The sequence below is a fragment of the Bacillus sp. OV166 genome, assembly GCF_900177675.1.
Classification (GTDB): domain Bacteria; phylum Bacillota; class Bacilli; order Bacillales; family Cytobacillaceae; genus Neobacillus.
This window is the reverse complement of sequence record NZ_FXWM01000001.1, coordinates 3904051-3960952: the sequence shown is the minus strand read 5'-3', so window position 1 is coordinate 3960952 and position 56902 is coordinate 3904051. Positions and strand designations below refer to the sequence as shown.

General features: G+C 32.3%; 78 protein-coding genes and 1 pseudogene (2 of these 79 running past the window's edge). 75 read left to right on the top strand and 4 right to left on the bottom strand.

Annotated features, from left to right (window positions below; translation table 11 throughout):
* The 39 genes from CCK98_RS19385 to CCK98_RS19190 all read left to right on the top strand — a co-directional run.
* On the top strand, window positions 1-420 hold the 3' portion of the coding sequence (locus CCK98_RS19385) for a sigma-70 family RNA polymerase sigma factor (RefSeq protein WP_256942409.1). 105 nt of this gene lie to the left of the window's left edge; 420 of the gene's 525 nt are visible here — the last part of the coding sequence; its start codon lies beyond the left edge, outside the window; it ends in the stop codon at window positions 418-420.
* The gene (locus tag CCK98_RS19380) at window positions 413-1717 is read left to right on the top strand and encodes a DUF4179 domain-containing protein (protein ID WP_088088076.1); all 1305 of its coding nucleotides are present in this window, start codon (window positions 413-415) and stop codon (window positions 1715-1717) included. The genes CCK98_RS19385 and CCK98_RS19380 overlap by 8 nt, the downstream gene beginning before the upstream one ends.
* A gap of 361 nt (window positions 1718-2078) precedes the next feature.
* Entirely contained in the window at window positions 2079-2600 is a 522-nt protein-coding gene (locus CCK98_RS19375) for a GNAT family N-acetyltransferase (RefSeq protein ID WP_088088075.1), read from the top strand.
* A gap of 163 nt (window positions 2601-2763) precedes the next feature.
* Complete coding sequence (locus tag CCK98_RS19370; RefSeq protein ID WP_088088074.1) at window positions 2764-3318, top strand: DUF2750 domain-containing protein; 555 nt, start codon at window positions 2764-2766, stop codon at window positions 3316-3318.
* A 148-nt stretch (window positions 3319-3466) separates the two neighbouring features.
* Window positions 3467-3739 carry a hypothetical protein gene (locus CCK98_RS19365; protein ID WP_088088073.1) on the top strand — a complete coding sequence of 91 codons (273 nt, stop codon included), beginning with the start codon at window positions 3467-3469 and terminating at the stop codon, window positions 3737-3739.
* A 213-nt stretch (window positions 3740-3952) separates the two neighbouring features.
* Window positions 3953-4597, top strand: a complete 645-nt coding sequence (locus CCK98_RS19360) for a hypothetical protein (RefSeq protein WP_088088072.1) — start codon at window positions 3953-3955, stop codon at window positions 4595-4597.
* A gap of 156 nt (window positions 4598-4753) precedes the next feature.
* Window positions 4754-5158 (top strand): DUF4304 domain-containing protein, encoded by a 405-nt coding sequence (locus CCK98_RS19355; protein WP_088088071.1) that lies wholly within the window; start codon window positions 4754-4756, stop codon window positions 5156-5158.
* A gap of 164 nt (window positions 5159-5322) precedes the next feature.
* A complete protein-coding gene (locus CCK98_RS19350) occupies window positions 5323-5565 on the top strand; it encodes a hypothetical protein (protein WP_256942408.1) in 243 nt (80 codons plus the stop codon).
* Window positions 5566-5728: 163 nt separating this feature from the next.
* Window positions 5729-6784, top strand: a complete 1056-nt coding sequence (gene spoIID, locus CCK98_RS19345) for a stage II sporulation protein D (RefSeq protein WP_088088069.1) — start codon at window positions 5729-5731, stop codon at window positions 6782-6784.
* Window positions 6785-6966: 182 nt separating this feature from the next.
* A complete protein-coding gene (locus tag CCK98_RS19340; RefSeq protein ID WP_088088068.1) occupies window positions 6967-7323 on the top strand; it encodes a hypothetical protein in 357 nt (118 codons plus the stop codon).
* A gap of 216 nt (window positions 7324-7539) precedes the next feature.
* Window positions 7540-7905, top strand: a complete 366-nt coding sequence (locus tag CCK98_RS19335; RefSeq protein ID WP_088088067.1) for a DUF2750 domain-containing protein — start codon at window positions 7540-7542, stop codon at window positions 7903-7905.
* 223 nt (window positions 7906-8128) lie between these two features.
* Entirely contained in the window at window positions 8129-8701 is a 573-nt protein-coding gene (locus CCK98_RS19330) for an RNA polymerase sigma factor (protein WP_088088066.1), read from the top strand.
* On the top strand, window positions 8686-9645 hold the full coding sequence (locus tag CCK98_RS19325) for a hypothetical protein (RefSeq protein ID WP_088088065.1): 960 nt from the start codon (window positions 8686-8688) through the stop codon (window positions 9643-9645). Before CCK98_RS19330 ends, CCK98_RS19325 begins: the two co-directional genes overlap by 16 nt.
* A 624-nt stretch (window positions 9646-10269) precedes the next feature.
* Complete coding sequence (locus CCK98_RS19315) at window positions 10270-10836, top strand: hypothetical protein (protein ID WP_088088063.1); 567 nt, start codon at window positions 10270-10272, stop codon at window positions 10834-10836.
* A 160-nt stretch (window positions 10837-10996) separates the two neighbouring features.
* Complete coding sequence (locus CCK98_RS19310) at window positions 10997-11548, top strand: hypothetical protein (protein ID WP_088088062.1); 552 nt, start codon at window positions 10997-10999, stop codon at window positions 11546-11548.
* Between the two features lie 171 nt (window positions 11549-11719).
* Window positions 11720-12076, top strand: coding sequence for a hypothetical protein (locus CCK98_RS19305; protein ID WP_088088061.1), 357 nt, complete (start codon window positions 11720-11722; stop codon window positions 12074-12076).
* 131 nt (window positions 12077-12207) lie between these two features.
* Complete coding sequence (locus CCK98_RS19300) at window positions 12208-12555, top strand: hypothetical protein (protein WP_088088060.1); 348 nt, start codon at window positions 12208-12210, stop codon at window positions 12553-12555.
* A gap of 235 nt (window positions 12556-12790) precedes the next feature.
* On the top strand, window positions 12791-13000 hold the full coding sequence (locus CCK98_RS19295) for a hypothetical protein (protein ID WP_088088059.1): 210 nt from the start codon (window positions 12791-12793) through the stop codon (window positions 12998-13000).
* Window positions 13001-13932: 932 nt separating this feature from the next.
* Window positions 13933-14325 carry a hypothetical protein gene (locus tag CCK98_RS19290; protein WP_256942407.1) on the top strand — a complete coding sequence of 131 codons (393 nt, stop codon included), beginning with the start codon at window positions 13933-13935 and terminating at the stop codon, window positions 14323-14325.
* Between the two features lie 286 nt (window positions 14326-14611).
* Window positions 14612-15226, top strand: a complete 615-nt coding sequence (gene spoIIIAF, locus CCK98_RS19285) for a stage III sporulation protein AF (protein ID WP_088088058.1) — start codon at window positions 14612-14614, stop codon at window positions 15224-15226.
* A 169-nt stretch (window positions 15227-15395) separates the two neighbouring features.
* Window positions 15396-15713 carry a hypothetical protein gene (locus CCK98_RS19280; protein ID WP_088088057.1) on the top strand — a complete coding sequence of 106 codons (318 nt, stop codon included), beginning with the start codon at window positions 15396-15398 and terminating at the stop codon, window positions 15711-15713.
* 60 nt (window positions 15714-15773) lie between these two features.
* On the top strand, window positions 15774-16124 hold the full coding sequence (locus CCK98_RS19275) for a hypothetical protein (protein WP_088088056.1): 351 nt from the start codon (window positions 15774-15776) through the stop codon (window positions 16122-16124).
* Window positions 16125-16211: 87 nt separating this feature from the next.
* Window positions 16212-16739: a GNAT family N-acetyltransferase gene (locus CCK98_RS19270; protein ID WP_256942406.1), complete on the top strand. Its 528-nt coding sequence runs from the start codon at window positions 16212-16214 to the stop codon at window positions 16737-16739.
* Window positions 16740-16840: 101 nt separating this feature from the next.
* Window positions 16841-17338: a GrpB family protein gene (locus tag CCK98_RS19265; RefSeq protein WP_088088055.1), complete on the top strand. Its 498-nt coding sequence runs from the start codon at window positions 16841-16843 to the stop codon at window positions 17336-17338.
* Between the two features lie 83 nt (window positions 17339-17421).
* Window positions 17422-17889 carry a UPF0158 family protein gene (locus CCK98_RS19260; RefSeq protein WP_088088054.1) on the top strand — a complete coding sequence of 156 codons (468 nt, stop codon included), beginning with the start codon at window positions 17422-17424 and terminating at the stop codon, window positions 17887-17889.
* A gap of 341 nt (window positions 17890-18230) precedes the next feature.
* Window positions 18231-18692 (top strand): hypothetical protein, encoded by a 462-nt coding sequence (locus CCK98_RS19255; protein WP_088088053.1) that lies wholly within the window; start codon window positions 18231-18233, stop codon window positions 18690-18692.
* Between the two features lie 112 nt (window positions 18693-18804).
* Window positions 18805-19755, top strand: a complete 951-nt coding sequence (locus tag CCK98_RS19250; protein ID WP_088088052.1) for a hypothetical protein — start codon at window positions 18805-18807, stop codon at window positions 19753-19755.
* Window positions 19756-20442: 687 nt separating this feature from the next.
* On the top strand, window positions 20443-20769 hold the full coding sequence (locus CCK98_RS19245) for a hypothetical protein (RefSeq protein WP_088088051.1): 327 nt from the start codon (window positions 20443-20445) through the stop codon (window positions 20767-20769).
* Window positions 20770-20856: 87 nt separating this feature from the next.
* Entirely contained in the window at window positions 20857-21297 is a 441-nt protein-coding gene (locus tag CCK98_RS19240) for a hypothetical protein (RefSeq protein ID WP_088088050.1), read from the top strand.
* Window positions 21298-21443: 146 nt separating this feature from the next.
* The gene (locus tag CCK98_RS19235; protein WP_088088049.1) at window positions 21444-21800 is read left to right on the top strand and encodes a hypothetical protein; all 357 of its coding nucleotides are present in this window, start codon (window positions 21444-21446) and stop codon (window positions 21798-21800) included.
* Between the two features lie 222 nt (window positions 21801-22022).
* Window positions 22023-22400: a DUF3888 domain-containing protein gene (locus CCK98_RS19230; protein ID WP_088088048.1), complete on the top strand. Its 378-nt coding sequence runs from the start codon at window positions 22023-22025 to the stop codon at window positions 22398-22400.
* Between the two features lie 102 nt (window positions 22401-22502).
* Window positions 22503-23024: a YcxB family protein gene (locus CCK98_RS19225; protein ID WP_088088047.1), complete on the top strand. Its 522-nt coding sequence runs from the start codon at window positions 22503-22505 to the stop codon at window positions 23022-23024.
* Window positions 23025-23165: 141 nt separating this feature from the next.
* Window positions 23166-23588 (top strand): FosM family fosfomycin resistance protein, encoded by a 423-nt coding sequence (gene fosM / locus CCK98_RS19220; protein ID WP_088088046.1) that lies wholly within the window; start codon window positions 23166-23168, stop codon window positions 23586-23588.
* Window positions 23589-23780: 192 nt separating this feature from the next.
* Window positions 23781-24332 carry a hypothetical protein gene (locus CCK98_RS19215; protein ID WP_088088045.1) on the top strand — a complete coding sequence of 184 codons (552 nt, stop codon included), beginning with the start codon at window positions 23781-23783 and terminating at the stop codon, window positions 24330-24332.
* Window positions 24333-24539: 207 nt separating this feature from the next.
* A complete protein-coding gene (locus CCK98_RS19210) occupies window positions 24540-24809 on the top strand; it encodes a hypothetical protein (protein WP_088088044.1) in 270 nt (89 codons plus the stop codon).
* Window positions 24810-24943: 134 nt separating this feature from the next.
* Window positions 24944-25225, top strand: coding sequence for a hypothetical protein (locus CCK98_RS19205; protein ID WP_088088043.1), 282 nt, complete (start codon window positions 24944-24946; stop codon window positions 25223-25225).
* Between the two features lie 119 nt (window positions 25226-25344).
* Entirely contained in the window at window positions 25345-25965 is a 621-nt protein-coding gene (locus CCK98_RS19200) for a DUF3885 domain-containing protein (protein ID WP_088090468.1), read from the top strand.
* Between the two features lie 127 nt (window positions 25966-26092).
* A complete protein-coding gene (locus CCK98_RS19195; RefSeq protein ID WP_088088042.1) occupies window positions 26093-26431 on the top strand; it encodes a YolD-like family protein in 339 nt (112 codons plus the stop codon).
* Window positions 26432-27005: 574 nt separating this feature from the next.
* Window positions 27006-27197 (top strand): amino acid transporter, encoded by a 192-nt coding sequence (locus CCK98_RS19190; protein WP_088088041.1) that lies wholly within the window; start codon window positions 27006-27008, stop codon window positions 27195-27197.
* 505 nt (window positions 27198-27702) lie between these two features.
* Here the strand turns inward: CCK98_RS19190 and CCK98_RS36435 are convergent.
* Window positions 27703-27825: a hypothetical protein gene (locus CCK98_RS36435; protein WP_256942405.1), complete on the bottom strand. Its 123-nt coding sequence runs from the start codon at window positions 27823-27825 to the stop codon at window positions 27703-27705.
* A 149-nt stretch (window positions 27826-27974) separates the two neighbouring features.
* On the opposite strand from CCK98_RS36435, the gene CCK98_RS19185 reads away from it, so the two are divergent.
* The 5 genes from CCK98_RS19185 to CCK98_RS19160 all read left to right on the top strand — a co-directional run bounded on the left by CCK98_RS19185 (window position 27975) and on the right by CCK98_RS19160 (window position 32407).
* Window positions 27975-29141 carry a hypothetical protein gene (locus tag CCK98_RS19185; RefSeq protein WP_088088040.1) on the top strand — a complete coding sequence of 389 codons (1167 nt, stop codon included), beginning with the start codon at window positions 27975-27977 and terminating at the stop codon, window positions 29139-29141.
* A gap of 194 nt (window positions 29142-29335) precedes the next feature.
* Window positions 29336-29851, top strand: coding sequence for a DinB family protein (locus CCK98_RS19180; RefSeq protein WP_088088039.1), 516 nt, complete (start codon window positions 29336-29338; stop codon window positions 29849-29851).
* A gap of 221 nt (window positions 29852-30072) precedes the next feature.
* A complete protein-coding gene (locus tag CCK98_RS19175) occupies window positions 30073-30405 on the top strand; it encodes a DUF6678 family protein (protein WP_088088038.1) in 333 nt (110 codons plus the stop codon).
* Window positions 30406-30587: 182 nt separating this feature from the next.
* The gene (locus CCK98_RS19165; protein WP_088088036.1) at window positions 30588-30812 is read left to right on the top strand and encodes a hypothetical protein; all 225 of its coding nucleotides are present in this window, start codon (window positions 30588-30590) and stop codon (window positions 30810-30812) included.
* A gap of 575 nt (window positions 30813-31387) precedes the next feature.
* Window positions 31388-32407: a Gfo/Idh/MocA family protein gene (locus CCK98_RS19160; RefSeq protein WP_088088035.1), complete on the top strand. Its 1020-nt coding sequence runs from the start codon at window positions 31388-31390 to the stop codon at window positions 32405-32407.
* 477 nt (window positions 32408-32884) lie between these two features.
* Here the strand turns inward: CCK98_RS19160 and CCK98_RS19150 are convergent, their stop codons facing one another.
* Together CCK98_RS19150 and CCK98_RS19145 are read right to left on the bottom strand one after the other, a co-directional pair.
* The gene (locus CCK98_RS19150; protein ID WP_088088033.1) at window positions 32885-33295 is read right to left on the bottom strand and encodes a hypothetical protein; all 411 of its coding nucleotides are present in this window, start codon (window positions 33293-33295) and stop codon (window positions 32885-32887) included.
* A gap of 254 nt (window positions 33296-33549) precedes the next feature.
* Window positions 33550-34338: a hypothetical protein gene (locus tag CCK98_RS19145; RefSeq protein WP_088088032.1), complete on the bottom strand. Its 789-nt coding sequence runs from the start codon at window positions 34336-34338 to the stop codon at window positions 33550-33552.
* A 256-nt stretch (window positions 34339-34594) separates the two neighbouring features.
* Between CCK98_RS19145 and CCK98_RS19140 the strand changes: the two genes are divergently transcribed.
* The 25 genes and pseudogenes from CCK98_RS19140 to CCK98_RS19010 all read left to right on the top strand — a co-directional run bounded on the left by CCK98_RS19140 (window position 34595) and on the right by CCK98_RS19010 (window position 51968).
* On the top strand, window positions 34595-34957 hold the full coding sequence (locus tag CCK98_RS19140) for a hypothetical protein (RefSeq protein WP_088088031.1): 363 nt from the start codon (window positions 34595-34597) through the stop codon (window positions 34955-34957).
* A 123-nt stretch (window positions 34958-35080) separates the two neighbouring features.
* Window positions 35081-35440, top strand: a complete 360-nt coding sequence (locus CCK98_RS19135) for an ankyrin repeat domain-containing protein (protein ID WP_088088030.1) — start codon at window positions 35081-35083, stop codon at window positions 35438-35440.
* Window positions 35441-35604: 164 nt separating this feature from the next.
* Window positions 35605-36288 carry an HAD family hydrolase gene (locus tag CCK98_RS19130; protein WP_088090467.1) on the top strand — a complete coding sequence of 228 codons (684 nt, stop codon included), beginning with the start codon at window positions 35605-35607 and terminating at the stop codon, window positions 36286-36288.
* 132 nt (window positions 36289-36420) lie between these two features.
* A complete protein-coding gene (locus CCK98_RS19125; RefSeq protein WP_088088029.1) occupies window positions 36421-36885 on the top strand; it encodes a DUF4275 family protein in 465 nt (154 codons plus the stop codon).
* Window positions 36886-37477: 592 nt separating this feature from the next.
* On the top strand, window positions 37478-37969 hold the full coding sequence (locus CCK98_RS19120) for a hypothetical protein (RefSeq protein ID WP_088088028.1): 492 nt from the start codon (window positions 37478-37480) through the stop codon (window positions 37967-37969).
* 171 nt (window positions 37970-38140) lie between these two features.
* The gene (locus CCK98_RS19115; RefSeq protein WP_256942404.1) at window positions 38141-38647 is read left to right on the top strand and encodes a hypothetical protein; all 507 of its coding nucleotides are present in this window, start codon (window positions 38141-38143) and stop codon (window positions 38645-38647) included.
* Window positions 38648-38816: 169 nt separating this feature from the next.
* Window positions 38817-39362: a carbon monoxide dehydrogenase gene (locus CCK98_RS19110; RefSeq protein ID WP_088088027.1), complete on the top strand. Its 546-nt coding sequence runs from the start codon at window positions 38817-38819 to the stop codon at window positions 39360-39362.
* Between the two features lie 133 nt (window positions 39363-39495).
* Window positions 39496-39645, top strand: a pseudogene (locus tag CCK98_RS36430) (SAM-dependent methyltransferase); the annotation flags it as partial.
* Window positions 39646-40103: 458 nt separating this feature from the next.
* Complete coding sequence (locus tag CCK98_RS19100; protein WP_256942575.1) at window positions 40104-41159, top strand: SAVED domain-containing protein; 1056 nt, start codon at window positions 40104-40106, stop codon at window positions 41157-41159.
* An 18-nt stretch (window positions 41160-41177) separates the two neighbouring features.
* Window positions 41178-42452 carry a nucleotidyltransferase gene (locus tag CCK98_RS19095; RefSeq protein WP_256942403.1) on the top strand — a complete coding sequence of 425 codons (1275 nt, stop codon included), beginning with the start codon at window positions 41178-41180 and terminating at the stop codon, window positions 42450-42452.
* Window positions 42453-42838: 386 nt separating this feature from the next.
* Complete coding sequence (locus CCK98_RS19090) at window positions 42839-43066, top strand: hypothetical protein (RefSeq protein WP_088088024.1); 228 nt, start codon at window positions 42839-42841, stop codon at window positions 43064-43066.
* Window positions 43067-43912: 846 nt separating this feature from the next.
* Complete coding sequence (locus CCK98_RS19080; protein ID WP_088088022.1) at window positions 43913-44164, top strand: hypothetical protein; 252 nt, start codon at window positions 43913-43915, stop codon at window positions 44162-44164.
* Window positions 44165-44289: 125 nt separating this feature from the next.
* Entirely contained in the window at window positions 44290-44523 is a 234-nt protein-coding gene (locus CCK98_RS19075) for a cysteine-rich CWC family protein (protein WP_088088021.1), read from the top strand.
* A 156-nt stretch (window positions 44524-44679) separates the two neighbouring features.
* The gene (locus CCK98_RS19070) at window positions 44680-45252 is read left to right on the top strand and encodes a hypothetical protein (RefSeq protein WP_088088020.1); all 573 of its coding nucleotides are present in this window, start codon (window positions 44680-44682) and stop codon (window positions 45250-45252) included.
* Window positions 45253-45422: 170 nt separating this feature from the next.
* Complete coding sequence (locus CCK98_RS19065; RefSeq protein WP_088088019.1) at window positions 45423-45962, top strand: hypothetical protein; 540 nt, start codon at window positions 45423-45425, stop codon at window positions 45960-45962.
* A 180-nt stretch (window positions 45963-46142) separates the two neighbouring features.
* The gene (locus CCK98_RS19060; protein ID WP_088088018.1) at window positions 46143-46667 is read left to right on the top strand and encodes a GNAT family N-acetyltransferase; all 525 of its coding nucleotides are present in this window, start codon (window positions 46143-46145) and stop codon (window positions 46665-46667) included.
* A 154-nt stretch (window positions 46668-46821) separates the two neighbouring features.
* A complete protein-coding gene (locus CCK98_RS19055; RefSeq protein WP_088088017.1) occupies window positions 46822-47334 on the top strand; it encodes a HEAT repeat domain-containing protein in 513 nt (170 codons plus the stop codon).
* A 107-nt stretch (window positions 47335-47441) separates the two neighbouring features.
* Window positions 47442-47900 (top strand): hypothetical protein, encoded by a 459-nt coding sequence (locus tag CCK98_RS19050; protein ID WP_088088016.1) that lies wholly within the window; start codon window positions 47442-47444, stop codon window positions 47898-47900.
* A gap of 44 nt (window positions 47901-47944) precedes the next feature.
* Window positions 47945-48337: a hypothetical protein gene (locus tag CCK98_RS19045; RefSeq protein ID WP_088088015.1), complete on the top strand. Its 393-nt coding sequence runs from the start codon at window positions 47945-47947 to the stop codon at window positions 48335-48337.
* A gap of 186 nt (window positions 48338-48523) precedes the next feature.
* On the top strand, window positions 48524-48904 hold the full coding sequence (locus tag CCK98_RS19040) for a hypothetical protein (RefSeq protein WP_088088014.1): 381 nt from the start codon (window positions 48524-48526) through the stop codon (window positions 48902-48904).
* Between the two features lie 212 nt (window positions 48905-49116).
* The gene (locus CCK98_RS19035; protein WP_088088013.1) at window positions 49117-49455 is read left to right on the top strand and encodes a YolD-like family protein; all 339 of its coding nucleotides are present in this window, start codon (window positions 49117-49119) and stop codon (window positions 49453-49455) included.
* A gap of 183 nt (window positions 49456-49638) precedes the next feature.
* On the top strand, window positions 49639-50076 hold the full coding sequence (locus CCK98_RS19030) for a hypothetical protein (RefSeq protein ID WP_088088012.1): 438 nt from the start codon (window positions 49639-49641) through the stop codon (window positions 50074-50076).
* A gap of 695 nt (window positions 50077-50771) precedes the next feature.
* Window positions 50772-51143 carry a hypothetical protein gene (locus CCK98_RS19020; RefSeq protein WP_088088011.1) on the top strand — a complete coding sequence of 124 codons (372 nt, stop codon included), beginning with the start codon at window positions 50772-50774 and terminating at the stop codon, window positions 51141-51143.
* A 208-nt stretch (window positions 51144-51351) separates the two neighbouring features.
* Window positions 51352-51552 (top strand): hypothetical protein, encoded by a 201-nt coding sequence (locus tag CCK98_RS19015; protein ID WP_088088010.1) that lies wholly within the window; start codon window positions 51352-51354, stop codon window positions 51550-51552.
* Window positions 51553-51752: 200 nt separating this feature from the next.
* Complete coding sequence (locus tag CCK98_RS19010) at window positions 51753-51968, top strand: DUF202 domain-containing protein (RefSeq protein WP_088088009.1); 216 nt, start codon at window positions 51753-51755, stop codon at window positions 51966-51968.
* Window positions 51969-52600: 632 nt separating this feature from the next.
* Here CCK98_RS19010 and CCK98_RS19000 read toward each other — a convergent pair.
* Window positions 52601-53023 (bottom strand): DUF3888 domain-containing protein, encoded by a 423-nt coding sequence (locus CCK98_RS19000; RefSeq protein ID WP_088088007.1) that lies wholly within the window; start codon window positions 53021-53023, stop codon window positions 52601-52603.
* 323 nt (window positions 53024-53346) lie between these two features.
* On the opposite strand from CCK98_RS19000, the gene CCK98_RS18995 reads away from it, so the two are divergent.
* From CCK98_RS18995 to CCK98_RS18970, 6 genes are all read left to right on the top strand, one after another.
* Window positions 53347-53877 (top strand): RNA polymerase sigma factor, encoded by a 531-nt coding sequence (locus tag CCK98_RS18995; RefSeq protein WP_088088006.1) that lies wholly within the window; start codon window positions 53347-53349, stop codon window positions 53875-53877.
* On the top strand, window positions 53867-54913 hold the full coding sequence (locus tag CCK98_RS18990) for a DUF4030 domain-containing protein (RefSeq protein ID WP_088088005.1): 1047 nt from the start codon (window positions 53867-53869) through the stop codon (window positions 54911-54913). Before CCK98_RS18995 ends, CCK98_RS18990 begins: the two co-directional genes overlap by 11 nt.
* 374 nt (window positions 54914-55287) lie before the next feature.
* Window positions 55288-55488 (top strand): hypothetical protein, encoded by a 201-nt coding sequence (locus CCK98_RS34920; protein WP_142292178.1) that lies wholly within the window; start codon window positions 55288-55290, stop codon window positions 55486-55488.
* A gap of 230 nt (window positions 55489-55718) precedes the next feature.
* Complete coding sequence (locus CCK98_RS18980; protein WP_088088003.1) at window positions 55719-55946, top strand: hypothetical protein; 228 nt, start codon at window positions 55719-55721, stop codon at window positions 55944-55946.
* Between the two features lie 144 nt (window positions 55947-56090).
* Window positions 56091-56540 carry an NUDIX pyrophosphatase gene (locus CCK98_RS18975; RefSeq protein WP_088088002.1) on the top strand — a complete coding sequence of 150 codons (450 nt, stop codon included), beginning with the start codon at window positions 56091-56093 and terminating at the stop codon, window positions 56538-56540.
* A gap of 179 nt (window positions 56541-56719) precedes the next feature.
* Window positions 56720-56902: the 5' end (the start) of a DUF4375 domain-containing protein gene (locus CCK98_RS18970; protein ID WP_179195861.1), read on the top strand. The gene runs 249 nt beyond the window's last position; the window shows 183 of its 432 coding nt (coding positions 1-183); its start codon is at window positions 56720-56722; the stop codon falls past the right edge of the window.

The following is a 56902-nucleotide window of genomic DNA, read 5'->3' as shown; positions in this document are numbered from 1 at the left end:
TATTCTAAAAATGAGGATGATGCGTTAGATATTTTTCAGGAGACACTATATAAAGCTCTATCTTCTATTCAGAATCTTAAAGAAGATAAATATTTTTCAACCTGGATAACACGTATTCTTATCAATAATGCAAAGGATTTTTTACGAAAGAAGAACCGAAGCATCCCTATGGAGTTAGAATACTTAAAAACAAATGAATCATCCCCTTCAGAAAATATAGAAGATAGAATGGATTTACTTAAGGCTATTGATTACTTAGATGAGAAGGAAAAATCAGCATTAATTTTACGATATTACAGGGATTATTCAGTAAATCAAATTGCAGTTGTTCTTGATATTCCTGAAGGATCCGTCAAATCAACTATTCATCGTGCTCTAAAAAAATTAAAAGTAAAGGTGGGAGGTATTGTTAATGGATGAACGTTTTCCTCAATTAAAAGAAGAAATGGAAAGGATTCCAGTTCCTTTCGAGAAACTTGACCTTATTATAGAGCAAACGATTAATGAAAAATTTTTACCTAAAAGAAAAAAGAAGAAAAGAAAAGTCTTTTATTCTTTAAGTGCTGCTATTCTAGCATTTGGACTTTTTCTAGGGTCCGCATTTGTTTCTCCTACAATGGCAAGAGTAGTTTCTCAAATTCCATTGATTGGCAGTGTCTTCTCTTTTGCTGGCGATGAAGGTCTTCAAACGGCAAGTATGAAGGGGTTATCCACTGACATAAATCAAACAGTAAAAAATAAAGGAATTACCTTAATTATGAAAGAAGTTTACTACGATGGAACTCGCCTTTCACTAGGTTTTACACAAGAGTCATTTTTACCTTTAGGAGAAGTTGAACGTCCAGATATTGAAATAAACGGCAAGGATATAAACTTTAGTTCCGGCTCATCAGGCAACTTCATTTCCTTGCAAAAATATGCAGGGACTATAAATATTACACCAACAGAAGATTTACCAGAAAGCTTTATGATGAAACTTTCTTTTTCAAGTGTGGGACTAGTTAAAGGGAAATGGGAATTTGAGTTTCCAGTAAAACTTGCTAGCGATGTAACAATTGTTCGACCTATGGAAACTAAAATAATTGAAGGTGAAGAAGTTATTCTTAAAACAGTTAGTTCAGGACCGGCAGGAACAGCCTTATCAATTGATACTATAAAACTTTCTAATCAAAAGGATTTACATTTGAATTTTAATGTCATTGACGATACTGGAGAAGCATTAACCACTTTATCAGGTTCTGGTGGCGGAAATAGTGTTAATGGAAAAGAAAAAATGGAATATAAATTTCTGTATACTCCATTAAAAAAAGGAGTCAAAAATGTATTAATCATCCCCTATGTTGAGGCAGAAACAAATGGTCTACCACCTAAAATATCGAAATCAGTAACTGAAGATAACCTTCCTATTACCTTAAATCAAGGGGATAAAGGTAAAATAGTGGTCACAGATATTGATTACAAGGAAGATAAAGCAGTTGTTTATTTTAAAGTGGAAAGTGAAATTCCCTATGACTTTGTTTCAAATAATCGTCTATGGTTGGAAAGTGAAAATGGAAAAGACCTTACAATTAATCAAAAGCCATATGCTGAAAAAGTTAAGGGCAACTATTATAAACAAGAGTTTGATGCGATAAGTCCTAACGAAAATATAAAGATTGTGACTCGAAAATTCCCAAAACCTATAATATATGATAGTTTCAATGTAACACTTCCCTAAATTTAATTGATGTTGATATTTCGGGGTGGTAGGAGTTATGAATTAAAAACTGTCCATCAGGACAGCTTTTATTACTAAGTTGTACATTACAGAAAACTTACGGATAGCATTAATGCAAGCCTTTATGAGGTATCAGGAGAGATATTATTAATAAACATTACAAGACGTTATCAACTTATTTTAATCCAGTGGTAGCTAATATGTTTTTTGCTAGTCACCCAAACGAATAGGGTGACTTTTTTAAGGCCATAGTTTCTTAGTTTTTTTATTGAACTAACGAAGCAGTTTAGTTCAATAAGAGGGAGGACTATTGGAAAGGTAAATAGAATATATATTTAACTTTTGATAAGAGGTGGACTAAATGCACATAAGAAATGCGATTTTATCGGATGCAAAAGGTATCGCAAAAGTACACGTTGATAGTTGGAAAACTACATATAGAAACATTATCCCAGATGAGTTTTTGGAGAAATTATCTTACGACCAAAGAACTGCCTTGTGGAATCATAATATCTCTAAAGAGGGGAATTATGTTTTTGTTGCAGTAAATAATAATGGAGAAATTGTAGGATTTGCAGATTGCGGAAAAAGAGAAAGTAATAATGTCCATAATTCGGGTGACTTAACATCTATTTATCTACTTGAAGAATATCAAGGAAAAGGGATTGGAAAACAACTATTGAAACAACTTTTTATTCAATTTGAAAATTTAGGTTTTAATAGAGTTTTTGTTGAGGTGTTAGAAGACAATAAAACTCGGCATTTCTATGAGTATTATGGTGCTAAATTACTTAAATCAGAAAAGATAAAATTGGCAGGTACAGAATTAAATCTGCTTGTATATGAATGGAGTAATATTAACGAGATATTATCTAAAGTTTGAAGAACTTTGTTCTTCTTCAACTAACGAGTGCTTGAGTTCAACAATATTTGACTGTAAGGTAGCCTTTTTTTGTTGTTCCACTAACGGTCAGGCTAATTGAAGAAGGGATTAATGTTCATCGTTCAGAATTATTTGATTTAATAACGAGTAAAGGAGATTAGTAATGGAGTTCGACTTGACTATAAATTCTAAGAGACGATATGAAAACTTTATAAAAAGTGTTTCGGGAAGTAAGACAATTTGGGGATTAAAGAGTGAAGATGGATGGTGTATTTGCGAATCGAAAGATAATAAAGATACGGGAGTTATGCTTTTTTGGTCGGATGAAGCATATGCACAACAATTTGCAGTTGAAGAATGGATGCATTATAAACCGACATCCATACCGTTAGATAAATTTATTAATTGGCTTTACAAAATGAATGCAGACGATTTATTAGTTGGTGTTAATTGGAATACGAATTTAATTGGGGTAGAAGTAGACCCCTTTGACTTATATAAAGAGTTAGGAGAAGTAGTATTGTTAGAAATTGAAGAATTAAGGGAAAAAATTAAACAGTTAGATGAATCATATGCTAAAAGTCTTTTATTGATAATTTATACAAGACTTGATACTGCAATAAATGGAACGGGTGGGGATGAAGTCATCAAACAAACTGTTAAGGATTTATTTGATATGTATTCGAAACTTCCAGACAGTAAAAAATTCAAAAAGTAATAAATTCTTATTGCACTAACGGGTGCTTGAGTTAAACAAGGTGTTGCAGCGGCAGCATCTTTTTTCTTTTAAGCTAGCGGACAGCTTAGTTGATGAAAAACTAAGCTATAATAAATAATAAATATATAAAATAGGATGGGATTTATTAATGTTTGATTTTTTATCCGATTTCTTATCAAGTATGATCGGTGTAAGCACAGGTAATTTAGATACAAAAAAAATTGACAATAATATTGAACTTTTAAAACAACAAGGTTGGTTTAAAAAGATATACGATGACGAGAAATATCACAGATTATTTATTACAAATAGACACGTTAGAGCTTATTTACAAAATACCACTCGTGTAAAAAAATTTATTCGTAGTGAGGAAGCTCAAAGAAAACTATTACTTTTACTGGATAAACAATTAAAATCATAGTTTTTTAAGCTAACGGGTGATTCTTCAATAAGGAGTAAAGCCTTTTTTCTTATTCAAGTAACGGGCAGGATAGTTCAATAAGAATTCTTACTAAAACCATATGATAATAATGTAAATTTTTGTTAAAGTATTATTGATCATATGAGATTTTACATAAGACTTCATTTAAAGAAGATAACAAATAAATTAAATGAGAAAAGGTGCGATTTAAATTTGAAAAAAGAACAAAAGGCTCTATTTAAAGAAATTGAAAAAATTCAAGAAAAGGCTATGAGAGAGTTGGCTAAAGAATTTGGTTTAAAAAAAAGGTCGATCTGTTTATTTAAAAAAGTAGGAGAATTTTTTGTAGAGGGCGTCTATTCAACAAATCATACAGATGATAATGAAATTTCTATTAGTATGACTTGTAGTATAAAGCCTTTTAGTTATGATGATCTATTTTGGGAAATATTTGATATGAAGGAAAATGCTAAAGAACCTATTAGTTTAAGAGCAATTGGAGCATTTGTAGCTCCAATCTATACAATCAAAGAGATTAAGATTGTAGAAAACAGTTTAGAGAATATTGAAGATGATATTCGACAAACAGTAATAGGATTTATTGATACTTACGATACATTTATTAAATCTATTGATAACGTAGATAATTTTAATGAATTCATTTTACAACAATCAAATTTTTTATATGAAGATCTGATAAAAATGTTAGCTGATATACAAAGTGGTAGCTTCAATAATGCTTTAAATAGAGCTAAAGAATTAATAAGTAAAGGTGATACAGGGTACCTTCAAAATGGTAATAAAGGGATTTATGAATATATCGTTGAGTATTGCGAAAAAAAACATAACATTCATTAATATTTTTAATTATCTACTATGATTCTTATTCAACTAACGAGTGCAAGAGTTGAAAATGGGGATCACTGCGGCGATTCTTTTTTCTTATTGCACTAACGAAGCAGGTTTGTTTAATAAAGAAAAGAAAAAATAATAAATACAGAGGAAGTTGGAAAAATGTCAACCGAAAAAAATAATATGGTTACTGCATTAAAAAAAGTGGTGGTTCCTGAACTTAGAGAAAGAGGTTTTAAAGGTTCTTTCCCACATTTCCGAAGAATTAGCGTAAATAAGATTGACTTAATTACATTTCAATTTGACAGATATGGTGGGGGTTTTGTAATTGAAGTTGGAGTTTGTTCTCCAGAAGGAGTTATTCATCACTGGGGAGAGAAAGTTCTTCCAAATAAAGTCACGGCACACGATTTACATCCTGATAGAAGGTTGAGATTAACAGGAAATAATGGTGAATGGTTTAGTTACGACCTAGAAAACTTGTCTGGAGACATTTACGAAAATGTTGCTGATAAGGTGTTGACTCAACTAAATAAGGCTGAAGAACATTGGAATTTAACTACATAAATAAAAATCCTTCTTCAACTACAGGGTGTGATACTTCAAAAGCGAAGGATCACTTTTTCCTTATTTAAGTAACGGGCAGGTTAGTGAAAGAAGGAAAGAGTCGCAATAGCATAGAAATATTATATTATTGTACATCCAAATTTTCACAATGGAGGGAAATGGTTATGTTCAAATTTATTAAAAGTCTATTCGTTAAATGGGAAATGGTTTATTCAACCCAGGATGCTACTAAGCATTTTACAATGCTTGGAAGACTTGATAATAAAGGGATTAAATATAAAACAAAAACTATTAGCTTTGGTGGTGGATATGGAGGAGGAGAAGGATTTTCAGCCTCATATCAAATATTTGTACTCAGAGACACAATAAACAAGGCAAATGAAGCTATACACCATTCGAAATATTAGGTGCGGGCGATCCCTTTTTCTTATTGCACTAACGGTGCAGGTTAGTTTAAGAAAGCAATTTCGCTATGTTTCAATTTTATACCCATTTTGTGGTAAAAACGTTCTAAATGCTTGTCCAACCTTCATATATATATCAGTATACAAATATAAATGGAGGTTACATATGAAGGCATTTAATATAATAATTATTTCATTCCTTTTTGTTGTACTTTGTGTTCCTTCGGTAATTGTGCTTGCTTATGGTACGCATACCAAAAGTCAAAAAATAATTCCCTCTGATATTCAAGTATCTAAACTTACACCTACACCTACACCTACACCTACACCTACACCTACACCAACAAAAACTGATACAAAAAACATTACTGTGTCAGTGTTTAGAATGAATAATAAGGAAATTGAAAAGATGTATCTAGAGGAATATTTAAAGGGTGTATTAGCTTCAGAGATGCCCGCAAGTTATGAATTGGAGGCATTAAAAGCACAAGCAATAAGTGCAAGGACTTATATTTTTAAATTTCTATTAACAGGTAATAAAAGTGGTTTACCGTCTGGAGCTGATATTACAGATTCCACACTACAACAAGTATATAAAAATCAGGATGAATTAAAAGCTTTTTGGAATAACGATTATGATAAGAATATAAAGAAAATAACTCAAGCTGTTAACGAAACTCAAGGATTAATAATGACATACAATGGAGAACCCATTGATGCTTCTTTCTTTGCTATTAGCAATGGATATACAGAGAATTCGGAGGATTACTGGACAAAATCACTTCCCTATTTAAGAAGTGTTCCTAGTCCTTGGGACAAAAACTCTCCTAAATTTATTGAAACGAAAACACTTTCTGCTAAAAAAGTTGAATCAAGACTTAGAGTTAAATTATCAAGTAAGATAGGTATTCAAAGAACTTCCAGCAATCGAGTTTCCTTAATTACAATTAACGGAAAACAATTCACAGGTATGGAAGTGAGGGATGCTTTAGGATTAAGGTCCACGGATTTTAGTTTTAAAGTTGTTGGGGAAAATGTCCAAGTGACCACAAAGGGATATGGACACGGAGTTGGTATGAGTCAATATGGAGCTAATAGTATGGCAAAGGAAAAAAAGAACTATAAGGAAATACTAGAATATTATTATAAAGGTATTAAAGTTGAGGATATAAAATCAAACCAAGATTACAATGAGCTTATCGTAAAGAGAAATAATTCTTAATATAAATACAGTAGAATATTTATTTATAGCTTAATTGCTTATTTAACTAACTGGGTGCATTCAAGAAGAGGGTTGCTGCGGCGATCCTTTTTTTTGTTATTGAACTAACGGGGCAGGTTAGTTCAACAAGAAAATGATAAAATAACAGGTAATGATTCTTAATGAACAGGAGAATTAGAACTATGAAAAGAAAAGCAATGACACTAGAGGGGTTTGTTTTAGGTGCAGAGGACGAAGGGATAGCGGCTACCCTTGGATTATCACCTGAACGATTTCAAAAGATGATGGATGATGATAATGATGATTTTGACAAGGAATTTGAAAGAATTAAAAAGGAAAATCGTCAGTATATTTTAGACGAGAAAATAGAGAGAACTCTCAGTAAAATGACTGAATTTGTTCGGGATAAAAAAGTGAACCCTAAGAAGTATCCAGAATTTGATACCAATGATGATTGGGTTGTTATTTTCAAACAGGCTTTAAGTATTTCTGAAATGGAAATTCTTAAAGAGTTAATGGAAAAGGAAGGATTAAAATAAAAATACCCCAAGAAACCAACTTCTCTAAGGATGTTTTATTTGGGAGAATATATGGATTTGTTATGCTTGTTGTACAAACGGGTGCAAGAATTGCAGATCAAGCTGTCATTTTGACAGCTTTTCTTATTGCACTAAAGTGGCAGGTTAGCTTAAGAAGGAATTGTAAAAACAATGGAGAATAAATACCTTGACCTTTATTAAAAAGTAGGTGTTAGTTTGTCTCAATCGTCGGCACAATGGAGTGCATTTATAAAAGAAATTATTGAACAACGCAAAGTATGGACTATCAGGGACGAAGGTGGTATCCCCACATCAACAAATATTGACGGTGAAACATCGATGCCATTTTGGTCTTTGAAATCAAGGGCGGAAAAAGTCATTGAAAATGTTCCTTCTTTTATGGGATTCCAAGCATTTGAAATTGATTTTGATGCGTTCCTCAATAGATGGTTAACAGGACTCGAAAAAGATGGACTATATTTGGGAGTTAATTGGAGTGGCAAGCAGGCAACGGGTTATGATGTGAAGCCAAGGGAAGTTTTGGAACGTATAAAATATGAGTTGAAAAATTCCGCTTATTAAAGTAACGGGTGCAAGAGTTAAAGATCGGTGCTGTCATTTTGGCGGCTTTTCTTTTTGTGCAAACGGAGCAGGTTAGTTGAAGAAGGAATGCTAAAATAAAATGGTGAATTACCAATATAAAAGATGACTTGGCAATAAGATTGCCAAGTTTTTTTAATAAAAATGAACCAACTTGGAGTTTAGTGGTAATAAATAGTACCAGAATAAAGGAGGGAATAACAACTTGAACGAGGATGATTTAATAATAATGTCTATAAAAGGGGATAATAATGCCTTTAGTTCTTTGGTAAATCCTTATATTAAACAAGCACACCAAACCGCATTTTTACTTTTACACGATTATAGTCTAGCCGAAGATGCAGTTCAGGAAGCGTTAATTCAAGTTAACACTGTATTAAAGCGATATAAATCACACAAGGGTTCATTCAAGACGTGGTTTATCAGAATTATAATTAATTGTAGTTTGAAAATTAATAGAAAACACCGCCTAACTTTTGAACTTAAAGATAACCAATTTCAAGACACTAACAGCAACATCGAAAGGAATTATCTAGTAAGTGAGGAATCACAATTGATAATAAATTGTGTTAAGCAATTAAAAACAAAATATCAGTCCGTTATAATTTTATACTACTTTCAAGAAATGACTATTAGGGAAATTGCCGACACTTTAGGTATCCGAGAAGGAACTGTCAAATCAAGACTTTATAAATCCAGAGAGTTATTAAAAAATATGCTAGAAAATAATTATGTGATTCCATCTAAAAGGGGTGAGGGTTTATGGAACGAAAACTAAAAGAAGCATTTTTTGAAACAGCTAATCAGTACAATTTTCCTGATCAGGTTAACACGGAGCACGTTTTATTACCTAAAAAAGGAAAAAGTCCGAAACAATTAGGTTTTATTATTGCTCCTCTATGTGCTTGTCTTTTGTTACTTGTGTTGTTCGATATTCCACAAGGAATTGCAAACTTGTTTAAAAGTGAAGAAATTTCTCATACTTATAGTGATTATTTAATTCACAATGGACATTACTATATTCCAACACAAAGTAAAATTGATGAAAAGGAATTAGATCAACAACTAGGGGAAGTAGTCAGAACGGGAGGCTATACCTTTTTACAAGAAGGAGATACTACATTATACATTCCTGGTACAAAATATTATTCCATATTAAGTTCTCCTGAGTCCGAGAAAATTGCAGTTGAGCTTTGGGGAGGAACAAAACTGGAACCTAAAATCATTGGGTATCAAGTGCTGGAGCGTAAGGAAGCATTAGAAGAAATTGATAATAGTAAAGTTTTGGGTGGAAAAGGTGATGAAAAAGAGGTAAATGTAGCATTAGCTAATATTCGTGAATATGTACCATTTATACACGAGTTTGATTCGGAAGAATTGATGCCAACTTTGGTTAAGCTAGACAACGATGGTCAACATTATTCAGTTTTGACTCACTATTCATCTAGGAATAATGGAGAGGATAATTCGAAGTTTATTTTCTTCTTTCAGTATGAAAAAGGGTTTACAAGCACCCACAATCTAGGGGATTTCTATCATAATTCAAGCAAGATACTATCATCATTTTCATTAGCTGGAGTTAATTGGACACAATATCAAACAAATAAAGACTCTTACTTTAAAGGTGAAAAAGATAATGTGGTTTTTGAAATATCTAGCCAGAACTACACGGCAGTTGAAGTCAGAAAATTCCTTGAGTCATTAGAATTAACATCAAAATAACCTTTGTCGTTAGCGAACTAAATCCTGCCTGGATCAACGCACTTTTTGTTGAGCTCCTTATTGTAAAAGTAGGACAGTGGATTGTGATGTTTTTTACTTAAACTAAAGGGTGCAAGAGTTAAACAGTGGGTTGCTGCGGCAGCCTATTTTCTTGTTCCACTAACGGAGCAGGTTACTTGAAGAAGTATGGGCAATAATAGCATAAACAAGATTTGATTATTTGAAGTTGAATTGTGTGAACCTTTTTAAGTTTTTTGTTTATCAAGTCGTTTTTTCTATTATTGGTATAGCAAATAATTATTTTTTTAGTGAGTTTATTTATGAAACATTCCACATAAATAACAAACTTATTATTTCATTAATTAAGACACCTATTGATTTGATTGTACTTTATTTCGCCATTAAGTTATATTTCTTAGTAAAAACTAAGCTGAGATACAAGATTTTAATTCACATTGGTGCTTTTATTGTAGGGGCAGTAATTTTAGTGTTAGTAACTAATTATTTCGTTATGTAAAAATTCCCCAGATAACGAATGAATTTCTTCTTCAACTAATGAGTGCATTAATGAAACAAAAAAGTTGTCAGTTAAGCGTCTTTCTACCATAAAGGGGATTAAAAAATATGACAAAACTTGAATTTATCTTCCATACAGAACCAGATGAAGTTTTACCTGAACTGTTTGAAGGAGATTTAGTTGATATTGATTTTTGGTGTCGATTAGATATTAATATAAATGGTCAGTCGTTCTTTAGAAATTTTTCTCCGTCATATTACAGTGAATCCTGGTTTACCGATTCTTATATTAATACGAATGGCATAGGCGTTCCTGTATTTCCTTTTATACATTCTTTATTAGCTGCTTCTAAAATGTTGAAAGTGAACAAGAAATATTTTTTGGAAGATGACCAAACCAGTATACAACTTTGTGTTCTTTTGAATGAAAAACAGGACCTCGTTTCTTTTGCACCCTGTATTAGAGATTGGGGAGAAGATGAAGAAATGTATTATTGGTATGATGGAAAAAAAGTCTGCTGTCAAAAAGAAATGCCCATTACTAAATATAATTCTATGAAATATAACGATTTTAAAGAAGGATGTATCGAAAGTGTAAAAATGTATATCGAATCTTTATTAGGAAAATACCCCGAAATTAATAAATATCCCTACTTCCCAAATATCTCTAAATAAAGGTCCTTGTTAAACTAACGGGTGCATTACTGGAACAGCGGTAATGCTTTTTTCTTCTTCAAGTAACGGGCAGATTAACGCAATATAATAACAATCAGATACATAGATATGTTGTGTTTGGGGAAACTAACCTAAAAACTCGAAATGTTAGGGTGTGTTTATGAAAAGTAACATTTGCATTATGTTAATTATTTCTTGTGTTTTATTTTCTCCAAAGATTGGCGGACCAGTCTTTGCAGCTTCAAACGATAAATCGCCGACTTATGAGGAAACCCTTTTTGAAATAGGTTATCAATCGGTTGAAGAAGCTTTAAAGGCTTTTGAACATCAATCCAAACAAAGCTTGAAGTTACCCGTAAAAGTTCCCCCTTTAACTTTTACACATTATCTTGGAAGGTTTAGTAATTTAAATCATTCTTTTGAGGTTAAATTCTTAAATGATAAAACTGCTGAAAATCATTATTTTATTCGTATTAATTCCACAGAGAACAAGTTACCTATTAAGGAAATAAATGTTTTAAATAGCTATAAGCTAAAAAATGGAAATAAAGCCATTTATACAACGATATCGGGATTTAATGTATTGGTTTTTGAAAGAGATAATTGGCAATATATGCTTAATGTTGATAAAAGAGTCTCTGATAAAGTGACTCCTCAAACTTTAGTTGAAATAGCTAATTCTATTAATTATTCACCTAAAAATAAAAAGTAGTTTCTTCAACGGGTGCAAGAGATTAAGATCCAGCTGCCATTTCGGCGGCTTATTTTTATTGAACTAAATGGGCAGGTTAGTGGAAGAAACAGATAGGATAAAATGAGGTAATATAAATATCAAAGGGAACAGAATATTAAATGATTTTTCAAATATGGAGGAGAATGGATTGTGCAAAAAGATACTTCCAAGCTAATAGATGAGTTTATTAAAAATGCAGTTGTCCAGGGGGAAGCAACCTTAGAAGGTAATTACAAAAAAGGTAATAATGCAGCCAATAAACTAATTAAAATAATTGATAATATGAAAAGGGATATTAATTTGGCTGAAAAAATGATTGATAAATTAATCGAAAGTAACGAACCTAATGTGAAAATTTGGGCTTGTAGTGTAGCATTAGATATTGATTATAAATTTAAAGAGGCAGAACAAATATTAGAACATATTACAAATTCACCTGAATTAGGAATATTGAGTCTTAGTGCTGAAATGGTATTGGAAAACCATAAAGGTGAAAAAACAACCTAAAGCAAATAGGTCTTATTAAACTAACGATGCAGGTTAGCTTAAGAAGGATTAATAAGTTCTTGCAGCGAATACCTTTGAATTTAGAGGTTTTATGGATATAAGAATCTCATCCTATAAAGGGAGAAATAACAATGAAAAGTGATAATGAGCTTGGGAGAATAAAAGCATTTTTAAAGAAGGATTCCGATATTTTAAGAAATACTATTTTATTTCTTTTTTGTTTAATTTTTGGTATCAGTAAACTCATTTATGACCACCGAGTAAGCGGCATAATTATGGGCTTGCTTTGTATTATAGGTTCTATATTTTTATTCGTAGACATATTAAAAGAGTTTAAACGGACAAATAGTGTGAACGTGGAAACAACAAAAGTTGAAGAAGATGTTAAAGGAAAAAGATTCATTGTAATTGGTTTATTATTTACCTGGATATATGGACTGTATTTTTTATTTTATAAAAATACGAAGCAATGGTGGTAATGATACCAATATTTAGCTATTTAATTATACGAGACTCCTTTAAATAAAAAGAGAATAAACACAAGGGCTTATTATGAACCGTTCTTCAACTAAAGGGTGCAAGAGTTAAAGATGAAGATCGCTGCGGCGGTCTTATTTTTCTTGTTCCACTAACGAAGCAGTTTAGTGGAACAAGGAATTATAAACTTTGTGGAGAATATATTTTATAAAACAAAGATTAAGAAGAGGTGTTTAAATGCCTTCTAAAAACAATAAGACTGATACAAGGGATAAGTTGGTAAGAGTAATAATATCGTTAATTATAGTTATTATTGCTACAAGTTTTGTTCTTTTTGAAACTTATAACGAAAATTTAAGCAAGAATAGTCGTATTTTAATTGGTATAATTTTTTGTATTGCTATCCTATTTGCAGGTTTTTTCCCACATTTAAAGAACAAAAAATAGCATTGTTATTTAGCTAATGGTTGCGATTCTTCAATAACGAAGGTCGCTTTTTCTTCTTCAAGTAACGGGTAGGTTAGAGGAATTAAACGTTTAAATCTTATACTCAAGAGTGGAAATAATTGTTATAACTAAAATAAGTTGGTGATTTAAATGAAGATACTTGTGTTAGTAATCGCTGTATTATCTTTATCTTTAAGTACCTATTCCTTATTTTTTGTGAGTGAGAGTAGAGGTCTAATTCAATCTTTAGCACAAATAAGTACGGGAATTGTTGTCCTATTAGTTTTTTTTACAATCAAAGACAAACTCTCTAAAACCGCTTTTTATTCATTAATATGCTTAATTACTATAATGCTTTGTTTTGATTGTTACATTTTATTGAAGTTGTATTTGGGATAAAAAATTATCGTCATAAGAAAATTTGAATAATTAGCCACTTCTTCAACAAACGGGTGCTTTACTATAAAAGGGGAGTCTATATTTAAGAAATGAAGGTAAATTTATGGATAAAAAATCGTTTATAACAATATTTATAATCTATGTTACTTTGGATGTAATGAAAGATGTAGAAATATCAGATATATGGATACTTAACAAATTTATAAAATTAATTGTTTGTTTTACAGTGTTTTTTATTTTTGCATATATATGGAACCTTATTACAAAAGAAAAGTTTTAAATTATTTCCTAATATTTCTTCATTACCCACTGGAGTTATTAAGCTAACGGGTGCAAGAGTTGAAGATCTAGCTGCCATTTTTGGCGGCTTTTATTGAGCTAAAGGGGCAGGTTAGTTGAACATTAAAATGGTTTATTTATGTCCTATTTGAACAAGCGAAACAGCTTGGTTTGGAGATGCGGATTGGTTGTTGTGGATAATATTAATTGAAGATGCGAAATCTAACTGTAAAAAATTTATGGGAGTGAGCATCTTGAAGAAAATGATTGTTCTCTTTACAATTTTATTAATATTTGCCACAGATAACTTGGTTAATGCTAAACCCCCAGAGCCAAAGGAAATTAAACCGTATGCAGAAGACTGGTATGTTACACCAGAAGATATTATTCGAGATATTATATTTCCAGCTATTGATAAAAGGGTAATAAAAGAGTATGGAGGAAAAGAAGCCTCTGGTTTTGGCTGGCAGCAACGGAGGATTGTTAATATTGTTTATAACAACAATCATTCTTATGATATTTCTTTAAGAATTCAAGTTCCTGATAGTAACAATAATCCATTTGAATATACAGAAGACTTGGTTAAAGTAAGGGTATCTCCATCTTGTGATAGTCCTAAATTGGATGTAGTCACGGCTTTAAGGTAGAAGTATTAGATTACCAACATAAGTAACGGGAAAAGGTGTTACCTTTAATTGGTAGCACCTTATTTGAATCGACCTTGTTCAACTAACGGGTGCTATCGTTTAAGAATGGCTAGCTGCTTCGGCGGCTTTTTTTTGCTTGTTCCACTAACGTAAGCAGGTTAGTGTAAGAAGTATATATTAAATCTGCGGGTAAATGTATGGAATGGAATAATTTGGTCAAGCCCTTCGGAATAGTGCATATAAATGTTATATACAATGGATTTTTTATTATTTGAAAGGAGAGAAAATGGAACTACTAGCGAATTGGATAACCTCAATTATTGTATTTATTTTATTTGCAGTTGTAGTCGATATGTTGCTACCAAACTCAGTATGGAAAGGATACGTCAAAATAGTTATTAGCTTAATTTTGATTCTTGCCATTTTTAAGCCGATACTATCCTTGTTTAAAGTAGATACGGAAACAATACTTTCATCTGTGGTAAGTAATAACGAAATAGGAAAAAATTCAGTTGATGAAAAATTAAATATGAGACAGGAAGAAATAAAGAAATTACAAGATGAGTCTATATCTGGACAAGTTGCTAACCAAATGAAAGAAATAGTTGCTGAAGAACTTTTATCCAAATACGAACTCGCAATTAAAGAAATAGAGGTCTCTCCAAACGAAGACCATACGAAAACAAGTGTCTTAGTTTCTATCGGCAAGGTCGATTCAAATGACAACCAGACAGTACAAGAGGTTCAACCCTTAAAACCTGTTTCCATTAAAGTAAATTTACCAGAAGAAAAATCCAAAGGTAAAGAAGAACAAAATGTCCAAGAGAAAAAAGATGTTCTCACATTTCTTGCAAAAAGATGGGAACTAGAAAAGTCAAATATTACACTTAGTTGGGAATAAAAGAAATATTTGTTGTTCAACTAACGGGTGCAAGTGTTCAAGATTGGGTTGCCGCGGCAATCTCTTTTCTTATTCCACTAACGTAAGCAGGTTAGTTGAAGAAGGAGTCGAATATAATAAGCAATAGTAAGATTAAACACATTTTTTTCAATAAAGGGTCGATGTGAAGATGTATAAATTAAAAAATGGTGAAATAATACCTGGGAAAAATATCGGGATGTTTTATTTAGGATGGAGTTTTAACCAATTAAAGACAGCCTTAAATCATAAATTTGAGATTGAAAAAAGAAGCAGATGCTTTGTAGTAAAAACAGAATGTATTTGGTTTTGGCTTGATGATCGACAGGAAAAAGTATTTCAAATTAGAGTACAGGAACCATTTGAAGGAAAATTCCTTGGTGAGATTGGGATTGGAAGTACCCTTTTAGATGTTGAGAATAAGACTGGAGAATGCAGTTTAGTTGAAGATGCCGATAGGATAAAATGAGGTAATATATAAAAGGGATCAGAAGATTAAATGGTTTTTCAAATATGGAGGAGGATGGATTTGCAAAAAAATAGTTCGATGCTTATAGATGAGTTTGTTAAAAATGCGGTTATCCAAGGGAATGCAACCTTAGTAGGAAATTATAAAAAAGGCAATAAAGCGAGTGATAAATTATTTAAAATTATTGAAATTATGAAACTAGACATAAAAATGGCTGAAACTATGCTTGATGTATTAATGGAAAGTCAAGAACCCAACGTAAAAATCTGGGCTTGTGGCACGGCGTTAGATATTGATTATAAAACTAAAGAGGCGGAGCAAATTTTAATCGATATTTCAAATTCACCTGAATTAGGAATTTTGAGGCTTGATGCTGAAATGACTTTGAAAGTACGAAAAGGTGAAATATAAGTCCAACAAGTCTTATTCAGCTATCTGGGTGCGATTCTTAATTAAAGAAGGATCGTTTTTTCTTATTCAAGCAATGAAGCAGTTTACTTGAAGAAGGAAATCAAAATAAATAAGGAGAAATATTATTTATGTAAAGAGGATGATGATTTGAAATTTCGAACTATTGATATTGAAAAAGATAAAGATACAATTATTAAATTCAGAAAGGACTCTTACGTTGTAAGTTTTGGTACTGAAGAAGGGTTTGGAGATGAAATTGCTTATATTAATCGGATTAAAGAAAGAGTTAAAAAATTCCCAAATGGACAGGTAATTATTGAAAAAGACGATTTACCAATTGGGCAAATGGAGCTTCAAATTCGGGAATATGATGAGAAAGAAATTGGCTATGTAAATTTATTCTATCTTATACCAGAATATCGTGGTAAAGGGCTTGGAAAGAAATTAATTCGCTACGCAGAAAATTTTTTCAGAAAATCAAATGTATCTGAATATCATTTACGTGTAGCTCCTACAAATCAAAGAGCCATTCATTTATATACTAAGTCTGGGATGGTCAAATTAAGGGAAGAGAATGAAAAGTATTTGGTATATAGAATGAGAAAACTATTATAAACTACGAAGCGGAATAATCCTTTATTCTTTCACTAACGAAGCAGTTTAGTTAAATTGGATGGTAAAATTAACCATAAATAATTTCTTGTGGGGAGGGTAATATGGAACAAGTTAATTTTTTTGAAAACAGTCTTTTCTATGAAAAGGCAGAGAAAACTTTCTTAGTACACAAAAAGAAAATTAAAGAACTTATGCCAGATGCTGATGTCCAGCACGTTGGAAGTACAGCTGTCCCTAATAGCCTTACAAAAGGTGATTTAGATATACAAGTGCGTGTTATTCCTGAACAATTCCTAAAGGGAATTCAGACACTCTCAGCATTATATGAACTTAATGAAGGTAGTGTAAAAACGGACTGGTTCAGGGCTTTTAAAGACGATTCAACCGTTCCTCCACTAGGAGTTCAATTAACTGTCATAGGTTCTGAATATGATTTTTTTTGGAAATTTCGAGATGTTTTATTACTAAATGATACTTACAGGATGGAATACGATGAGTTAAAAAGAGAGTTTGAAGGGAAAGAAATGGATGAGTACAGGGAAGGCAAAAACGAATTTTTCCAAAAATTAATGAACACTACTGAATTTAATAATCTGTGACTACTATGATATTTTTAATAAAGATTGTTGATTCTTATTCAGCTAATGGGTGCATTAGTAAAAAATCAAAGGGTGATCTCATAATGAGTATACAAGTCAAACTGAAAGATATAATTGAAGAAATGGAAATACAGATTGAAGAGTCACGTTCATTACTAAATATTACTACTGGTGAAATATTGTTAGTAACATCGGAGGACTTGAGAGCTGCTGAAAATGAAGAACCATTCAATCATTTACCTGAGTGGCAACAAGAAAATTTAATGGTTGCAAATGATGTTGTTGAAAATTTTGAGAATTACATAGAGTTACCAACAAAATATGAAGTCAATGAATATGAAATTATGGAAGACTTTTGCCTAACTATCAGTGACCAGAGAAAGCAGGATATATTATTAAGATCCATTAAGGGAAAAGGTGCCTTTAGAAGATTTAAAGACCAAATAATAGATTTTGAAATCGAGGATCAATGGTATTCCTATCGTGACGAGTGTTTTAAAGAAATTGCGATTAAATGGTGCCAAGATAATAACGTAAACTATATTGAATGAATTAATAAACAATCTAATTTGTTTAGATGATTTTCCCTAACAATAAGTATTGCTTCAAATCAAGAAATAATACTTTTCATATTCAACTAACGGTGCAGTTTAGCTTAAGAAGAAATGGATTTATAATAGAGGGAATAAAGGGATTTTTGAGGTGGATTACAATGATTGGTTCTCCTGAAGTAAATAAAGTAATTAGAAAAATACTGTCTCCTACATTAAAAGAAAATGGCTTCAATAAAGTAAATACAAGAAATAATTGGTGTTGAATAGACCAATGTATTTGGGTATTGGAAATAGGTGCTGTTGGAAAGTATTTCTCCGATGTAACGGGATGGTCACCTATGTCAATTCAGGTTGGTCTAGGAATTTATTATGTCTTTGTTCCACCTGAAGAAGATGAAATAAAAAGAGGTACTAATGGTGAATTACTTCCTAAACAGCACCAATGCCATCTTCAGGAACAGCTTTATTGTAAGCTTGACCAATCTAATTATATTAATCATTTTGATAACCCAGCTGAAAGAAATCGAAATGATATATGGTGGGTCGAACTAGATGGTTCTAATATTGATGAAGTAATAGTAGATATTAGGAAATCCTTTATAGACGATGGACTAAAATGGTATAAAAATAATACTGACTTAGAAACTGCTTTTGCTACTATTGAAAATGAACATAACGGTTATAACAAATATTATAAAGCAAAGCATTTTGCAGAATATTTGAGGGATTACACGAAGTTGGATATGTATAACCATTTGTTTGAACAAGAGAGAAAACGAATAGGTACGTTATTCGAGTAACGGTGTGCTTTAGTTAAGGATCAGCTGCCATTCTAGGCAGCTTTTATTATTGAAGTAACGGAGCTGGATAGATCAAGAAAGATAATGGTGAAACTAAATTGGAGGCGGATTTGTGTTTCAAATGAACCTAATAAAGAATTTAAAAACTTCTTATGAAATAGTGCTTTCGAATGACAAAAGGTTATTGTGTCATACAATGGGTGGAAAAACTGTCATTTTTGAAACCGAGACTTGGGAAAAAGTTATAGAGCTTACAAAGCCCAATAATCCAGACACTCTCCACTTTTCAAAAAATGACGAACTTCTTTACATAAAAAACACAGTTGGCACAATCTGTGTTTACGATACTAAAAATTTTCAACTTATTAAGACCATTAAATCTAGAAAGTCTTTTCAGATAGAAGAAGGGAATTTTGCACTGTTAAACAAACCATTTACTATTCTAGATGTCCTTAAAATTAACGATCGAAAACAGGTTTGTGCTCTTAACATAGAAACAGGGAATTATGAAATCTTAACAGAACTTGAGGGAACACATATTGAATTTAATCAGTTTATACCAAATGATAATTCCTATTTATTTACCTTAAGTTATTTGGAAGGGGTAAAAGGTTATTTAAAATATAAGTTAGTTAAGGTTGTAGACCCTTCGGTAGAACGATCTTATTCTATTGTGGAAAATCTAGGATTAACAAATTGGGATTTGGTTTATTATGAGCCAGTTCATCAAGTTTATATTTTTCTTCATAAGGACTATGAATTAACAATTATGGACGCTGAATTAAAAACCGTCTTAAAAAAAGTAAATTTAACCGAAAATGGAGTTCAAAGTACCGATGAGTATTTTGTCCATATAGCTGCTTCTAATGATGGCAGTTACATTGTTCTCACTTCAAGTGATAGGGTCTTTATATTAGGATTTGAAGACTTAACCCCTATCCAAATTGAAGAATTGGAATACACCTGTTTTGCAGAATTTAGCAAAGATGATACTTATTTTCTTGTTGGTACTTGGTCAAAAGGCTTTGTATTTGAGAATAATCTTAAGGGATTAAAAATTTAAATCATCCTTATTCAACTAAAGGGTGCGTTAGTAAAACAATCTTAATTATCAATGAAGCCAAAGTATGCATTATTGCATTCACTCAAATGCATATTTTGACTTCTTATTATTCTGTTGGGCTTTTATTCATTGGTAAATATAATGGCGATGTGTGGTAAATCCCTTGGCGTACATTGGTAAAAAAGATGGCAAGGGTGGTAAAATCTTGTGGCCGTAATCATTAAAGTAAAAAATACAAATAGTAACGTGGGTTTAAGCTTAACAAAGAGTCGTAGCTACGGCTCTTTTTCTTGTTCAACTAACGAAGTGTTATCTACAGTAGGTTTTTCCACCGTATTCATCGTATTTTAAGATACTAAAAGTGCCTGAAATTTATCTTTGTGGAAGCATTATCTACAGTAATTATTTATCGTATTCAACGTACACAAACATAGGACTTTACTTGGAGAAGTGGATATGATAGGCTGGTCGCCTGATGAAACAACTGCTTCAGTCTTTCAAGACAAATCGTGCCCACAGAGGATCCAAGTCAAGTCCTTAAACACCTATCTATGGATACATATAAACAAATATAAAAGGTGCAACGGTCCAAGGATTTGTAGCTGATACTGTATTTAAGGGCAGTTTAGTTTAATAAGAACAACTGCTAAAATAGCCATAAAAGCGTCCCAAAAAGGGGTTGATAATATGGAGGATTTTCCGTTGCTTATTGATGTTTTACCTCACCTGGCAAACAGAATTAAAGATTATTTTATCGGTAAATGCAGAATTAACTTGTCAAATCAAGTTGATAATCTTCGAATAAAAGGACTATGTGAATGTGGCGATCCCGATTGTGGTTCATTTTACCTTAATGAATATGTAGAAAACGAGGATAAACTTGAAGGGTTTGATTTTGAAGAGATAGGAACAATCGAAGTTTATGAAGGTAAAATTGGCTTTGTTGAAATTTTCCCTAGTAATTTCGGTTACGAAATACGTTCAACACTAAAGAAAAACAATATATCTTATTGAAGTAACGAAGCACGTTACTTGAAGAAGGAATAATTAATTTCCATAACGAAATAGAGTTAAAAAAGTACGAAAATGGTGGTGTATTTGATGGAAGATTACAAGGGGAATGATGACCTTGAATTATACGATACAGTGATTGAGGAATTATGTATTAACCATCGTAAAAAAAGTATTACATTCAAAATTTTAAAGCCTATATCTCGCATAGAGAGACAAGGTAGGTTTACCTATCGTGTAAAGAAAGGGACTTTGAAATTTGAAAATGTTATCAATGCAAGCATTCCGTATAGTTTTGAGTGGGATGAGTGGAGTGAATTTTATCGTTCAGCAGTGTTAAATACCTCTAAAGTAATTGACAGGATACCTGCTAAAGAGAAGGAAAATAAAACTATAAAGCATATTTATTTAGGTATTGATTATGGTGTTGATTATAAAGAATTAGATATTGTTTGTACTGATTATTATTTAACATTAGAGGAACAAGAGTATATTCTTCACGATGATTTTGATTGGTTATATGAGGAATAACCTTATTAAAGTAACTGGTGCTTGAGTTGAGTAAGGCAAGGCTGCTGCGGCAGCCTTTTGTGTTGTTCCACTAACGTGGCAGGTTAGTTCAACAAGAAAATGATAAAATAACAGGTAATGATTCTTAATGAACAGGAATTAGAACTATGAAAAGAAAAGCAATGACACTAGAGGGGTTTGTTTTAGGTGCAGAGGACGAAGGGATAGCGGCTACCCTTGGATTATCACCTGAACGATTTCAAAAGATGATGGATGATGATAATGATGATTTTGACAAGGAATTTGAAAGAATTAAAAAGGAAAATCGTCAGTATATTTTAGACGAGAAAATAGTGAGAACTCTCAGTAAAATGACTGAATTTGTTCGGGATAAAAAAGTGAACCCTAAGAAGTATCCAGACTTTGATACCAATGATGATTGGGTTGTTATTTTCAAACAGGCTTTAAGTATTTCTGAAATGGAAATTCTTAAAGAGTTAATGGAAAAGGAAGGATTAAAATAAAAATACCCCAAGAAACCAACTTCTCTAAGGATGTTTTATTTGGGAGAATATATGGATTTGTTATGCTTGTTGTACTAACGGGTGCAAGAATTGCAGATCAAGCTGTCATTTTGGCAGCTTTTCTTATTGCACTAAAGAAGCAGGTTAGTGAAAGAAGGATTATCAATATTTAGGGCTTAATGAGGGTAGGTTAAACCAAAAGAATTGTAAGAGGTGTGCATTATGAAACAATTTGTTTTGGGCATATTTATTATCTCAATTTTTGTTACTTGTCCCTCATATTCAAATAACCAAGTATTAGCAGAAACTAATACTAATGTCGAAGAAAAACATACTGATTTTTATGATGCTTTATTAGTTTTGTTAGACCCTTATGCGGAGAAAGCCATAAGTGATAAGTATCCCACTCGCAGTTATGGATTATGGAATGCAGAAATTTTAGAAGTTAAACGAAAAACAGGTGGATTTGGTCAATTTGATTTTACGATAAAGGTTAAATATGACACTTACACAGGTCCCCATAATCCACCAGAGGGTCCTCTCACACTAACTTTTGATGTAAAGTTAGATGGGGTTACTGTAACTGAAGTTCGGGAGTGATTTTTATAAAATTCCTTCTTCAACTAACGGGTGCTTGAGTTCAAAAACTTAATTGTCTGGTAAAGAGACTTAAAGTAATCGAAAAAGAAAGGATGGATTTTATTGAAAATAAACTTCGAATTAACAGAAGAAGACTATCTCCATTTTAATTTATTTCACTTAAGAAATTCAGAAATTGTAAAAAAACTAATTCAAAAAAACCGAATCCTTACGTCATTATCACTCATAGTAATAGGACTTATAGTAAGTTTTATTATTTTTCTTGGTGCTGGTTCATTTGATATTGTTTTGTTTATAATCTTTCTTGTTGTGAGTATTTTAATGTACTTGTTTTATCCACAATATGCAATAAAAACAGCCATTAAACGTTTGAAAAAAAATATAAGTGATGATGCAAGAAAGAAAATGTTTACGCATTATGAATTTGAGTTTTCTAATGAGGGCATAGTTGAAAAAACGCCTTATAATGACACAAAAATGAACTGGAACGCAATTTATTCGTTCAAAGAAGATAGCGACTATTTCTATTTGTATCCAGATCCAACAAGGGCTTACATAATTCCAAAAAAAGAGTGCGAAAATCAAGATGAGTTAAAAAATTTAATAAAAAAATTAATGCAATAAATAACCATACGGATGCAATAGTTAAAAGAAGGGATCGCTGCGGGCCCTGTTTTTATTAAACAAACGTGGCAGAATACTTCAATAAGATTTATTTCCTTTGTATGATGGGAATATTAAGAGGTCAAAATTTGAGGTGATACGGTGTCAGTAAAAGGTCTTAATCATTTTTTATTTTCAGTGTCTAATTTAGTGGATTCGATTGAGTTTTATAAAAGTGTGTTTGATGCAAAGTTGTTAGTTAAGGGTAGAAGCACTGCCTATTTTGATTTAAATGGGTTTTGGCTTGCTCTAAATGAAGAAAAAGATATTCCTCGTAATGAAATTAGCCAATCATACACACACATAGCTTTTTCAATAGAAGAAGCAGAATTTGATAATATGTACCATAAACTCAAGGAATTGAATATAAACATCCTATCAGGTCGTCCAAGAGACGAAAGAGATAAAAAGTCTATTTACTTTACTGACCCAGATGGTCATAAGTTTGAATTTCATTCAGGTACTTTACAAGACAGGCTGGATTATTACAAAAAGGAAAAAATACATATGGAGTTTTACAATTAAATGATTTCCTTGTTCAAGTAACAGGTTTCTTTGGAGAGATTGTGAAAAAATATACTTAAAGTAACGGGTGCTATTCTTCAATAAAGGAGATCGCTTATTTCTTATTCAAGTAAAGGGACAGTTTAGTGGAATAGCATTTATATTGAAACAATATAATTCGGCAAATACCAATTAAAGACAAGGGGTTCAAATATGGTTACGGATATTAGCTTTAAATTCATACCCGATTATGATACGGAGGATTACAATCTCTTTTATTTTTGGGGAAAACTGGATATATTAATTGACGGTGTATCGTTTTTTAGTAACTATAAATACCGTGAAACTCAGGGACCATTGGGAAATTCCACAATAACAAGAGAGGGATTTGCAGGTTACCTTGATACTTTTCTTTGGGAGTTACCCTTTGTGCCCCAAAAATTATTGGAGCAAGAGACAGTAATTGTTGAGGGTGAAGGAATTGATAAGAGTCTTATTTTTTCCTTGAAGGACAATATGGTTACATTCGCAATCTGTAAAAATCACCCTTGGGAAAAAGGAACAATTTATTACGATGGTGTAAGAGTTTCTCAATCAAAAAAAATTCCACAAAATAACAAAAATATGATCGGATTTGACGGATTTAAACAAGGGTTGAAAAATGGGTTACAAGATTTTATACAAGAACTTATTGAAAAATACCCTAGTATTACTAACGTTGAAAGTTTCATAAACATAAGAAATACAGTAGACAGTATCAATTAGAATGTTTTTGCTTGTTAAGCTAACGGGTGCAAGATTTTAAGATCAGTGGCTGCATCGGCAGCTTTTTTGCGTGTTCCACTAACGGTGCAGTTTAGTTGAAGAGAGATTCAGGATAAAATTACCTGATGCAATATATATAACAAAAAGATTATTTAGTAATGTACATATAAATCATTTCAAGTTGGAGGAAGTAAGGAGGGATTAGGTTTGATTTGGCATATTTTATTTGGGATATTAATTGGAATCCTTGGTCTATTTATTTTGTATCTTTCGTATCGATATACACCAGAAGCTCATCAGAATTATCGAAAAAGTATAGAGAAATTGAGAGAATCACAAATGAGAAATTTCGATTTGTCAGAGGAAAAATTAGATCTACGTATGCCTTATTGGTTTAATAAGACTATTTTCTTTATCGGTGGCATCATAATACTTTGCATTGATTTCTTTATTTTTTATAGTGTACTAAATAGTTGATATTGATAATTCGGTTTTCTTCTCCTTCATAACGTAGTTAATTTATTTCTTTGAGCTTATACTAACGGGGCAGGTTAGTTAAAGAAGGATATGAATAATTAATTGATGTGATATTAATGGAGTGTGCTGATTAAATGCTAAACTTTTTATTCTCACTACTAGGAGAATTTCTTGAAGCCATTGTTGTTAGCGATGGCAGCCTTGATACAAGAAAGATTGATAAGAATATTGATATATTGCGAACACAAGGTTGGTTTAAAGTAATATACGAAGATGAGAAATACCACAGATTATTTTTTACTAATAAACACATCAGGCGTTACTTACAGAGCAACTATCGTACTAAAAGGATTATGCGAAGTAATAAAGGTAGAGAAAAGTTTCTAATGATTTTAAATAAACAATTAAAATGTTGAGTTTTAAGAATGCTGTTATTTTGACAGCTTTTCTTGTTCCACTAACGTGGCAGGATAGTTCAAGAGCGATGATATAATGATGGTAAGAAAAGAGGTGCAAAATGCTTTTAAACAATTTTATGAATGAGAATTTTCCAAACTTAGAACTTAGACCACCCTTGTTTTATTGTTGGGATATTGGTATACGGTTTGAACTAGGAGTGGAGTGGAAAAGGGAATATGACTACCCCAACAACCCTTATGTACTGGGATGTTATAAAAGGGCAATTACGTTATTTGAAGCTTTACATTCTCCTATGGATGATATTTTTGTCGTGATGGATGTAAATGATTTTGATAGGGGCAAAAACATTAGACATCAGTTAAAGAACTTTTCTCGCTATGTTGAAAAATCATTATTGTTAAGGCTGAAACACCAAGCAATACCTTATATATTCCCAGAGGATGATGAAGAAGGTACATATAAAACTCATAGATTTTCTCTTTGCTGCAAAACATCTGATTTTAAATACGTCCCATTGCTAAAAGCAATTTGCAATCAAGACTTGGGGTTGAAACCGAGTATTTTCCATAGAGTTTACTTCATTAATATCAATAAGAAAACTATCTTACACGTTTACGATGACAGAGGTTGTGATTTATTAGCGACATCGCCCGAATCAATTAGAAATATTTATGAAGGATACAACGATTGGATTTTAGATTACGATAGGAAGGAAATAGACAAGGTATTTATATAAAAGAATTTAGTTTTTCCTCCGCTAACGGGTGCTTTAATTGAAGAAGACCGCTTTTTGTGGTCTTTTTCTTTTTGTCTACAAATAGAACATTCGTTCGTTTATAATGGTAACGAGGAGTTGTTTTGTTATGACAATACGCGATAGAGGAAAACTAAAATGGCAACCTGCGTCATTCTTACCGTTAGCATTCGAGATGCAGCGTGAAATGTTTAAGGACCAGGAACGGCAAGAACGGCCGCTATTAGACCAATATCAAATGGAGGAGTTCGACCAGCGTATATGTTACGCAATGGAATCGAATCAAGCCGTAAAGCTTAACGTATGGGCTGACGGTTTTATTATGGATGTTACTGTCCGCATTCATTATGTCGATCCTATTACGCATCGGCTACGCGTTGAAGTAAAGCCGGGAGAGTTTGAGCGTATTGCATTCGAGGATGTTGTCGGAGTGACTGTCGTGGATTAGTACGGATTATTTCCAACTGTTAATTTTCTTTGGCAGTTTTGTAAAATAAAGAACATAAGTCCTGATTTGAATGATGAGAACAAAACAAAGTAACAATAGTAACTATCTTTTTACGGGCTCTTCTACAAGAAAGGCTCTTTTATGTGTTATAAAATGTGGGGATAATAGAACAAAATTGGAGGTGTTTACGTGCTTGTTAAGTTTAGAGAAAAGGATGACCATCCTATAGTCTTTGAAAAAAAATTTAATGACCTTTCACTAATATTTGAAATGCTTAAACTGTAGGCAATTATGAACATATTTTTTGACCCTGAAGGGGAAGAAAGGGTTTCTGGTAGAGTGTGTGATTATGAATATACAATAGAAATCAAAAAAGGGAGGGTAATGGAAAGTTTAGTTGTTGCTCTGGATTGTTATGAAAGGGAGTTAAACAATTATTAGAAAGATTATGGAGTCGCTGCTGCGGCTCTTTTCCTTATTAAGCAAAAGGAGCAGGTTAGTTCAATAAGAATTTACAATTAAATACAATAATATAATAAATTTATATGTTAAAATATGGTAAAAGGTTGGTTGTATGAAAGAAGAAAATAAACCATTTAATGATGTAATAGACCACATAAAAAAGATAGAAGGAAATGCTGCAAATGTTAGCAAGGATGCAGTAAAAAAGTTACCAAAACCATTAAAATATTTTGGGTATTTTTTTGCTGTCTTCTTATCAATATCCATCTTGTTAATGATTATATTAAATTTATTAACTAACTGACACTTGATGTTTAACACTGGCTGCCAACTCTGGCGGCATTTCTTATTGAACTAAAGGAGCAGGTTTGTTGAAGAAGGATTTTTATATATTAAGGGAAAATGAATAATATTGCATTTCAAGGAATTTTTAATTAGGCACTTTTCGTATATTTTGTTGTTTTTAGAAATTAAAAAAGACCTTGGGTTTCCCAAAGCCTAAAAATTTCACTGAATCATTTTGTCTTATCACGTACTAATTTATAGTATCGCGACATTACCTGTCTAAATTTGATTAGGTTCAAATACCAAATTACCGGTCCTACAGCATCCTTAAAACCAATAGCCTTTCCTTATTAAACTAATCTCTATCCATTAGAAATAAGAAGCTCCTTCTACAAGAAAGTTTGTTTCAATAATACCAGTACCACCTGGATTACTAGTAACAACCATTGTAAATGGAACAGTTTGTAAATAATTGTCAGGATTATTAGTTGACTTTGGCAATTCCTTATTTATGTCCTTTGATGCTAGAATAGACCATTCGGAAGATTTCTTAATATTAACTCAGCTTTCTCCCAAGAAGGTTGACCAACAAAATTAAAGTCGTGAACAACAACACGTTCTTTGCCAACTATTATTTCCTTTTCCATTAACCGAACACCAACCTACATTGCGTATTGCAAGATACTGCCAGCATCTCCAGCTCCTGCATCACCTTCAATGTCTTTTGTTTATAAAACTTGTTAAAAACCACAATGTTTGCGAAAAGAGCCTTTAATTAAGAAGGAGGTTAAAAAAATTGAGTATTAAGATAGATTCTGAACTAATTTCATTATTCCGTAAGGAAGTATACATAGGGTTTTTTAGTGAGAAATTCAAAAATGTAAAAGGGAAAAATCATTGGAATATAATTTGTTCTGCTATGGATTGGATTACATTAGCTGCTGATGGATTACCTTTAATTAATGTAGACCCCAAAGGTTTTGGATATAACCATTTAGATACCTTAAATTTAATGCAATATATTATTACGATAGATGTTATGGTTGAATCAATTAATCAATTATTTAGAGTTATTGAAGGAATAAATAAGGATAAAGATCTACCCTTAGCAAATGACCGAACAATTTTCAATCAAACTAAAGTAAGCGATTATAATTATTTTAAACACATTCGTGCAGTATTTAGTACACATCCTGTAAATTTAACAAGCTTAGATGGTGCACCTAGCAATAATGGAGAAAAATTTTATGCGAGTTGGGTAGCTAAAAATAGCTTAGACGGCGATTATTATGTATATCTATATAGCAATAATCCCGAAAAAGACGAACTTATACCGTTTGATATCAAGATTAGAGATTTAAATTTATATGCTGAAAGAAGATATAAGCTTTTAGATATATTAATAGATAAGATTAAAACGATTAAAGATAAACACATAAACCAATATAAACAGTCGCCAATACACATCTTTATAAATCCTATTGAACAGCTAGAAGTTTTGTATGAAGAAAATAAAAAACGATTTGGTTATAGATATGGTTATGTGGAGGAAATAAATCATATTTATATCCAGTTGAAAATCAGTACAACTTCAATTTCTGGTACCTATTTTGAAGGCATTATTTCTGAATATAGATCATATCTAAATTCTTTGATACCAATTATACTGTATGGTTTACAAAATATGGTAAAGGATCGATATCTCCTATTAGATATAATGTTTTGGAAAGGATATGAATTTGAAAAAATATATCAATATTTCAATGATGGAGTTCATCAATTGGGAAAAGAATATCTAACAGAACTTGCTAAAGTAAAACCATTTCCAGCAATACTTGCAACAACTGAAGATATTGATTTAAAGCGATTAATTGTAGATGCTTTCCTACATAAAGAATTTAAAAAAATAGGTAAATCTATATCATTTCTAGAAATTATAAAACCCACAAAGGGCAATGTTTGACTTTTTTAAGTAACTAATGGGTGCAAGAGTTCTTACACAAAGATTGCTGCGGCAACTCTTTTCTTGAACTAACGTAGCAGGTTAGCTAAAGAGTAAAATAATTCTATCCATTAAAAAGATGAATGGGAATTTTAAAAAAGGAGGAAGAGTTAACTTTTAGTAGAATGTTAGTACTTTAAGAGGAGGATGAATAATTGAATAAAAAATCGTTACTTGTATCTTCATTAACAGGATATGAAGCAGAAATTGGCCGGTGGTTATGGTGTTTAGAGGATGTTCGTCGTACTCTTATAACTGAATTAACAGGAATGAGCCAAAGCTTCCTAGACAGAAAAATAGGTCAAAGACATTCAATTGGGACTCTTTTGTATCACATTGCATTAGTCGAGGCAGATTGGTTATATGTGGAAGTGCTTGGAACCGATTGGGATCCGGAAATTAGCTCATTATTTCCGTTAGAAAGTCGAACTGAGAGTAATTTAACTCACTTTGAGGGAGAAAGTTTAGAACAACATTTTTACCGCCTAAAAAAAGTTCGTGAAGTATTTCTTACCTACTTTCGTTCAATGGACTTAAACGATTGGCGAAAACCTCGGGTACTTGAACAATATGAAGTAACCCCTGAATGGGTTGTTTATCATTTGGTAGAGCACGAATCACATCATAGGGGACAGATTTTCCAATTACTTAGGGAATTACGGGATAATTAAGTTATAGATGAAGAATTGACAAAAGGCTTTTTAATTGGGATTCTTAGGTAATCTTGACCAATTGTAATCCTACCTTTTCGAACTGTGGTGCTTAAATGATGTTATGGGAGCTGCTGTTGGCAGCTTTTTCTTATGTCACTAACTGGCAGGTTAGTGGAAGAAGGAATACAATTTTTAATATGGAATTAATAATGTAAAGTAAAATCAGGAGAGGTTAATATATGGATTTTACTGGATACCAACGATTAATGAACTGTACCAAGTGGGATGAAATTTGGCAAACAATGTCAGACTTCCCAGAAAAGAATTTGTGGCGAACAAAAGATATTGAAAAAGGTTATATAAGTCTTTGGGATGGGGAATGGTTTCATCATTTCAAATTAGATGGAGACTACAAAACAATTGAATGGTTGGAAATTAGTTTTGATAATGAAGAAATAAAAAATCAATTATTAAAAATCCTTCAAGAAATTCGTGTACCAGGTGAAATATTAAGTAATTCCATAAAGGTTTATGGGTATGCAAAGATAGGAACGTTTGTTGATTATTTATAATGTTTATTTATCTGAAATAGTAATTAACATTTTTGTGCATATTGAGCTAACGGGTGCGTTAGTTGATCATTGGGTTGTTTCCGCAATCCTTTTTTATGTACGAACGGATAGATATGAACGAAGAAGCATACCTTTTAATAAGTTAAAATTTAGAAATAAAATTTTTATTAGGGGGACGTGGTTTGAATAAACTATGGGGATTTTTATTATTTATTGCGACACTTGTTATAGCGGCTTACTCTGTAATCACGAATAATAATGATGTAGCTAAATATGGAATACTCTTTATTGGATGCATTAATACTATAATAGGAGTAAAGCAAATCAAACAAAAAGACGATAAAAATGGAACACTATCGATATTACTTGGAATAACAGGTATTATTTTATCCGTTTTAGCCTGGTGATATATGAAACGCTATTCCACTAAGTTCCGTTTGAAAAAAGTGATCTGTTCAGAAGTTTGTGACGAATTATACATAAAGTAACGGGTGCTTGAGTTCAAGAGCAGAGCTGTCATCGAGACAGCTTTTTCTTATTGAACTAAAGGGGCAGATATATACAGTATGATTTTTGACCGTATTCATCGTAAATAACGAAACAAAAACAGCCCTTTTTTATCTTTGTTTACTTATTATCTTCAGTTAGTAATTATAGTTTTCAACGTAAACAACGATAGGACTTTACTTGGAGAGGTGGGTATGATAGGCTCGTTTGCCTGATGAAACAACTGCTTCAGCCTTTCAAGACAAATCGTACCCACAGAGGCTCCAAGTCAAGTCCTTAAACGCCTATTCTACGATTACATATAAACAATGATTAAAGGTGCATCATATCAATATTTTGTTGCTGATACTGTATATATTGCAACGTTAGTTTAACAAGTAATGGTAAGTTACAATAAACTTCTGAAAAACTTAACAGAGGATTCTTGTAGTGAAAAAGAGAAGTAAATTCATCAGTATAAATAGGAGGTTTATATATGAGAGTTGGAATAATTGGAGGCGGTTTCGGTTTAAAAGTTCAAGCCCCTATCATTAAAATACATCCTTTGATGAAAATTACTGCTGTTAGCACTATGAAGCGTCATCAATTACCTGAAGAATTATTAAGTGGGGAAAATCCTCCTGCTCATTATCAAAATTGGATGGATATGTTGTATAAGGAGGAACTTGAACTATTATTTGTGAGTTCAATACCAATTTATCACTTTGAAATGGTGAAATACGCATTACAAAGAGGAATAAATGTTGTATGTGAAAAACCTTTTACAAAGGATAGTAAAGAATCTAACGAGTTATTAGAGCTTTCAAAACAAAATAATGCAAAGGTTATTATAGATTTTGAATGGCGGTATTTTTCGATACGTCAGAAAATCAAGGAATTAATCTTTAACAATGCTATTGGGAAGCTAATTCATCTCGAATACCATATTTCAAGCCCGCAATACCAACATCTTATTTCAAACAAAAGAGGTTGGATGGGTGAAAAACGGAAATTTGGAGGAATGCTAGGTGCATTAGGTACACATATGATAGATTGTTTGAGATGGCTAACATCGGAGGAAATTGAAAATGTAAACGGCTTAGTATATACTCACGTTCCAATGGGAGCAGGAGAATATAGAGATGCAGATGATGCGTTTTTTATTCACGGAAAGATGAAATGTAATACTACTTTTTCTCTTCAACTCTTATCAGGGATTAATCACGGATTTGGTTCTAACTTAAAGATATTTGGAAGTATAGGTACAATAAGTTTAAGTAATGATAAAACACTGTTGTTTGGAAAGGCAAATGAACAACTAGAGGTAATAAATGTTGAACAAAGAAAAGGTCCTGTCCATCTAACAGACGAAGCTAATGCTTATTATCCAGCATTTTATCCATTTTTAGAAAGAGTCTATGATTATATTGTTTACAACAGAATTGATGAGGATTTACCGACTATATTAGATGGTCACGAAAACCAAGTAGTAATAGATAAAATTTTTGGTGTGTAAATAAAAATTTTTCTTCAACTAACGGGTGCTAGAGTTGAAGATCCAGCTGTCATAAATGGAGGCTTTTTTATTGCACTAACGGGCAGGATAGCTTAATAAACAACGGGGCACTTTAAGCCATAGTCAGACTTTAAAGGTGGAAGGAAATGAAACGATATTATCTTATAGTGGTTTTACTTATCGTGGTAAATGCAATCTTTCTATTGAATGCATATAACTTCGAACCTGATTTCTTTTATATTTTCTTGGTTATACTTTTTGCGTTCGGCTTAATTTACTCAATTTTATCGATAAATAAAAAACGATTACTATCTATAATATCAATCGTTTTAAATGCTATAAGCTTATTGATAAGTATTTTGGTTTCGTTTGCTATATATTTAATGGGTCCTCCAGCATAGTTTCCACTTTAACGAGAGTTTTCTTAATTAAATAAGAACAGAAAAGCAACCCTATTTATAGAGTTGCTTTTTCCACTCATTGATGTTCGCGTCCTTCGGCAATTTTTCTTCCTAATTCCGCGTCAAAAATAGCCTGCCACCTTTTCCCCTCTGGAGAAATCGTCATAAAAACATAAACTTGTCTATTTGGGTGATAACCATCTCCGCCGACCCTGGATTTCCCATATTGATCCGCACGAGAAAGAACACTATTAATGTCCTTAAAATAAGTTTTTTCTCGGATATTCAGCTTTGCATTTTCAAATTCAGTATATTGCTTTCTATCAAGCGACATATAAAACGAATTAACGTCATTAAAACTTTTGGCGGAGTTATCTGGGTACTTGCTCCAAGGCTCCTGATTTTGTGCTGCATTTACGAATTGAATATTTAAAGCGAAAACAGTGGTTAGTATTCCTAAGAAAGCAAAGGAAATTATCCTCTTCAATTCAAAAACCTCCTTTTTTAGTTAGTTTTACAAAAAGAGCAATTAATTATTACTCCTGTGCGGTAACTGCGTCGGATTTCTTTATTTATGTATGATTAGCAAGGTAGATTGTGAAGTATTGTTCTTAAACTAACGGGGGCTTTACTTCAACCGAAGTAACCTTTTTTTATTTAAGTACCGGAGTTTAATAAGAATAAAAACAGACCACTCATAAAAAATATGGTGATCTTTAATTCCAAAAGTTAATTTAATTGTCATTTAATATCAACAGATTTATCACCTTTAGGAATAAATGAATTCGTTAATGGATGTCCAAAAATCATCTTCCATTGCCCATTTTCATTACAAGCAGCTAAATTTTGTGTATAGCTGTGATTTGGATATTTAATTTCAACTTGAGCAATTGCTAGTGAGTCAGAAATCATATTTATTCCGTAGGTAGTTACTTCAGGTGTAGGTTGCTGACTTAACGCTTCTAGATGTTTCTCGATTTTTTCATTACTAGCTTTAGGTAAGATTTTGATAAAGGTTTTCATTTTTTGAATATCGTGAGCTTTTATCGCATTGGTATAATCCTTAAAAAGCTGTTCTACTTCTGCTTCCTTCCTGGTTCGATTTTGATTTTTTGTACTTCTAACCCCTGAAGGTGGTATTCCAATTACAATTTTCCACTGCCCATCTATCTTAATTACTGGTGTGGTTCTTAAATTTACCATATCCTTGTATGTTGATTGAATGGACACCAATGCCGTTTCTTCATTAACTATGTTGAGGTTAGTGATCTTGGCTTGTTGTAAAGGATTTTCAGTGCAAAACCTTGTATAAAATTCTTTCACATTTTCTACCTTATGAAAATATTGAGAGTGGCTCATCATTATATCTGTATTACAATTTTTCTGAGCTTTTAGGAAATTCACAACAGTAGTTAAAGCATCTTCTTTTGTTGCAGCATTTACACTTAAACTGCTAAATGTAAAAATTAACATTAGGAATAAAAATACCTTACTATCTAGCTTAAAAAATTTTTTAGCGAAACTAGTCAACTTCTCACCCCATTTTATTTATTGGAATCTGCAATTATTCTTTACTAAATTATCAAGGATATGCTAAAAAAATTTTGGTTCCGAGATTCAGAATCAAACTTTCTTAAACAAACGTAAGCAGTTTAGTTGAACAGTGTAACAATCCATCTACAATCTACATCAATTTATTAAACACATTTACCACAAAGAGGGGATTTATATACGATTCTTAATTTCTACGGTAGCCCAATCGCTTTCTTTATGCGGATGTTTAAAAATGAATGAAGTTGAAAAGGACGGCGGTATGGAAAGAAAAAATATTACAATTCAAGTAATTGATGAACAAGATAATAAACAACATTTCTTATTACAAGTTATGACGGATGGAAAAGATACAAAAAATATACCGGTTTTACCCCAAACATCAACAATGATAATAGATGATAATGAAAAAACGAAAATAGGCGTAAACTTAACAGTTCCATATACCATAAGGGCATTTAAAACTAACCTAAAATCAACTCAAGAGTTGAAGAATCAATCAATAAAGAGCAATACAAATCTATTAGGGGAAGTAGAATTTACTCCTACTGATGCAACTCATATAATTAAAATTAATGTAAATTCCAACCTACCTTAATAAACTAACGGGTGAGTTTCTACAATAGGTGGTGACGCAATTAATTTAATTAAAAAAGGTCGATTTTATAGTAATATTTAGTTATTGAAGGTATCAATGAAATAAAAAAGAGGTTGGTTACTAATGGATTATTTCAATTTATTATATAGAAAAGATAATGCAGGCTTAGATAAATTTTTAAAAAAACACGATGTGAATGAGCAGTTTCAAGGTCAAAGTCTTTTATATTGGGCAGTTCATAACAATAATTTTCAAATTACTAAGTTATTGGTTAATCGAGGTGCGAATGTCAACCAGTGTGACCGTTTGGGCAGGACTCCATTGCTAATTGCGTGCTATTTTGGTTTTGTTGAGATTGCGGCATTTTTGCTAGATAACGGAGCAGAGATAGATGGTTGTTTAGAAAGAGCAAAACAAGGTTGGGATAATCATATACAAACAGAAATTATTGAATTACTAAAGCAATGGGGGAAGAAATGTTGAACTATGCCAAGGTAAATTGAATTATTCAATTAAAAGGCGATCAGGCGGCCAGTCTAGGCAGCTTTTTTTATTGTACTAAAGGAGCAGGATAGTTGAAGAAGGACTTTGGGTTAACAAAAGAGAAGAATATAAGAACCTTAAATTGGGAGAGAGTGGGTTCAGAAATGATTAAAGCTGTTATATTCGATTTAGATGGTACTTTGTTAAATAGAGATGAATCAGTAAAAATGTTGATTAATAGTCAATATGACAGGTTGAATAAATTAGTAGGTCATATTCCAAAAGAGAAATATGTGACTAGATTTATTGAATTAGATAATCGTGGGTATGTATGGAAAGATAAAGTGTATCAACAATTAGTCAACGAATTTGAGATTACTGAGATAACTTGGGAAGAACTACTTCAAGATTACATAAGTCAATTTAAGAATAATTGCATACCTTTCCCCAATCTCGTTAGTATGTTAGAAGAATTGCGAAGTAACAACCTTGTTCTAGGGATGATTACAAATGGAAAAGGGCAGTTTCAGATGGATAATATAAAGGCATTGGGTATTAAGAAGTATTTTGAAACTATTTTAGTATCTGAATGGGAAGGCAAAAAAAAACCTGACCCTCAAATATTTAAGCGAGCCTTGGACCAACTTAATGTTTTACCTAATGAAAGTTTATTTGTTGGCGACCATCCAGACAATGATGTGAAAGCTGCCCAAAATGTAGGGATGAAAGGAATTTGGAAAAAGGATTTTCAATGGAACAATGTCGAAGCAGATTTTATAGTAAATGATTTGGCGGAATTACCTTTAATCATCGAAAACTTAAGCCAACAAATTATTGAGTCTTGTTAAACTAATGGGTGTAATAGTTGAAGATCGGAGCTGCTTTGGCAGTTTTTTTTTGTTCCACTAAGAAGCAGTTTAGTTGAAGAAGGATTTTCATATATTATGGCGAATTTTACTTTATTTAATGGAGGGGCAAAAATGAAAGACCTATATGATAAACTTAAAACAAAAAAAATAAAGATAACCGAAATGCAAAAATGGGGACCTTACCTACGAAAGCAATGGGAAAATAATTTTGCTGAACATTTAAGTGATAAAGATAAGAAATCTATTTATCTTTATGATACTGGTGGTTATTGTGGCTATCTATGGCACTTGTTTAGTTATGGGAAAAAAGATTGTTTGGATGGAGAAAAAGCTGAAGCTGCTTTCAATAATCAACCAAAGAATAATTGTTATGTGTTTTATCAACATTCAGATTATGTTCTTTTTCTAGAAAAAGCCTCGATGTTTAATACTGATGACTTAATAAATGAACAAGATGTTTATATTGTAGATAAGGGATTTAACTGGACTTACATACAAACACACGAAACTGGGTGGTGTGGTCCGTATTTCAGCAATAAAGCGAGAAATGATCTTATTCCACTAACGGGTGTTTGAGGGAAAGATCGGAGCTGTCATTGATGCAGCTTTTCTTGTTTCACTAACGAAGCAGGTTTGTTGAAGAAGGATTTAATGGATATATGGAGATTTTAAATTTTAACTGAGAAAATATTAATTTTACCGTCGGAAGAGGATAGTTATGAAAACATAAAAACGTAAGATTTACTTTATACTATTGTTATATATTTCCTTATGTTTGTATCATTTTTTTATTCATAAATCGTTTAATTGGATTGAGAATGCAGTATTAACTTTAATTCTTGTTGTGTTCGAAACCTTTTTCAATTGGGCATTCAGTGATAAAGGTAAAAGGGATAAAAGTTAGATTAGGAGTGAACCTTTACTAACGGGTGCATTAATAAAATAAATTTGGATCGCCTTAAGGCGGTCTATTTCTTTTTACGTATATAGAGGGTAACCTTTTGTTGTTCAATAATTAACAGGGGTGTTATTTCAAATAAGGTATCGCATCTTAATTAACGAAATAAAAAAATATAATGTAGGGTTGGTTTTTAATTGTTTCTTAAAATATAATATTTAAGTTACTTTTACTTGGAAGTGACCAATACATAAAAAAGGTGATATAAAAATGACTCATCCGTTATTGTTAGAAAACATAGTATATATGCCAGATCCTGTATGTTATATCCTTAAACGAAATATTTATCCTATTAAAGTAAAAGACCTTCATTTGGGAGATAGTTTTGAAACTTATGATGACATAACAGATGATGGTTATCCTGTTATCGATTCACCATTAAAAGTTGATACTTGTATTCTCTACCAAAAAGTTAGGACAGGTATTCGTATAGAATATCAGAGAAGTTTTTGTTTATCTTATGGTATTGAAAAATGGAATGAAGATTATGGATTAAACATTAGAGAATATATGGCAAAAGAGGCTAAGATAGTTTCCGAAAAGGCTTATTTAACATTAGAGGAATACGAAAACAATGATGAATCACTGAGTATACAATTCTCATTCGTAAGAGAAAATAGCTTCGGTGTATTAAAGGACGTAATAGAACTAGCAGAATCAATGATACAAAAATTAGAGCAAGAGGTATTGGAATCATTATAAGGAATTCTTTGAACCCACATCGTTTATTCTAACGAATTAGTCACTTCAAGAACTAGCTGCCATTTTAGGCAGCTTTTCTTATTGAACTAATGAAGCAGGTTACTTGAATAAGGATAATTGTAAATGCTTCGGGTAAAATACCCCTAAATATTATATTAGGGAGAAGTAAAAATGAACCAAAGGTTTTCTCTTTTATTACTTATGTTCAGTATCATAATTTTTGGAATAAACAACGTAACTGTATTTGCCAATTCAAATGGAGAAGTAAAGCCTTCTAAAAGCGTATGTATACAAGAATTTGAAAAGAAAAGTAAAGAGTTTGATAAAAAAGTGTTAAAGGATATTGTTAAGAGCTATAACCTAGATATATCAGATTATCAAGAATTTACCCACGATGACTTAAATTTAAAAGTAGGGGATAACCTTGATGAGCATTCTGACAAAATATCATTACAGCATCTATTTGTAGGCTCCAGTATAGGTTCAAGGAGATTATTCTTAGAAAGTGGTTTGGAAGGCACAAAGGGATATTTCGTTTATAAAAGAATTGATGGAAACAATGTATTAAAGGAATTGCATAAAATGGGTAAAGTTTGGGTTGTAATGTCGGAAAATGAAAAGCAATCAGTTAGGTATAGACTAAAGCCTTTTAATTGGGATAAATGTAAGGGAAATTAACAAATTATATCTTTATTTCTTCTTCAACGGGTGCGATTCTTCAATTAAGAAGGATCGTTTTTTGCTTATTCAAGTAACGGGGCAGGTTAGTTAAATATGCCACGATTAATAATCTCAACATTAATGTGGAAGAATACTTAATAAAAGAATAAAAAGGGTGTGCGGAACATTGAATAAAAGAATTAACTTTATTTGTTTAATACTCTGTATTGCTTATTTTGTACCAACTAATGACATAGCCTTTGCAAATCCAAACGATACTCCGCCTTCTATTGAGGAAATGTTCACTCAAGTTGGATACAAATCTGTTGAAGAAGCCGTTAAGGAATTTGAAAATCACTTTAAAGAAGATGTGAAATTGCCAAAAACAAAGCCTCCTATTACTTTTACCCATCAATTCGGAAGATTTTATGAAGATAAGGAATATGACACAAATGATTTCCTATCAATCCATTTTGTGAATGAAAAGTCACGAGAAAATAATTATAAAGTTGATATTCGACCTTTAAAAAATAAAATAAATTTTATGGATAGAGGTACTCAAAAAGTCTATACACTTGATAATGGTCAAAAAGCTATTTATATAGGTGATCAAGTTATGGATTTTCTTGTTTTTGAAAAAGATAATTGGCAATATATGCTTGGAATTGACAAAAAGGTATCGAGCAAAGTTACTCCAGAAGTATTAGTTGATATTGCTAACTCAATTGAATAACTAATACAAGTCTAACGACATCGTAAGTTACAAAAAGGACGGTCAATGACTGTTCTTTTTTTTGTGCGAGTAAACCGATTTGTAAATATGTTTACTCCACGCTCTAGATTGTGAAAGAATGTACAGAAGGTGTGTTTTTTTACTTAATTATACACCAATAATTCCTGATTTTGGTCAGGGAGAGAAAGACTTTGATATACTAAGTGATTTCATCCAAAACAATCGAACCGAAAAAGGAATCTCTACAAATTCTAAAAGGGTCCTGATAATAACTAACAAGTAAATATTTTGGTAACGGGAAAGTTAGATAAAGTATTGATTAAAGCTGAATTAAAGCCTGAAACCTTGGCTCAGGCTTTTTTCTTTAACAAACAATCAGTTTAATGCAAGAAGAAATTGAATTTAACAAGACAAAAAATGCTCGGACTAATATACCGAGCATTTTGTTTGCTATTAATAGTGCTAATATTTTTATATATTGTGTGATTCAGATTTTCTCTCTCTACCTTCCCCGTTTATTGTGACCTTAATATTCTAGTATATTTCCATTAAGAAATACCAATTATTTATTTCTACATTTCATTTTTTTAACTAAATAGGACTAAATGGTTATCGGCAATTTTTTTCTATGGTAAAATATAATTTGTTTGAAAAAATTTCCCAGTTAGGATATTGCAATTCAGTGACAAAAAAACAATAAATAAAAAGAAAAAAGGAAAGGATGAGATTATTTTGGGTTGGATGATAGCATCAGGAATTATTGTATTGATTGGTGTATTTGTTCTTTTTAACAAAACTAAAAATAAACAAATTGAATCAGGTTTCTCTATAAACTTCATTACTACAGGTTTAGCTTTAATAGTTGAATCGTTTGGGACATTCTCTGACAAAGTTTTTGGATTTTTGTCCGGAAATGAGTCGAATAACAACACTCTTCAATTGGTTACAGGTTTTATACTTATTGTTATTGGAATTTGGATGAACCGATATATCAAAAATAAACTAAGTATTTTAAACTTACTTGGTGTAAAAGAGAGAAGGATAGAGGAGCATAGACAAGATGTCGGGCTAAATCAGTTTGAATTTAAAGAAAGAGAAATTGATTTAAGTAGATATGTGAAAAAGATGGATCAGGGCAGATATGATGAAGCTACTGAAATGATCAAGCTTAAAATGCAATCCTTTTATGCTGAAAATAAGGAAGTCAAAAAAGGATATACCGGAACTGCTCCTATTCCGCTGACTATGTATGCTGGTTATTGTGATAAGGGTGCCCCTACTATTGAGTTTTTTGAGTACCACAAACTTGATAGTAATTATATGAAACTTAATAAATCAAAGAAACGTATATTTCCATCAAAAAGGTCTAACGAGGAGTTAAAACTTAAAAAGCCACTAGCTGCCATAAATCAAATTGATACAGCATCTGAGGTGGTTCTGGGTGTAAGCATTACGATGGAGGTTAAACCAAATGATGTACAGCAATTTAATGCACCTTTTGTAGAACTTTCAATTGATACTCCGAGACAAAATGCGATTATGTATGAAGACCAACTTCAAGAATATAAAAAAGTGATCTTCGATTCACTGATAACCCTTAGTGGGAAATCGAATATTAAAAAGATTCATTTGTTGTTGTCCTGTCAAAGCAGCCTGGTATTTGAGTTAGGAAAAATTATAACAACGGATACATATATGAAAGAAATAATAAATTACAATTATGTAACTAATTCGAATCCGTGTTATAACTGGGGGATTTCTTTTAATAGTCAAGGAACAAATTTTATACAATGCTAAGAGATGGGGGAAGAGGGAATGAGTACTTTAACAATGTATGATTTGAGAGCTAAATTTGAATCCTTTTATACCGATTGTGTAAAACTTTCGGATGCTGAGATCAACTCACTTAGAGAGAAAAAAAGAATGAATGTTGAAAGATTGAAAGAGGGTTTAGCAGAGTATAACGCAGAGCACAATACAAACTACAAGGTTGTTGAAGATATCGAGCAGGGAAGTGTTGCAATGAGAACCGTTACCCAGCACGATAAAAAAGAATATGACATTGATGTTGCTGTTGTGTTTGATTCGACGAATATACCTGAAATTCCAAAAGACGTAAAAGCTATAGTAGAAGATGCTCTGAAAAGGAAATGTACTCGATTTAAAGCTGCTCCTCAAGCAAAAACAAATGCCGTTACGGTTGAGTACGCTTCTGGTTACCATATAGACTTCGCTATATATAGAAGAAAGCCAAACCTATTTGGAGGTTACGTGTATGAGCATTGCGGTAGCGAATGGAGAGAGCGAGATCCAAGGGCGATAAACAATTGGTTCAAAGAAAATAATGATGCTTCGAATAACAATATTAGAAAAGTTGTAAGAATATTAAAGATGTTTTGTAAGTCAAATCCGGGTTGGCTAATGCCTGGAGGTTTAGTGCAGTCCATTTTGGTTGCAGAACAAATACAAAATCGTGAACGATTAGATGAAATGTTCTATGAAACTATCAAAGCAATTAAAAATAGGCTGGATTATTATAAAGATGTTTATAATCCAACATTGGGCCAAACAATACTGTATAACAAGAAGGATGAACAGAAGGTTAAGAACCTTTGGAATCGAATTGGAACCGGAATGGATAAATTACAATTCCTATTTCAAGAAGGATGTACTGAAGAAGAGGCTATGAATGCCTGGAAAAGATTCTTCAATCATTCTTTCTGGGGAACAGATATTCAAAAATCTGCTGCTACTTATGCTGTGTTGGAAGCGAGAAATGTTCCATTGATTGGATTAAATGTGAATGTCTATATTAATGACAAAGTATCGGTTCCTTTTGAAGAATTTGAAGGTAGAATACCAAAAGGATGTACAATAAGGTTTAGTGCTGAGCCGCGAGTTCCATATACTAAGGTGGAATGGATCGTTCACAATTATGGGGATGAAGCAGAAGTGGATACCTACCATAAAAAAGAAGGTAAATCAGTAGTGGAGACCACAAAATACAGAGGTGATCACACTATGACTTGCAAAATATATGAAGGTGAGAGAATTATTGCTCAAGAAGTAATACCAGTAAGTATTAGATAAAATGGGCCAGTCGATATTTGTCGGCTGGCTTTAATTTATTTCTAGTTATTAATTTGTGACTTTTACAACTATGCAATGATTTTGAACATTCAATTGTAATCTTAATAAAGTATCGAGGACCTAGAACTTTATTTGCCATATATAAAAATGGACAATCACGATAAAATTTATTTGTTATTAAAAAACTTTTAGTCCATAGAGTAGTAAGAGTTTGTTTTTATAGGGATTAAAAAACTTTTCTAAAACAAAGGGGAAAAGTTTAAGAAGGGGCTACTGCGGCAGTTCTTTTTTTCTTATCGAACTACCGAGGTAGGTTAGTTGAAGAAGGAATTTATATTTTCTTTCAGAATATTATTTATTAGACATTTATAGGGGGGGGAATACAAATGGGTTTCTATTGGTTGGGCTTTATTTTTTGGTTTTTAATTGTTGCTTCATTCTTATTATTAATATTGGGTTTATGGAAAAAATCTTGGAAAATGTTAATATGCAGTGGAATTTTCCTTATTTTACCGTCGCTATATTTTGGTGGTGCAGAGAATTGGTTTAGACTACTTGTTCTTTTTCCTTTGATTCCTTTTGTACTTTCATTTTATATTAAAAAAAGAGTTTAGCCCCTTTATGAATCCTTTTTGCTTGTTTTTATCGGGTGCTTTCTTTAAATAAGGCACCTTAATCTTATTTAACTAAGGAGCAGGTGTGCGGCAGAGCCTAGGTAGTATCATATAGCGGGTGGGATTCCCGTCGAGTAAGAACTAGCCATTCGCTCGTAGCGAGTCTTGGAGGGCTAAAGGTAACTTTAGTCTTTAAGCGTAGACAGTTAGGTGGCGGGCCGAAAGCCAAATGGTTGAAGGGATTGAGCTCCATAATGTTAGTAAAACGAGAGGGCTGATGCTTTACCTGCAGCAGAAAGCTACATTTTATCCTTCGTTAGGGGCAAGATGGATAAAACCTCTCTGGAGTCAGAGACCTTGGCACGTTACACATCGATATGATACGGCAACTCGGGAGACCCTACCGGTCTTTTCTTGTTAGAAGAGTATGGTGTACAAGCGATAAAAAGCAAGGAGACCAAATGCTGTGTAGGGAGTCGGATAGCAGCGTAGTACCAATGAAGTTGGGTAATGCCGATGGAGGAAAGGCTAGCTACCAGTTATCACCCTTGCTAGGGACCCATTTACTACACTCAGAGGTAGGGAGAAATGGAAACAAAACTACTAAGGATAGCAGAAGTAGCAAAATCTCAATCTAAGAGATTAGCTACATTTTGTGAATGGTAACTAGGAGGAGCCGTGTGCATTAATAGTGCAAGCACGGTTCTGTGAGGGGGGGGGGAGTAAAATCTACCGCAAGGTAGAAAGGCCCCCTTCTACTCGACTAGTGAAAGAAGGAAAGAGTCGCAATAGCATAGAAATATTATATTATTGTACATCCAAATTTTCACAATGGAGGAAATGGTTATGTTTAAACTCAAAGAATTTATTAAAAGTCTATTCGTTAAATGGGAAATGGTTTATTCAACCCAGGACGCTACTAAGCATTTTACAATGCTTGGAAGACTTGATAATAAAGGGATTAAATATAAAACAAAAACTATTAGCTTTGGCGGTGGATATGGAGGAGGAGAAGGATTTTCAGCCTCATATCAAATATTTGTACTCAGAGACACAATAAACAAGGCAAATGAAGCTATACAGCATTCGAAATATTAGGTGCGGGCTATCCCTTTTTCTTATTGCACTAAAGGTAGCAGGTTAGTGGAAGAACAGTGGTGAAAATATAAATGTTTTTATTTTTTATTTGACTGAAATTATGAAGGATTAAGGAGTGGTTGCCATTGGCTAATAAATATTGTCCTATATGTGAAGAAGAAAACGGGTGTATGATAGGTGCTGAAGAACACGGTAACTGCTGGTGTAACCTAGAAAAATTTCCAAATGAAATCTTTGAATTGGTTCCTTCGGAAAGTAAAAGAAAACATTGTTTATGTAAAAAGTGTTTAAATAAATTTAGAGAAGAGCAGAAAATGAACAAAAATAGGAGTGAACTCTACAAGGATCATACGCAATAGAAGACAATCTGCTTATTGAACTATCGGGTGCTTGAGTTAAGGAACAGCTGCCATTCTCGGTGGCCTTTTCTTATTTAAGTAATGGGGCGGTTTAGTTGAACAAGGAATAGTGATTACATAAATGTAGTGATAACTATCGAAGTAGGTGAGATGGAAGTGAAGTTTAAATATTATCTTAGTGGAATTGGATGGGCTACTTGTATTGTTGAAGTTAATGGACAGAAATTAGAATTTACAGCAAGTTATTTAACAGATTGTTTATATGATTTTCTAAGGTCACTAATGCTTTTAAACTCTTTTTGTGTTCCTAAAGATGAGATTAGGCAAGAAACTGAATGTAAATGGGATGGAGAACCAGAGCAAATAGAGTGGACTTTTGAATTAAGAAAAAACAACAGATTAAATATAAAAGCTGTATATTATGAAGATGATTTCAACTTAGATACCTCAGAAATTTTAATGGATACAGAGTGCCCATATGACGATTTTTTAAGAATTGTATTAAAGGAAGTAGATGCACTAATAAAAAGGCACGGAATTATGGGCTATAGAGAAGATTGGAATGAACACGATTTTCCTTTAACCACTTTTTTAAAACTAAAACATTATATTATCCATAAACAAAAATACCCTATACAAGAAGTACAAGGAGAATTTGATAAAGAGACAAGAAGTAACTTGAAATATGATTTAGAATTATTGTTGCAAGAAATCAATAATCCTTTTTAAGCTAACGGGTGCAAGAGCTAAAGATGGGATCGCTGCGGCGGTCTTTTTTCTTATGGTGCTAACGGGCAGGTTAGTTGAAGAAGATATGGACATATATTCCAAATAAGAAGGGTTTTATTGATAATATCAAGAATATATCCTTTATTGCGTAAAAAGCTGGAGGGATGAGAATGAGTTATGTTGGCTTTAATAAGAAAATGAAGGGTTTATTTTATGTTTTCCTTTTGTTTTTGGTGATCGGATGGATTAGTTTAAAAATTGCTGATTCTATAAACTATGAATACGATATGGTTCGAGATAACTTTGTAAATCAAATAGATGGTAAAGACCTTTCAAATAATGATATAAAAAAAATTGAAAATTCTCTTCAAACTATTAATGAAAAATTCCATACTTCTGAAAGCATTGCGATATATGTTAAAAAAGACGGAATCAATGACGTTCAATATTTTGATTTAGATTTAAAAAATGCTGAATATTTGTTTCCAATAATTACAGTAAAGAAAGATAACTTAATAACAGAAGGATTTCAATTAACTGAAGGAATCGAAGCAGGGAAATATTATATTGTACATCGCTATATTCCAGATTGGTATTATTTATTCCCAGTTGCTTTGTTTACTGTGAGCGGAGTGTTATTTTTACTTTGGCTTATACTTCAAATTAAATACATTTACACCACTAGACTTTTTAAACTGAAATTAAATTGATGAAGCAATAGAATAGACTCATTCGCCAACTCTGGGTGCGATGCTTTTAAAAAGCATCGCTATTTTTAATTAGAGCTTAGAGATTGTGAAGAATTGTACTTAAACTAACCGGGCAGTTTAGTTGAATAAGAAATGGAGATTATATGGTAAAATTTACTGCAAGGAAGGGGAGTAGAATTAATGAACAATGGGAATATGAACATTAGAAAAGCAGTTTTATCTGATGCAAAAGGAATAGCTAAAGTACACGTTGATTGTTGGAAAACTACATATAAGAATATAGTTTCAGACCAATATTTAAATAATTTAACATATGAAAGCAGAGAACAGTTATGGAAAAACAACATTCCTAATGGCGGGGTATATGTAGCAGAAAACAAGGAAGGGGAAATTGTTGGTTTTTCTTCTGGTGGTATAGAAAGAAGCGGGAATTATAATGGGTTCGTCGGGGAGTTATACGCAATATACATTTTAAAAGAGTATCAGGGCAATGGCATTGGAAAAGCACTTGTTAAACCAATAATTGATGAAATTAAAGAAATGGGATTAAACTCTATGATTGTTCTTGTCTTGAAAGATAATATTTCTCGTCTATTTTATGAATCACTTGGTGGTAAAAAAATAGATACTGTTGAAGTTGAGATTTCAGGGAAAAAACTTTCCGAACTTGTGTATGGTTGGGAAGATATTAGGAATATATTTTAGTTTTCCTTCTTCAAATAACGGGTGCAAGAGTTAAAGAAATGATCACTACGGCGGTCTTTTTTCTTGTTGTGCTAACGATGCAGGATACTTGAAGAAGGAAAGTTTAATTATTCGTTGAATTTTGTAGTAAAACTTAATTGAAAGGATATTATTTATGGACATTTATCAGGCGTTATCCTTCTTGAAAGAACATCAACCATTGCCAAATGATCAGGAAGTAGATATAGAAGATATAAGAAGTCTTGATGAAGCAAGAAAGTATTTTATTGAAAATCCTTATCCCGAATGTATACCACTTTTTCTCAATGTGTTTGGAAAAGGTAGTGGGTTTGGAGTTTATCAATTTATTGAAGATGTAATAATGCAATTCAATAATAAAGAAGTAGTACCTCATTTAGTGAAATCGTTGCAGAGTGACCATCAAGGAGTTCGCTATTGGTCTGCACAAATTGCTTCATCTTTTCCAGATAAACGGCTAATAGAACCACTTTCATCAATGGTGATTGAAAAGGATTCTGATTTAAGGTGGGCTGCTTATATGGCATTAGAGGAAATTCGTGACAAATCAGTTTTTTCAATTCTAAAGAGTGCGTTGCAAAATGAAAAAGAACCAGAAAACTACGAAATGCTTGAGGACATTATTGAAAATTATGAGTTGTTCGACTAACGTGTGCAAGAGTTTAACAATGAGTTGCTGTGGCAGCTCTTTTTCTTTTTTGAGCAATAAGAAGTGGTAAAATACAAATAAAATAATCTGTATATGGGATTGATTAAATGGAAGTAACAAATGAGGTTTTGGATAAAGTATTTTTCAATGATGGAAGTCTAAGGGATATTTATGTGGTTGCCGTTGATTTAACCGATTGGCAAAAATTTTTTGATTGGATTCGCACTTCTCCTTGGGATATTGTTTTTTACAAGGATGGACAAGCAACAGTGTATGAACAAACTAATGTTGCCCATTTTTTTGAAGAAAACGAGAACCACCGTATTTTAATGTTTATTAACATTAATGGTGTTTTGATTAATTGCCATTTCTTTTCAGAAGATGAAATAGAATTTGACATAGAACCAAAAGAAGTTAAAAGTGTAACTGAAGCTATTGCGGTATTTAAATTTATGAGAAACCTATCAAAGATTCTAGGTAAAGAAAGTATTCTTACTGGAGAAAACACTCCTGAATATCCATTGGTTACAGTTAAATCAGATGGAACAATGCATATCAATATTTAAAAAGGTGCTTGTTCAACTAACGGGAGCAAGAGTTGAGGAGCCAGATGCCATTTTTGGCGGCTTTTTCTTATTGTGCTAACGAAGCAGGTTACTTGAATTTGGTTAAGACTTTTAGGAAAATTATTGTTAAAAACAGGGGAGACAAAATGAAAAGCATTAAAGCCTTTTTATACTTTTTTATCTTGTTTGGTATTTTTGGTTTGACGAGTATTTACGTTCGGGAAAATTTTAAAAAGCCATTCAGTTCATTAGATACAATGGACATTTTTAGAGCCATTATGGCTGGTTTTGTTGAACTGATATGTTTATTCTTGGTTTATGATACTTTTTCAAGGTTTAAAGAAATTTCCAAAGTTAAAAAAAATGTTTTGATAGTAGTTGCAATTTTTGCTTCAATTTTTTACTTTTTATTCATAGTTGGAATCTATCTTCAATAAAAAACTTTTTCAGCTAACGGGTGCTTTCCTTAAAGAAGGAGAGGTGCTCTTTTTTGTTGAAGTATATAAGCAGGATAGTGGAAAATGTTTTGGTAAGGGCTTATGAAATGTGAAAGTTTAGGATTATATATATTGTTAAATATTACCTCTTCAAAAGTTGTGAACCAATTCCAAAGGAGATTGATTATGTCCGATTTTGAGGAATACATAAAAAAGAAACTAGAAGAGAATAAAGAGATGATTGGGCAATTGCCTTACTCAAGCGACCAATTAAGGGAAATTTATCGACAAGAGTACGAATACAAAAAGAATGCTCCAGCACTAGAGTTGAATCCAGAAGGGCAGGCAATAAATCGTGAACAAGTTGAATTTTACTTACCTGAAAAATGGGAAATGCTTCGGGAAGGTAAGCTTCTTTATGACGATGAAGAACTGCTAAATGCATTGAAATTAATTATCTTTAACATAGGTGTAAAAAAAACTTTGGATGTAATCCCACAGGATTTTATTAAGCAATATCTTAATGGGATTAATACCAATTCCTTCGGAGACAACCAGAAAATTTGATATCCACGGGCCACTTGATGACCTAATTAAAGCCGAAGAAGTTATTGAAGCAAAAGATTGGGATACAAAGGAGAGTATAAATGCCGATTAGAAATTCAACTGACGGGTGCTTAATTGAATAAGAAAACTAAAAGACTGCTGAAGAGTGGTCTTTCTCTTTTTACTCACATAAAGAACGTTTGTTCGCGTATAATAATACTGAGGTGATTAATATGGCGATACGTGACCGAGGTAAAATTAAATGGGCTGCGGCTTATCTCCAACCCGAACAAGCAAAGATGCAGCGAGATTTTTGGATCGACACTGAACGAATAAGGAAGCCTATTATTGACGAGCATCAAGCGGAGGAATTCGACCTGCGTATAATTTACTCGATGGAATATAACCATTCGGTAAAACTGACGGTAAGGGATGACGGATTTATTCACGACATTAATGGTCGAGTTCATTACGTAGATCCTATTACACATAAGCTGCATATTGAGGTGAAGCCTGGAGAATTTGAGCGGGTGGCATTCGATAGTGTTGTTGGAGTCAAGGTAGTAGATTAAGATGACATTAAGCATTGCGTCAGCCTTATATGGGTTGGCGTTCTTTTATTAAACTAACGGTAGCAGTTTAGGTTAACAAGGAGTGAAACCTTTTTTGTGGGTTAATGTGGCAATAAATGAATCGAAACTGCATTGGTTCGGGTAACGTATAACAAGAAACCCTAAAAAAGGATTTGAGGAAATTTGGCACAGTATTTCTCTTTATTAATTTTATCATTCGTATTTTTTGTTGGGATGTCGGCTTATCTTTGGCATATTTTTAAAAAGAAAAAGAACAATGGTGATTCATATAAGATAGAAATCAAGAATATTCTTGTCTTGGTCTTTTTTATTCTTCTATCTGGGGCTCTATTTGTTTACTCTTTGTTGGATTTGCCAAACGTGTTGGCTAATAAAACGGAACAATATAAAGGGAACTGTGATGTTTGGATATTTGAAAGTGCAAGGGGAGGACATACTTCGGTGGAATTTGAAAACCATAACATAATGTTTCCTGAAAATTATCAAGGGGCAAAGGAAGGTAGCTACTATTGTGAAGTAGAATATTATCCTCGCACTGAACAAGGAAAGTCATTAAAACTTTATGAATCAAAGGGTGGAAATTTAATAAATTCAAAATAGGTTTCCTCTTCATCCATCGGGTGTAAGAGTGTAAGAACTGTGGCTGCTACGGCAGCTTTTTTTGCTTGGTCCACAAACGAAGTAGAATAGTTTAATAAGGAATGGGTAATATGAAAAGGAATAACAAGGAGTGAGTCGAAATGAGTTTGGCTTCCTAAATTGGAAATAATATAGAAATACCGAATAATGATGAAGAATATACAGAGGATTTTTTTTATGTTGGCAGTTGTTTTGCTGGCGAGGATGAACTGCTAAATGTAAAGAAATATCAATTTACTACGCCATATGTATATGAAGTATCTAGTCATTGGGGTATTAAGATTTCTAAATATACGACTCCAGAAATCTGTTCAGAATCGAAACAGAAGCTAATAGAACTATGTAAAATTATGGACAGTTACCTTGAAAAAGGCGATTTTTTTGAACTATATAGTTGTTGGGTAGGAGAAGAAGCTGAAAGCCGAGAAGGTGAGATAACGCTCCAAATCAATAACTTTGATATTGACCAGATAGAGATCTCTGAAAAAATGTTAGTTAGATTTGAAAAATCAAATTTTTTCTTCAACTAATGGGTGCGATACTTCAATAACGGAGGTCGCTTTTTTCTTGTTCAGCTAACGGGGCAGGTTAGTTGAAGAAGGAAAACATAATTTGCTGTTGAATTTTATTGTTATATTGTTTTTGGGGGTGTAGGCTTGATAAATAATATCGACCTAATAACGGCTAAGACGGGAAGATTTTCATTAGGGGATTTTAAGTATATAGTTGGGTTCTTTTTATCTTTTCAAATCGAACTATCAGAAAAAACCTCTTTACTAGATATTGATTATATATATGAGGTGGATAATAACCAATATATAATACGTCTGCGTTTCTATCATCCAGAGGACATCAACTTTGAAAGTGGAGGTCCATACCACCAAATAAACTTTACTATTGACGATATAAGGGATTGCGGTTGGGAGGATAAAAATTATAAAGTGTTCGATTATGAAGATGAGACTCTTCGCTTTTACTGTACCCAAATTGAAGTCATATCAGTAAAAGAAACTGTATACATTATTTAGCCTTGTTGAATTAACAGGTGCTTTAATTAAATAGCAGCCAACATAGACTCTAGGATATTCATTTCTATTAGAACCACTGAATTAAGCCCATTTCGAGTGAGAAGGGCTTATGTTTTTTTACAAACAATTTACAAAAATTTTATAGGGTTTTATTCATTTTTGACTAATTCTAAACGTAAGAGAACTAAAAGGAAGGAAGTGGAGAGAAATGAAACGTCAAAGGACTTTTTTTATTATTAAAGATCTGATTTTTGAAATCCAGAAACCAGAAATTACACTAAAGCAAATCAGAGTAGCACAGGTTAAAATTGAAAATGAGGAATATAAAGAACTGAGAAAAAAATTCGATGAAGATGTTTTTCATATAGAAAAAAAACCGGAAGGATGGTTTATAACACAGAAAGAGTAAGCCCCACTCTATTTTGAGAAGTATGCTCAGTACGCTTTAACTATCCTTAGAACCTTTTACAACTTTTGTGAAGCCTATAAATCAGCCGATAGTAAAGAACTCACTCCCGCACAACGTTTAGGCATTACTGATAAGGTTTTTGATTTAAGGGATATAATTTAACTCAGATAGCTTCACTGATAAAGGAGTGAGACTTTTATATGAGGAAAATCAAATCATTTTTTAAACAAGATTCCAATTTATTAAGGGATGTTATAGGCGGTCTTATATGTTTATCAATAGGCATTTTCAAGGTCTTTTATCAAACTGACCATCGCATTTATTCTTTAGCAATGGGTTCAATATTAATTGTAGTTTCTATTTTAGTAATTGTTTGGGCAATTTTAGATTATAAAAGAAAAAGAAAACGAAGCTAACACAACAAAAACGCTTGGATTATCCAAGCGTTTTTATGTGCTAAATTGTCTGCTAATTAGCCTCTAATAGTCCCTCAATTTGATATGTGAATAGAACTGTTTTTTCAAATTTTCTCCACATTATCGGAACTACTTACTATTTTGAGAAGGGCTTTTTAATATAACGAAATGTTATCTTATTGAGCTAACGTGGCAGTTTAGTTGAATAAGAACAGTCAAAAAAATAACAATGGATATATTTTGCACAGGGTGTATTATTGAATTAAAGGAAATTTTTAAGAATCGAATAAAAGGGGAAATTTATTTGATAAGCAAAATTAAGAGATTTTCCTTAGTTTTAGTTACTTTTATTATTACAATAAGCTTTTTATATTTGGTTGGAATGATATTTGATATTTCAATATTAGTGTTTCACCATAGGTATAAAGACTATTCAACAGGTTCTTTACTGCCTTATTTAATTGCTCTTCTGGTCACTGTTTTTGTTGACACAAAGCTTATTAAAAGAGGTAATTCCTAACTTGTAAAAATTCAATTATTCTTAAGCTAACAGGGGCTTTTCTTCAACAAGGAGGCAAGGCATTTTTCTTATTCAAGTAACGGGGCAGTTTAGTTCAGTAAGCCAGATTTAATTATTTTATTAAATCTGGAGGCAATTCATATGTAGCTAAGTGTTTATATTTTACTAACTTTACCGAAGGTCTCACAGATATTTGAAAAGTTATGCAGTCTTTTCCAACTTTAACATTGTGTCCACCATCTGATGGTTCTACTAGTAAGGTGATTTCAAAAAGAAAACCACGAAAGTCATTTACTCTTTTGGTCTGAATAACTTCAATATCCCAAGGGTTAACGTATGGCTTAAAATTTAATATTTGCGGGTAATAATAGTCACCAACTGCATCCATAATATGGGGTTGTAGAAAAAGCATAAGCATATCTTGTAGCCTGAGTTCCTCTGAGTCTTGCACAGGTTTTGTTATTGATTGCACTTTTGCTTGAGAGGTTAAAGCAAGAAATAAAGCAAGGATAACTGTTATAGTTAGTTTTCTCATATATGAATACCTCATTTGGTTTTAGTTTACCAATATTTTCTCCACCATTACGTAGTTTATGTTAATCGTTATTAAGCTAACGGGTGCTTTACTTTAATAAGAAGTAAAAAAGGATCTTCCAATCGAAGATTCTTTTTTCATTGCCTATAAGGTCGCAATTGCTTAGTATTTTTGCTAAGGTTCTGTCTGATAGTAGAACTACTTTTCTGTTTTTAAACAAATTCTTATCAAAAATGACTAAGTATTTTAGGATTTATTAAAAAACCTTCGGCTAAAATAGGAAGTTTTCCGTCTAATAGGTATACACAAAAAAACAAAGGAAGGTGAACAACATAATTGAGTCTAATCACAGAATTCCAGAGGATAACGATAAAGCTTTTTTAGGGCTATTTCGGCAATACGAACAGTATATTTATAGGATGGCGTATGTTTACGTGAAAAATAAAGATGATGCACTAGACATTGTTCAGGAAACAGCATACCAGTCCTACCTAAAATTTAATACTTTGAATGACTTGAAGCTTTTTAAAACTTGGATCATTAAAATTACGATAAATTGTGCTATTGATTTATTAAGAAAAAAAAAGAAAGTGATTCCTTTAAAAAAGGAAGTTGTTGAATTTATTTCTAAGAGTACGGAAGATATCCCTTTGTCACTAACACTACAAGATTTGTTAGACGCACTAAATGAAGATGAAAAAACTGTTCTATTACTAAAATACTATCAAGGATACACTTTTAGTGAGATTTCGGAGATTTTGAATACACCATTAAGCACGGTGAAATCCGTTTTATATCGAGCATTACAAAACCTTCGCAAAAAAACTAGGAGGGCTGATATGTATGGACAATAAGATAAGACAAGAGTTGGATAAAATAGAGATCCCAAAGGAATTAAATAGTAGGGTTATATTAGGGATGGAGAATGCAAAAAGAGATTACGAAAGGCAACTTAAACCTGAAAGCAAGGGTGATAGAAAAATATGGAGTCTTAGAAGAAAAATAATGTTTTTCAGCAGTGTTGCTGTATTATTACTTGGTTTGTTTATAAGTTCTGCTTTTGTTTCTCCTGCAATGGCAAAAGTGATTTCAACCATTCCATATTTAAGTTCAATTTTTCAATCAGAACCCATAGGTAGCCTAATTTTTGATGAATTAGAGGAAAAAGGGTACAAAATTAGTGGAATAGGAACCGGTTACTCGCCACATAAAACATTCTATGTAACATTAGAAGGAACAGACGATTATTATAGCGAAGTCAAAGATGAAGTTAAAAAGACTGTAGGCGAGATTTTAGAATCAAAAGGCTATGATGCCTTTTCCGTAGAGGTCAATAAAGAGCGAAAAGAAGATTATGTCCCTAGTGAAGAAGAAATGAAAGAAAAAAGTATCATCGAAAATGAGGTCACAAAAAAATTAAAACAACTAAACTATAAATTTGATAGAGTACAAGCTGACCCAACGGAGAAAACAATTTTTATTAATATAGTCGGTTCCAAGAAATATTATCATTCCGTTCAAGATGATGTTAAGAAAATGGCATTAGAAGTTGCAGATGGAAATAAATATACAGGTTATAAAATTAATGTAACTAAAGTAACTACGGAGGTAAGACCATCAGATAAAGGAGGTCAAATTACATCTACGATTGCTGAAGGGCTTATGTCAAAAAAAGAGTTTAAAGTTATAGGTGTAGGTTATAAAGATAAACCGTTGAGCTTTATAATAAGTACCTCTATCGTAAGTTCTGATCCAACAGCTAAAGCACTTGGAACTGAAATCGAATCAATGATTGTTGAATTTCTAAAATCCGAGGAAATATCGCCAATATTAGATAATGAACCTTATGAAATTATTGTAAATAGTAAAGACAATAAGAAGATAAACTGAAGAGCAAAGGCTGCCAAGCTTGACCTTACCAAGAACGGAGAGGTAACTGTGGCAGCTTTTCTTATTGAACTAACGGGCAGGTTAGTTGAACAACCATTATTTACCATCAACAGGATTACTTTTATCTGAGATAATCTTATATAAACAACAACAAGGAGAATATATCATATTGCTATTGCTTGCAACAATGATTTTAATTGAGTGAGGGATTAATAATTACAATGAAGTTAAACCGCAAAACTTACCATATTATTCAATATCTTGTATTGGTAGGACTACCAATTATATTTGCATTCACTTTTGTGGTAAATCCTAATATGGATAAATTTGACCGCTTTATAGCCTATTCTTGTGGTATTGTGGGCTATTTATTTATGTCTAAAATAGATATTATTTTTAATACTAAAATTATGACAACTTACATCATCTTCTTGTTCCTAAAATACACCATTATCTTCTTTTTTAATAATTGGATGTTTAATATCGATAAAGTAGGTGGTTTAGCACTAAATGTTGGTTTAACGGTCTGGGGATTAATGGCTGGTTATTTTTTTATGGCGATGCTTATGAATTAAGATAAGTGCAATTCTTCAAGTAGAAGGTCGCCTTTTTTTCTTTTTCCACCAAGGAGATTGTGAACAATTGTACTTAAACTAACGGGGTGCTTATGTTAAAGACGGGATTGCTGCGGCGATCCCCTTTCTTCCTGTGCTCTAACGGTCAGGTTAGTGAAACAAGAAGGATTTTACTTATTCAAGAAAGAACTAACCATAGAGATAAATGCGAAAAGGTTAGGTGAAACTTAGTGGCATTATTCATAGGGTCAATGCTTATTGTATGGGGGGGATTTATACTTTTTTCCTCTTTATTCAGAATGAAAAGTAAGGATTATAAAGACATTGGTATAAGTGGATTTATAGAATGGGATTTATTATTTAAATTATTAAGCAAACTTCCACCAAGAGTATATAAAAGTTTTGTGCTTTTAACTGGTGTTGCCTTTATAGTGCTGGGGATAGTTATTGTCTTATAAAAACGGACTTGTTCAATTAATGGGTTTAAGAGTTAAAGATCAGGGCTGTCATTGCGGCAGTCTTTTCTTATTGTACTAACCGGGCAGGATAGTGGAATAAGAGGGGCGAATTAATATGTAAAATTATTTGGGGGAGGATTAGCAATGAGGGTACCATATCAAGTATTGATATTTCCATATTTAATAACTAACCAATCAATCCAATATGCGATTTTTAACAGAAGTGATTATGGTTATTGGCAAGGAATAGCTGGTGGTGGAGAAGATGGTGAAACACCTATCGAATCTGCAAAACGTGAAGCGTTTGAAGAGGCTGGAGTTTCAAAAGAATGTCCATATTTTAAACTAGATTCTGTGGCTTCACTACCAGTAGAGGATGTTGTTGGGAAATTCCTTTGGGGAGAAGATGTATATATAATAAAAGAATATTCTTTTGGTGTTAAAGTTCCTACAAAGGATATTTCATTATCAAAGGAACACCTCAATTATAAATGGTTATCTTTTGCAGAGGCAGAAACGCTTTTGAAGTGGGATAGCAATAAAACTGCATTGTGGGAATTAAACAAAAGACTATTAAAGCAATTAAAATGTTAGTGGTTATTATTATCCAAAGTGAAAGATTGTGAAAAAATATACTTAAGCTTAACGGGTGCTTATGTTAAGGATGATGATCGCTGCTGCGGTCATTTTTTCTTGTTGAACTAACGGGGCAGAATAGTTGAATAAGACATTGTTGAAACTACTTAATAAATTTAACGTCGGGGATGAAAAAAATGGACAGATTAGCTTATGAAGAGTGGGAACAACTATGGAATCAATTATTTGATAAATATGAAGAAAAAGGTTACTTAAGTTTTAGTTCAGACGAAAGAATTTGGTTTAATGTAAGAGGCTTAATTGAAGCGATTGAAAATGGTGGTCTAATAAGTTTTTATTATAATTATGGTGCGGATTAC

Bases quoted from the DNA above. Each gene is read 5' to 3' on its own strand.
- CCK98_RS19380 (WP_088088076.1), top strand. From the start codon at position 413: ATGGATGAACGTTTTCCTCAATTAAAAGAAGAAATGGAAAGGATTCCA.
- CCK98_RS19375 (WP_088088075.1), top strand. From the start codon at position 2,079: ATGCACATAAGAAATGCGATTTTATCGGATGCAAAAGGTATCGCAAAA.
- CCK98_RS19370 (WP_088088074.1), top strand. From the start codon at position 2,764: ATGGAGTTCGACTTGACTATAAATTCTAAGAGACGATATGAAAACTTT.
- CCK98_RS19365 (WP_088088073.1), top strand. From the start codon at position 3,467: ATGTTTGATTTTTTATCCGATTTCTTATCAAGTATGATCGGTGTAAGC.
- CCK98_RS19355 (WP_088088071.1), top strand. From the start codon at position 4,754: ATGTCAACCGAAAAAAATAATATGGTTACTGCATTAAAAAAAGTGGTG.
- CCK98_RS19350 (WP_256942408.1), top strand. From the start codon at position 5,323: ATGTTCAAATTTATTAAAAGTCTATTCGTTAAATGGGAAATGGTTTAT.
- spoIID (WP_088088069.1), top strand. From the start codon at position 5,729: ATGAAGGCATTTAATATAATAATTATTTCATTCCTTTTTGTTGTACTT.
- CCK98_RS19340 (WP_088088068.1), top strand. From the start codon at position 6,967: ATGAAAAGAAAAGCAATGACACTAGAGGGGTTTGTTTTAGGTGCAGAG.
- CCK98_RS19325 (WP_088088065.1), top strand. From the start codon at position 8,686: ATGGAACGAAAACTAAAAGAAGCATTTTTTGAAACAGCTAATCAGTAC.
- CCK98_RS19315 (WP_088088063.1), top strand. From the start codon at position 10,270: ATGACAAAACTTGAATTTATCTTCCATACAGAACCAGATGAAGTTTTA.
- CCK98_RS19310 (WP_088088062.1), top strand. From the start codon at position 10,997: ATGAAAAGTAACATTTGCATTATGTTAATTATTTCTTGTGTTTTATTT.
- CCK98_RS19300 (WP_088088060.1), top strand. From the start codon at position 12,208: ATGAAAAGTGATAATGAGCTTGGGAGAATAAAAGCATTTTTAAAGAAG.
- CCK98_RS19295 (WP_088088059.1), top strand. From the start codon at position 12,791: ATGCCTTCTAAAAACAATAAGACTGATACAAGGGATAAGTTGGTAAGA.
- spoIIIAF (WP_088088058.1), top strand. From the start codon at position 14,612: ATGGAACTACTAGCGAATTGGATAACCTCAATTATTGTATTTATTTTA.
- CCK98_RS19280 (WP_088088057.1), top strand. From the start codon at position 15,396: ATGTATAAATTAAAAAATGGTGAAATAATACCTGGGAAAAATATCGGG.
- CCK98_RS19265 (WP_088088055.1), top strand. From the start codon at position 16,841: ATGGAACAAGTTAATTTTTTTGAAAACAGTCTTTTCTATGAAAAGGCA.
- CCK98_RS19260 (WP_088088054.1), top strand. From the start codon at position 17,422: ATGAGTATACAAGTCAAACTGAAAGATATAATTGAAGAAATGGAAATA.
- CCK98_RS19255 (WP_088088053.1), top strand. From the start codon at position 18,231: ATGTCAATTCAGGTTGGTCTAGGAATTTATTATGTCTTTGTTCCACCT.
- CCK98_RS19245 (WP_088088051.1), top strand. From the start codon at position 20,443: ATGGAGGATTTTCCGTTGCTTATTGATGTTTTACCTCACCTGGCAAAC.
- CCK98_RS19240 (WP_088088050.1), top strand. From the start codon at position 20,857: ATGGAAGATTACAAGGGGAATGATGACCTTGAATTATACGATACAGTG.
- CCK98_RS19235 (WP_088088049.1), top strand. From the start codon at position 21,444: ATGAAAAGAAAAGCAATGACACTAGAGGGGTTTGTTTTAGGTGCAGAG.
- CCK98_RS19230 (WP_088088048.1), top strand. From the start codon at position 22,023: ATGAAACAATTTGTTTTGGGCATATTTATTATCTCAATTTTTGTTACT.
- CCK98_RS19215 (WP_088088045.1), top strand. From the start codon at position 23,781: ATGGTTACGGATATTAGCTTTAAATTCATACCCGATTATGATACGGAG.
- CCK98_RS19205 (WP_088088043.1), top strand. From the start codon at position 24,944: ATGCTAAACTTTTTATTCTCACTACTAGGAGAATTTCTTGAAGCCATT.
- CCK98_RS19200 (WP_088090468.1), top strand. From the start codon at position 25,345: ATGAATGAGAATTTTCCAAACTTAGAACTTAGACCACCCTTGTTTTAT.
- CCK98_RS19195 (WP_088088042.1), top strand. From the start codon at position 26,093: ATGACAATACGCGATAGAGGAAAACTAAAATGGCAACCTGCGTCATTC.
- CCK98_RS19190 (WP_088088041.1), top strand. From the start codon at position 27,006: ATGAAAGAAGAAAATAAACCATTTAATGATGTAATAGACCACATAAAA.
- CCK98_RS36435 (WP_256942405.1), bottom strand. From the start codon at position 27,825: ATGGAAAAGGAAATAATAGTTGGCAAAGAACGTGTTGTTGTTCACGAC.
- CCK98_RS19175 (WP_088088038.1), top strand. From the start codon at position 30,073: ATGGATTTTACTGGATACCAACGATTAATGAACTGTACCAAGTGGGAT.
- CCK98_RS19160 (WP_088088035.1), top strand. From the start codon at position 31,388: ATGAGAGTTGGAATAATTGGAGGCGGTTTCGGTTTAAAAGTTCAAGCC.
- CCK98_RS19140 (WP_088088031.1), top strand. From the start codon at position 34,595: ATGAATGAAGTTGAAAAGGACGGCGGTATGGAAAGAAAAAATATTACA.
- CCK98_RS19135 (WP_088088030.1), top strand. From the start codon at position 35,081: ATGGATTATTTCAATTTATTATATAGAAAAGATAATGCAGGCTTAGAT.
- CCK98_RS19130 (WP_088090467.1), top strand. From the start codon at position 35,605: ATGATTAAAGCTGTTATATTCGATTTAGATGGTACTTTGTTAAATAGA.
- CCK98_RS19125 (WP_088088029.1), top strand. From the start codon at position 36,421: ATGAAAGACCTATATGATAAACTTAAAACAAAAAAAATAAAGATAACC.
- CCK98_RS19120 (WP_088088028.1), top strand. From the start codon at position 37,478: ATGACTCATCCGTTATTGTTAGAAAACATAGTATATATGCCAGATCCT.
- CCK98_RS19115 (WP_256942404.1), top strand. From the start codon at position 38,141: ATGAACCAAAGGTTTTCTCTTTTATTACTTATGTTCAGTATCATAATT.
- CCK98_RS19100 (WP_256942575.1), top strand. From the start codon at position 40,104: ATGATAGCATCAGGAATTATTGTATTGATTGGTGTATTTGTTCTTTTT.
- CCK98_RS19095 (WP_256942403.1), top strand. From the start codon at position 41,178: ATGAGTACTTTAACAATGTATGATTTGAGAGCTAAATTTGAATCCTTT.
- CCK98_RS19090 (WP_088088024.1), top strand. From the start codon at position 42,839: ATGGGTTTCTATTGGTTGGGCTTTATTTTTTGGTTTTTAATTGTTGCT.
- CCK98_RS19080 (WP_088088022.1), top strand. From the start codon at position 43,913: ATGTTTAAACTCAAAGAATTTATTAAAAGTCTATTCGTTAAATGGGAA.
- CCK98_RS19065 (WP_088088019.1), top strand. From the start codon at position 45,423: ATGAGTTATGTTGGCTTTAATAAGAAAATGAAGGGTTTATTTTATGTT.
- CCK98_RS19060 (WP_088088018.1), top strand. From the start codon at position 46,143: ATGAACAATGGGAATATGAACATTAGAAAAGCAGTTTTATCTGATGCA.
- CCK98_RS19055 (WP_088088017.1), top strand. From the start codon at position 46,822: ATGGACATTTATCAGGCGTTATCCTTCTTGAAAGAACATCAACCATTG.
- CCK98_RS19050 (WP_088088016.1), top strand. From the start codon at position 47,442: ATGGAAGTAACAAATGAGGTTTTGGATAAAGTATTTTTCAATGATGGA.
- CCK98_RS19045 (WP_088088015.1), top strand. From the start codon at position 47,945: ATGCCATTTTTGGCGGCTTTTTCTTATTGTGCTAACGAAGCAGGTTAC.
- CCK98_RS19040 (WP_088088014.1), top strand. From the start codon at position 48,524: ATGTCCGATTTTGAGGAATACATAAAAAAGAAACTAGAAGAGAATAAA.
- CCK98_RS19035 (WP_088088013.1), top strand. From the start codon at position 49,117: ATGGCGATACGTGACCGAGGTAAAATTAAATGGGCTGCGGCTTATCTC.
- CCK98_RS19015 (WP_088088010.1), top strand. From the start codon at position 51,352: ATGAAACGTCAAAGGACTTTTTTTATTATTAAAGATCTGATTTTTGAA.
- CCK98_RS19010 (WP_088088009.1), top strand. From the start codon at position 51,753: ATGAGGAAAATCAAATCATTTTTTAAACAAGATTCCAATTTATTAAGG.
- CCK98_RS19000 (WP_088088007.1), bottom strand. From the start codon at position 53,023: ATGAGAAAACTAACTATAACAGTTATCCTTGCTTTATTTCTTGCTTTA.
- CCK98_RS18990 (WP_088088005.1), top strand. From the start codon at position 53,867: ATGGACAATAAGATAAGACAAGAGTTGGATAAAATAGAGATCCCAAAG.
- CCK98_RS34920 (WP_142292178.1), top strand. From the start codon at position 55,288: ATGTCTAAAATAGATATTATTTTTAATACTAAAATTATGACAACTTAC.
- CCK98_RS18975 (WP_088088002.1), top strand. From the start codon at position 56,091: ATGAGGGTACCATATCAAGTATTGATATTTCCATATTTAATAACTAAC.